The organism is Sphingobacterium allocomposti (genome assembly GCF_008124885.1).
GTDB classification, from domain to species: domain Bacteria; phylum Bacteroidota; class Bacteroidia; order Sphingobacteriales; family Sphingobacteriaceae; genus Sphingobacterium; species Sphingobacterium allocomposti.
This window is the reverse complement of the sequence record NZ_VNHX01000017.1, coordinates 57,672-107,871: the sequence shown is the minus strand read 5'-3', so window position 1 is coordinate 107,871 and position 50,200 is coordinate 57,672. Positions and strand designations below refer to the sequence as shown.

At 47.0% G+C, this 50,200-nt stretch carries 33 protein-coding genes (1 of these 33 running past the window's edge); 13 read left to right on the top strand and 20 right to left on the bottom strand.

The window, feature by feature from the left end; translation table 11 throughout:
* Positions 1 to 222 precede the first annotated feature (222 nt).
* From BC792_RS12790 to BC792_RS12735, 13 genes are all read right to left on the bottom strand, one after another.
* Positions 223 to 1,845: a calcineurin-like phosphoesterase C-terminal domain-containing protein gene (locus BC792_RS12790; protein ID WP_148909409.1), complete on the bottom strand. Its 1,623-nt coding sequence runs from the start codon at positions 1,843 to 1,845 to the stop codon at positions 223 to 225.
* Between the two features lie 13 nt (positions 1,846 to 1,858).
* Entirely contained in the window at positions 1,859 to 3,295 is a 1,437-nt protein-coding gene (locus BC792_RS12785) for a tetratricopeptide repeat protein (protein WP_148909408.1), read from the bottom strand.
* Between the two features lie 11 nt (positions 3,296 to 3,306).
* Complete coding sequence (locus BC792_RS12780; protein WP_148909407.1) at positions 3,307 to 6,468, bottom strand: TonB-dependent receptor domain-containing protein; 3,162 nt, start codon at positions 6,466 to 6,468, stop codon at positions 3,307 to 3,309.
* A complete protein-coding gene (locus tag BC792_RS12775) occupies positions 6,465 to 7,511 on the bottom strand; it encodes a FecR family protein (protein ID WP_148909406.1) in 1,047 nt (348 codons plus the stop codon). Before BC792_RS12775 ends, BC792_RS12780 begins: the two co-directional genes overlap by 4 nt.
* Before the next feature lie 99 nt (positions 7,512 to 7,610).
* A complete protein-coding gene (locus tag BC792_RS12770; RefSeq protein WP_148909405.1) occupies positions 7,611 to 8,225 on the bottom strand; it encodes an RNA polymerase sigma factor in 615 nt (204 codons plus the stop codon).
* Positions 8,226 to 8,385: 160 nt separating this feature from the next.
* Positions 8,386 to 10,902 carry a phosphocholine-specific phospholipase C gene (locus BC792_RS12765; RefSeq protein WP_148909404.1) on the bottom strand — a complete coding sequence of 839 codons (2,517 nt, stop codon included), beginning with the start codon at positions 10,900 to 10,902 and terminating at the stop codon, positions 8,386 to 8,388.
* An 8-nt stretch (positions 10,903 to 10,910) separates the two neighbouring features.
* The gene (locus tag BC792_RS18625; protein WP_246155048.1) at positions 10,911 to 12,353 is read right to left on the bottom strand and encodes a hypothetical protein; all 1,443 of its coding nucleotides are present in this window, start codon (positions 12,351 to 12,353) and stop codon (positions 10,911 to 10,913) included.
* Positions 12,354 to 12,368: 15 nt separating this feature from the next.
* Positions 12,369 to 14,072, bottom strand: a complete 1,704-nt coding sequence (locus tag BC792_RS18620) for a TonB-dependent receptor (RefSeq protein ID WP_246155045.1) — start codon at positions 14,070 to 14,072, stop codon at positions 12,369 to 12,371.
* A 20-nt stretch (positions 14,073 to 14,092) separates the two neighbouring features.
* A complete protein-coding gene (locus tag BC792_RS12755; protein ID WP_148909403.1) occupies positions 14,093 to 15,175 on the bottom strand; it encodes a FecR family protein in 1,083 nt (360 codons plus the stop codon).
* A 91-nt stretch (positions 15,176 to 15,266) separates the two neighbouring features.
* Complete coding sequence (locus BC792_RS12750) at positions 15,267 to 15,869, bottom strand: RNA polymerase sigma factor (RefSeq protein ID WP_148909402.1); 603 nt, start codon at positions 15,867 to 15,869, stop codon at positions 15,267 to 15,269.
* Positions 15,870 to 15,999: 130 nt separating this feature from the next.
* Positions 16,000 to 16,764 carry a TerC family protein gene (locus BC792_RS12745; protein WP_148909401.1) on the bottom strand — a complete coding sequence of 255 codons (765 nt, stop codon included), beginning with the start codon at positions 16,762 to 16,764 and terminating at the stop codon, positions 16,000 to 16,002.
* A gap of 373 nt (positions 16,765 to 17,137) precedes the next feature.
* Positions 17,138 to 18,325, bottom strand: a complete 1,188-nt coding sequence (gene nhaA / locus BC792_RS12740) for a Na+/H+ antiporter NhaA (RefSeq protein ID WP_148909400.1) — start codon at positions 18,323 to 18,325, stop codon at positions 17,138 to 17,140.
* Between the two features lies 1 nt (position 18,326).
* Positions 18,327 to 19,766, bottom strand: a complete 1,440-nt coding sequence (locus tag BC792_RS12735; protein ID WP_148909399.1) for an alanine/glycine:cation symporter family protein — start codon at positions 19,764 to 19,766, stop codon at positions 18,327 to 18,329.
* 341 nt (positions 19,767 to 20,107) lie between these two features.
* Between BC792_RS12735 and BC792_RS12730 the strand changes: the two genes are divergently transcribed.
* Entirely contained in the window at positions 20,108 to 20,893 is a 786-nt protein-coding gene (locus BC792_RS12730) for a glycerophosphodiester phosphodiesterase (RefSeq protein WP_148909398.1), read from the top strand.
* A 291-nt stretch (positions 20,894 to 21,184) separates the two neighbouring features.
* On the opposite strand, the gene BC792_RS12725 is transcribed toward BC792_RS12730, so the two are convergent.
* The gene (locus BC792_RS12725; RefSeq protein WP_148909397.1) at positions 21,185 to 22,486 is read right to left on the bottom strand and encodes a TIGR00341 family protein; all 1,302 of its coding nucleotides are present in this window, start codon (positions 22,484 to 22,486) and stop codon (positions 21,185 to 21,187) included.
* 186 nt (positions 22,487 to 22,672) lie between these two features.
* Here BC792_RS12725 and BC792_RS12720 point away from each other — a divergent pair, with 186 nt between their 5' ends.
* The 4 genes from BC792_RS12720 (at position 22,673) to BC792_RS12700 (ending at position 28,280) form a co-directional block, all read left to right on the top strand.
* Positions 22,673 to 23,752, top strand: a complete 1,080-nt coding sequence (locus tag BC792_RS12720; protein ID WP_148909396.1) for a baeRF3 domain-containing protein — start codon at positions 22,673 to 22,675, stop codon at positions 23,750 to 23,752.
* A gap of 472 nt (positions 23,753 to 24,224) precedes the next feature.
* Positions 24,225 to 25,073, top strand: coding sequence for a mechanosensitive ion channel family protein (locus BC792_RS12710; protein WP_148909394.1), 849 nt, complete (start codon positions 24,225 to 24,227; stop codon positions 25,071 to 25,073).
* A gap of 30 nt (positions 25,074 to 25,103) precedes the next feature.
* On the top strand, positions 25,104 to 27,113 hold the full coding sequence (locus BC792_RS12705) for a BCCT family transporter (RefSeq protein ID WP_148909393.1): 2,010 nt from the start codon (positions 25,104 to 25,106) through the stop codon (positions 27,111 to 27,113).
* Positions 27,114 to 27,854: 741 nt separating this feature from the next.
* Positions 27,855 to 28,280 carry a DUF4136 domain-containing protein gene (locus BC792_RS12700; protein WP_148909392.1) on the top strand — a complete coding sequence of 142 codons (426 nt, stop codon included), beginning with the start codon at positions 27,855 to 27,857 and terminating at the stop codon, positions 28,278 to 28,280.
* Between the two features lie 930 nt (positions 28,281 to 29,210).
* Here BC792_RS12700 and BC792_RS18725 read toward each other — a convergent pair.
* Positions 29,211 to 29,339 carry a hypothetical protein gene (locus BC792_RS18725; protein WP_262713453.1) on the bottom strand — a complete coding sequence of 43 codons (129 nt, stop codon included), beginning with the start codon at positions 29,337 to 29,339 and terminating at the stop codon, positions 29,211 to 29,213.
* Positions 29,340 to 29,680: 341 nt separating this feature from the next.
* On the opposite strand from BC792_RS18725, the gene BC792_RS12695 reads away from it, so the two are divergent.
* Complete coding sequence (locus tag BC792_RS12695) at positions 29,681 to 30,277, top strand: hypothetical protein (RefSeq protein WP_148909391.1); 597 nt, start codon at positions 29,681 to 29,683, stop codon at positions 30,275 to 30,277.
* 283 nt (positions 30,278 to 30,560) lie between these two features.
* Here BC792_RS12695 and BC792_RS12690 read toward each other — a convergent pair whose 3' ends face one another.
* From BC792_RS12690 to BC792_RS12670, 5 genes are all read right to left on the bottom strand, one after another.
* Positions 30,561 to 31,565, bottom strand: coding sequence for a metallophosphoesterase (locus tag BC792_RS12690; protein WP_148909390.1), 1,005 nt, complete (start codon positions 31,563 to 31,565; stop codon positions 30,561 to 30,563).
* 2 nt (positions 31,566 to 31,567) lie between these two features.
* Positions 31,568 to 33,217: a RagB/SusD family nutrient uptake outer membrane protein gene (locus tag BC792_RS12685; RefSeq protein WP_148909389.1), complete on the bottom strand. Its 1,650-nt coding sequence runs from the start codon at positions 33,215 to 33,217 to the stop codon at positions 31,568 to 31,570.
* Between the two features lie 15 nt (positions 33,218 to 33,232).
* A complete protein-coding gene (locus BC792_RS12680) occupies positions 33,233 to 36,262 on the bottom strand; it encodes a SusC/RagA family TonB-linked outer membrane protein (RefSeq protein ID WP_148909388.1) in 3,030 nt (1,009 codons plus the stop codon).
* A 15-nt stretch (positions 36,263 to 36,277) separates the two neighbouring features.
* Positions 36,278 to 37,375, bottom strand: a complete 1,098-nt coding sequence (locus BC792_RS12675; RefSeq protein ID WP_148909387.1) for a FecR family protein — start codon at positions 37,373 to 37,375, stop codon at positions 36,278 to 36,280.
* Between the two features lie 74 nt (positions 37,376 to 37,449).
* The gene (locus BC792_RS12670) at positions 37,450 to 37,974 is read right to left on the bottom strand and encodes a sigma-70 family RNA polymerase sigma factor (RefSeq protein WP_148909386.1); all 525 of its coding nucleotides are present in this window, start codon (positions 37,972 to 37,974) and stop codon (positions 37,450 to 37,452) included.
* Positions 37,975 to 38,499: 525 nt separating this feature from the next.
* Here BC792_RS12670 and BC792_RS12665 point away from each other — a divergent pair.
* The 7 genes from BC792_RS12665 to BC792_RS12635 all read left to right on the top strand — a co-directional run.
* Positions 38,500 to 38,931 carry a hypothetical protein gene (locus BC792_RS12665; protein WP_148909385.1) on the top strand — a complete coding sequence of 144 codons (432 nt, stop codon included), beginning with the start codon at positions 38,500 to 38,502 and terminating at the stop codon, positions 38,929 to 38,931.
* An 827-nt stretch (positions 38,932 to 39,758) separates the two neighbouring features.
* Positions 39,759 to 40,340, top strand: a complete 582-nt coding sequence (locus BC792_RS12660) for an RNA polymerase sigma factor (protein WP_148909384.1) — start codon at positions 39,759 to 39,761, stop codon at positions 40,338 to 40,340.
* Between the two features lie 155 nt (positions 40,341 to 40,495).
* Positions 40,496 to 41,617 (top strand): FecR family protein, encoded by a 1,122-nt coding sequence (locus BC792_RS12655; RefSeq protein WP_148909383.1) that lies wholly within the window; start codon positions 40,496 to 40,498, stop codon positions 41,615 to 41,617.
* A 100-nt stretch (positions 41,618 to 41,717) separates the two neighbouring features.
* The gene (locus BC792_RS12650) at positions 41,718 to 45,053 is read left to right on the top strand and encodes a TonB-dependent receptor (protein WP_148909382.1); all 3,336 of its coding nucleotides are present in this window, start codon (positions 41,718 to 41,720) and stop codon (positions 45,051 to 45,053) included.
* Between the two features lie 19 nt (positions 45,054 to 45,072).
* Positions 45,073 to 46,944 (top strand): RagB/SusD family nutrient uptake outer membrane protein, encoded by a 1,872-nt coding sequence (locus BC792_RS12645; protein WP_211357538.1) that lies wholly within the window; start codon positions 45,073 to 45,075, stop codon positions 46,942 to 46,944.
* A 36-nt stretch (positions 46,945 to 46,980) separates the two neighbouring features.
* A complete protein-coding gene (locus BC792_RS12640; protein WP_148909381.1) occupies positions 46,981 to 49,962 on the top strand; it encodes a SusC/RagA family TonB-linked outer membrane protein in 2,982 nt (993 codons plus the stop codon).
* Between the two features lie 3 nt (positions 49,963 to 49,965).
* Positions 49,966 to 50,200: the start of a RagB/SusD family nutrient uptake outer membrane protein gene (locus BC792_RS12635; RefSeq protein WP_148909380.1), read on the top strand. 1,454 nt of this gene lie beyond the right edge of the window; only the first 235 of its 1,689 coding nucleotides appear in the window; its start codon is at positions 49,966 to 49,968; its stop codon lies beyond the right edge, outside the window.

The window sequence follows — 50,200 nt, the reverse complement described above, 5'->3', positions numbered from 1 at the left end:
ATGGTCGAAAAAACTCCTGAAACAACTTTCTCCGGACCAAACGACGAACCTAAATACAATAATCCGCTTATTTTATGACCAGTCATGGATAAATTGCCCATATCAACCGCTGGCGGCCTAGGCTAATCTCCTAAAACCATTACAGACCACAAGCCCATAATAAAACAAAGAAGGCGCCCTTTTTAGACGCCTTCTATGTGTAAATATCGGTAGTAGATTGTACTAGTTTGTGCGTCCTGAGGTAGGCGTCAGCGGCGGGTAGTTTTTTGCCGGCTCTATACGGTAGCTACTCGACGCCTCATGGCTAAATCCGTAGTCGTCTGTTGCCCTCACACGGATTTGATGTTCGCCCACAGGAAGGTCAATGGGAAGTGCTATCCGCCAGAGGTGCATACTTACCGTCGCGTCTGTAGGACGCCTCCCTGGGATGAGCGTGTCCAGATTATCCCAAGGGTACAAAATCGCATGGTAGGCCGGATCCGTAGTCCGTACGGGTATCATCTTTTTCCACTCGCCGCCATCGATAGCATATTCAACGGTGTTGCCGTGATGCCCCATAAAAAAGTTAGCAAAAATAGCCGCCCGACTACGTTTTCCCTGTCCCACAACCTTGGGATGGAATAAGTTGATTTGGTAGCTGGTATCCCTGCCCGAGGCTTGGTACCGAATACGGTATTGCGCTTGATTAAATTCGATAAAAGCATACCCATTTGGCGTGCCATCGCGCATCGTGGCCTTAGGAACACCACGCGAGTCCAGCTCGCCTGAATACCAGTCGCCCGACGTGGTCCCGGCGTTGTACTCGTGATGAGGTTTATCCCGATGCCATCCTTCTTCCCGTCTGTAAAAATGTTGTGTCTGGGTATGCATATGTGCAGAGAGAGAAAGCGTGTTGGGATAATCCTTCAGCAAATCAAATAAACGCTGCCGATCTTCCGCCCGGAAAGTGTCTCCATTTCGATGATCTAACGGTATGTGAAAGGCTAGGACAACGAGGCGGTCTTCAGGGACGTGTTTGAGGTCGTTTTCTATAAAGTCTAGCTGTTCTTTTCTAAAGCCACCCAGATAACCGCGACCCGTGCGTGGATTGGGATACCGTACGTTGTCTAGTACGATAAAATGTACCTTGCCGTAATTGAAGGCATAGTTGGCAGGACCAAAGTTGGCTTCAAACGTCTCGTCAGACAGGCTGTCGGCTGATACGTCGTAGTTCATATCGTGATTGCCCTTAAGATTATACCACGGTAGTCCAATACGCGCAATACTTTCCTTGTAACTTGGGTGCAGGCTAAGATCATCGCCGACGAGATCGCCTAGGCTGATGCCGAAGGCAACGTCTTTAACGCCAATCACTTCGTCAACAATTGCCCGGTTAAAATAAGTCATCTCTTGCGCGGTATAGGCTTGGGGATCTCCGAAGACTAGGATACGGAAGCGATCGGCTTCAGTGTTTTTTAGGAGTGGAAAGTCGATGCTTTTGGGCAGAGGACCCGTTGGGGCGACACCTGCGTATTCGAGATTTGTCGGCGATCCGCCCGGCTTATGAATGTAATAGGACTGAGGTAGGTTGTGTTTATCCACCGGGGCCTTGTAGCCACTCGGCTTAATTACGAAGATGATATCGTCGTCTCCGACATTTAATTCGTACTTCCCATAGTTGTCGGTAAGCACGACGTCGACACCGTTACTGACGGGTACGCCTGCGATGCCAGCCTCGGTTCGATCCTTTTTTCCATTCTGATTCTGATCGTGGTATACGATTCCAGAAGCTTTCTGTTGTGCGTAGCTTCCTACCGCCAGGAACAGCAGGCTGATCCCAAATAATACATTTAATTGGAGTTTCATTGTTTTATACAGATTAATTGATGAAGGGCATAACATATGGAGAAGTCTTGTTCTGTACGAGCACCTTGTTCATATCGTGCCTCATCGTGACGGTCGCCGAGGATTTGTCGTACACAAAGTCGTCCATTCCGCGGTTTCCGGGGATAAAATCAGGAATGATAGCATTGATATGTTCGTTGGTAACGTGGTTATTCGATAACTGTTCCCGTTGTGAAATAGGAAAGCGGATTCCCAAATCTGTCATACGACGGCCCTCGGCAATGAAGATCTCCTGACGCATCAAATAAATCAGGTAAAGTGCGTCATCCTGTGTTCGTACGGCGTCGATATCCCGAGAAGTGACGTGGGTGCCTGAGACTTTATATGCTGGGATGTCTCCTTTAGAGCGATCTCGCACGAGGCCTTCCTTTGCTGTTGTCTGCTCGTCGAACTTTACGGAAACCTCGGTTATAGGATAATCGTTTCTATTACCTCCGTTTCGTGTGTCCCTACTGTCGTCAAGCATAATGACGGGTCTTTTACTGATAACGTCGTTAAGCAGATCCTTGAGTATTTGTTTCGTCTGACCAATGTCTTGCTGCGCGGCGGCGGCTTCTGCTAATATTAGAAATGCTTCTTCTGCTTTAGCGATGGCTATGGGCTTTTCGTCTTCGAAAACAGTAGCCGTTTGATGGAAATATTTTGGATCGAGGAAGTCTAATCGGGGAAGCGGGGCAAACGAGTTAGTTGTTGATGAAAAGATGGCGCTTTGGAAGTTGTTGGACGGACCATTCTGCGTACCATATTGTACTTGTCTTAATGTTAACGGACTGGTCGCGGCTTGACGCGCGAAGCGGCTTGCTTCTTGGATATTCCCCATGCGATGGTGACACCTTGCGAGGAGGATCGTACAAGCATCTTTGTCTTCTGCCTTTGCGTATAGGCTGGAGGCTTCCTCAAGCAGTGAGATCGCCTCTTGTAATAGCTGCAAAGGACTCTTAATCTCGCCTAGCGCTTCTGTGGGTAATCCTACATAAAGATCGGCACCCAATATATGAGCGTATGCTTGGTAGAAAAGAAGTTCAGCTTTTTCTTGGTTTACGTCTCCCGTTTGAAGAGGAACAAGCTTCGTCAGGCCGAATTTGCTCATCTCCATTAACTTATGGATGGAAGCTTGGATATTTGCCACATCTTGATCGAAGTAATTGATCTCGGGGTTGTCAAATACTTTACTGCTCTGTGTATAGTTATTGAAGTAATTGTCAGACACCAGTTCGGAGAATTCCACGACGGTACCGACCGTGACGCTGGCTTGGCGCCTCACGCCATTTAGCCATGTCTGTAACGATTGAAAACTAGGAATAAAGCGCTCTTCCGTAACATAGGGATTTGTAACCTCTGTCAATTCGCAACTTGTCAAAAGTAGTGCTGTGCTGGCGAGGATGAATATAGAATTTAAAGGTAGTTTCATGATGATAACGATTAGAAAGAAAGTTTAATAGACATCAAAAATTGGCGAGGTACCGAATAGGTTGCATAAGAAATACCGCCGGTGGTTGCGCCGTCCTGACCTGCTGCGCTTCCGCTTATCGTTGCCTCGGGATCGAAAGAAGAGGATGTGAAATTGAACGGGTTCATGATGCTAGCGCCGATCACCGCTTGGTGGGCAAATGAGCGTATGGCCGATCTTGGGAGTGTATATGCAGCGCCAATCGTCCGAATCTTTATGAAATCGGTTTTCTCGATAAACATATTGGTAAATTGCAACCAACGTGTGCGTTTATATTCCGAATTTATTTCTCCAGCAGGTATGCCCTCATCGCCGGCACCGTAGTTGTAGCGGAACTGGCTATCCCAATTATTTGCATAAGCTCCCTTTTGATAATCTGCATTTGCGTAAAGATTTAATCCTTTCCATTGTAAATCAACTCCCATGCTGCCGAAGAGGTTAGGTATGGTTGTGCCCAGGTATTGTAGTGGTATAGTCTGCTCGAGAACACCATCGTCACCAAATATACCGTACCCGCCGCGGATGAAGCCCACGGGATATCCTTCTTGAACAACGGTTTGTATCGTGCGTTCGCTAAAACCGGCTATGTTGAAAGGGGCGGCGCCGTTAGAGGAAAGCACCTTATTGTCAAGTGTGTTTATCGCTAGGTTGAACCGTAAAGATGTGTGCTCTGTCCGTAAGGCTGTGACCTGTGTGTTGAACTCCAGCCCGCGGTTCATAATCTTTCCGACATTGCGTAAAGCTTCGTTCTCCGCAGTTGACGGCGCTGCTGGTACGCTGAATAGAGCGTCATTGGTGATGGCATGGTAAAAGCCTGCTGACAGGGTGACACGATCGTCCCACAATCCGAGGTCGAGACCAGCTTCGAGCGTGTTTGTCTTTTCGGGGCGTAAGTTGACGCCCGGCGTCCCGAATATAGCGGCTTGGTCGCCTAAATAGCTGGGAAAGTTCATCGTTCGAAGATTCCTGAACGGTGGGGGGAAGTTACCGGCCACGCCGTAGTTACCACGTAACTTCGCGGATGGAATAAAGGGCAAGAATTCGGTCCACCAGCTCTCGGATGAAGGGATGTAGGAAAAGCCTATTTTTGGGTAATATTGTATACCGATGTCGCGACCAAAGGCGCTATTGCCATCGCCACGTAGCCCTAGATCTAAGAACAGCTTATTTTTCCACCCGAGATTGCTTTGGAGATACATGCCGTAATTGACAACTTCCAGATATACCTCGTTGCTTGTTTTGGAGGCAGCATCAGCTATGTTTCTTGCTCCGTCCCGTATATTTATGCCGTTGTACGCCACTTGACGGTCTTCGTTACGAAAAAGCTGACCGCCTAACGTGGTGATTACGGAGAGCTCGCCAATGTTCGCCTTGTGTTGACCATTTAGCTCCATCGTTAGCCCCCAATACTTACGTTCTCCATTGTTGATACTTCCACGATCTGTCGTTAAGTTGCCCGTTGTATGTGTAAGGTATTCGTTAGTTTGAATAACTTGATTACGTAGTACACGATAGTCCACGCCGCCCACCGCTTTAATGTTTAGATTCGGTAAGGGTCTGTATTGAAAACTTTGGGACGTCTGGAATCTGTTGACGACGATTTCGTTGTCTTGTAGTCTTTCAGCCGTCTGTACATATTCTTTCATTTTTGCGAATTCATCTTCTGATAAATCGTCAATACGTGGGTTAAATCTAGGCTGCGGTCCAGAAACCGCAGATGCGCCGCTCTCTGTGTACCACAGTCCGGTATAACCGCCTTGGTTGCCGTTACGGTTTCGCTTATAGCTGTTGTTGACAAAAGTAAAACTACTTTCGTACGCAACCTTTTCGTGCAGATCTGCTCGGAATCCGGAGCGAAGGTCAACACGTTTGTTTTCATTCTGTTTAAATAGCTGTACACCGGAGCTGTTAAGGTATGCGCCCGTTACACTATAGCCTACTTTGCCACTATTACCGTTTACGGCGACGTTATAACGTTGAAAGGTGCCGGGTTCAAAGAGCAGTTCTTCTGTGCGTTTAAAGTGCAGGAAATCGGTAGTGGCACGTTCGGCGCCTATGGTTGCCTCGGCTGTTACGGTTGTTCGGTCGGCGCCTCCCTTCTTTGTGAATATCTGGATAACGCCATTTGCGGCATCTGAGCCGTATAAGGTGGTGGCCGCTCCTCCATTGACGTATTCGACCCGCTCGATATTGTCGATAGGAATATCGGCGATGGAGCTCACGCCGGATCCTTGTGCACTTCCCCCACCAATCGCGGAGGCCGTGTTTAGGTTGTCCATACGTACGCCGTCGACGTAAATGACGGGTGTAGAATTTTTGAATGCCGACACTACGCCGCGTGCTCTGATAATGGATGTGGCACCGGATTGCCCTCCCGTAAGACGGATTTGTGCGTTGGGTAGTTTTGATTGGAGTAGCTGGTCGAAACGCGAAGCGGGGACTTTCTCGAGCTCTTTCCCACTGACGGTAGCTACGTTTGTCGATAGGCGCCGTTTGTTGATATCAAGGCCCTGTCCGGTTACCACAACTTCGTCCAAGCCGAAAAGATCTTCTTGAAGGGAGATTGTTAATGGCTGCTGGATCATCTCTGCAGTCAGTTTGAAATCTTTGGTTTTATAGCCGATGTAGGAGATGTGCAGTACGAAGCCTTCAGCTGCTGGACGGATGGGTAGCCTGAAGCTACCGTCTATGCCGGTTTGCACGGAATGGCTGCCAGGTATAGCTTGTATTGTTGCACCATTGATGGGATCCCCGGTCCGCTGGTCGCGCACATGGCCTGTGATAAGATCCTGCTGAAGACGCATTTGCTCCGGACGGTGGTTATGGTCGGCCTGGTGTAGTACGATGATGTTTCCTTTTAGCTGAAATGCCACGCCGGATCCCGTTAACAGTTGGGCTAATGCTTGTTCCAGCGGTAGAGATTTGTCGTAACCAGCGGCCTGTTTTCCTTCAAGAATTCCTTTATCATAAGCGAGTTTTTTACCTGCCTGTTTGGCGATTTCTTGTAGAGATAGGAGAAGGCTTTTTTCATGCCCTTGGTGGGAGTAATTTACGGACACGAGGTTCGTTTCACCATATGCCAGCTGGGTGCTCGCGAGACACGCACTGACAAATAAAGATAGATAGGTTTTCATTTCAATTTATGTTGATTGTTATTTGAGTTATCAAGGTGTACCGGATTATTTTCGTTGATTTCATATACTTTCTGGTTTGGAGGTTGTCTGGAGGAGCGGGATAGGTCGTCATTGTTAGCGTGGATTACAATGGTATCTCCTTTTAGGTGATATTGGGTGTCAGTAGCAAGGCAGATGATCTCCAACAGATCCTCCAAGGAGTAGTCGTGGCTGAATTCTCCGGAAAACCGCTTCGCATAACCTATATGTGAGGCTACGTATATTGTGCGGTTAAAACGTCGCGCCAGCTTCTGCATAACAACGGACAGGTTCTCGTTGTAAAAAAGTATTGGCTCGTCTATGTCGGCAGTTCCGGATATATACGCGGTTACTCCTCCTTTTTCGCTATAGGTCAGGCTGTCTCCTGCTGATAGTATGTAAGATGCCCCCTGATCTTCGGTTTTTGAGACCCGAACTTTTCCGGTGCTAACCCGAATGTCCCATCGACCGGAATAACCAGAGCTACGCACGGTAAAGGAGGTTCCTAGTACTTCGGTGCGCATATAACGGTTTGTAATAACGAAGGGGCGCCGATGGTCTTTCTGCACTTGAAAGTGTGCTTCTCCCTCCACCAACTCAACGAGCCTTTCGTCGTTGTTGGTGAGGTTGTCGTGGACGGTTAAGTGGGTGTTCTCTTTTAATTTCACCCTTGTGCCGTCGATAAGCAAAATATCTTTGGTCTCGTGCATGTCGGTGCTATAGTATGAGCGCTCCCTATGTTTTATCGTACTAAAAAGGACGAAGCCCACGAGGACTATGGCCGCTATGCTTGCGATGTATCTCAATAAGGGTGTCACCCGTGAGAGAGGAGGAGCTGACGACGTTTGGGACGCCTCGATGGATTGCCATATGTCGTTTCGGACACGCGCAAGCTTTTCTGAACTATGAGGTAGTCCGCGCATTGTTACCCATTGAATCCAGCTGTCCACGGCTTTACGTTCTGTTTCGCTGGCGACTCCGGACAGGTAGCGGGCTATAAGTTTTCTAATTTGTTCTAGCTGCATATACAAATAGGCGATCTACTTGTATGTCTATTTCGAGGTGCTGAAGGGCTAGCCGAAACTGTTATGAAAAGATTAATAAATTATGAAATAGAGGTGCCTTTATGACGGCGGGTAGGTAGTGCTTATAGCCAGAATAACATAAGCTACATCCCGCAAGTGGGTACGTAGCCGTTTCCGTGCGCTGGCTAGATGGTTCTTCACCGTTTCTTCCGAGATATTTAGTCTAACGGCGATCTCCGAAATGCTGAGCCCCTCCTTGGTCTTTAAACGGATTACTTCCTGCATTCGATTTGGTAGTTGGCTTATTTGCGTATCTATCTCTTGTTCTAACTCTTTTAAAAGCAGAGGGTCGATAGCCTCGAGGAAAGTCTGTTCAATATAGTGTTCGAGCGATACTTCGCGCTTGTTGGCTGCAAGCCTTTTTGACAGCATAGTCAACGACCTATAGCGGACAGCGGAGAAAAGGTAGGACTCGACAGAGGTTTGTATGTCTATTTCAAATCTTCGGTCCCATAGTTTAATAAATACCTCTTGAACCGCGTCTTTGGCATCGTCGTCGTTTCGAAGTAGGTTGTACGAGAGTTGGAAAAGAGGTTGCCAATAGTGGTCGAACAGCTGACTGAGTGCCATTTTTGCTTTCGGCTTCCGAAGCTCGAGAACGAAGTTTGTATCAAAAGTGAAGGGTGCGCCGTTTTGTGATACTGTAGGTTCCATGATAGCAAATGTAGCGCCCGAAAATTAAGATGGTATTAAGTCTTCATCAACATTCATTTTTCAGCATGATATCTTTTTCTCCATTACTGTAGCATGACGACAGTAATGGAATCACCTTCTATGCTTCAGCATAGAAGGTGGTTCGTGTTTGGTGCGGTGTTTAGATAATGCCCCCCATCAGCGGGTCCGTCTTCGATATGCTGCCGGTTTCTATATGTCCGGCGAAACGTTCGAACCATACATCGTTTCCTTCAATAGTTAGCATGATATCATACCATTGGTGACTTTTCTGCAGATTGACAACCACTGAAGTGCGCTCCCCGGGTGCAAGGATGTGCGTCGAGCGTCCGCTATTGTAGCTCACGTCTCGCAGGAATATCTTTTTTGCTTGCCCTGTGGGGTTATAAAGGTCGACAAGCAGATTGCCGCTGAGCGCCGCACTGTCCTTTTGCTGCCATTCGTAGCGGCAGCGGACCATGACCGCTTCTTCGTTGTTATTTCCCCGGAACTCGCGGTAAAAGCCGTTTGGAGCGTATACCCGCAGATGATATTCCTTGTTGTCAAATCGCTGTGTAAGCCATTCGTCATCCAGCCTGTCTCCTGCGGCAACAGCATATTCCCACGTTCGGAGAACTTCGCCTTCATACGGGTTCATCGCATATACCAAAAAGGGAGATCCGGAAGAACGCTCACCGTGCGTTTGTTTTGCCGCCTCAAACGAAAGCCGGAATGTGCCCAGCTGCCGATCGAGGACGCCGTCAACATACAACTCGTAAGGGATGGCACAGGCGAGCTTGATGCCTTTCTCTTGTTTCGGGAAGAACGGCGATTTGGACGGATCGATGTTAATTTGTGCGATTTCGTCATCGTTCAGCGCCTTATAGTTGTGTGGGATATCCTTGAATTGCGACCTGTGTATATCGGTGATGAAGGCATTCTTATCTATAAATTGGGGTCCTTCGATTTTCTCTTCCTGATAGGGGCGAAATACGGAAGTTAAATCGCCGCAGATCGACCTACGCCAAGCGGTAATGTTTTCTTCGCGAACGTTTTTGTTGAATTTGTTCGATAGAAATTTTTCCAGAAACTGAAGCGACGAGGTGTGGTCGAATAGCTCTGAGTTGACATATCCTCCTCTTGTCCAAGGGGATGCAATGACGAGCGGGACGCGGTAACCGAGCCCTATGGCGCTCTCGCGTATGCGGTCGTCCATCGCAGAAGGGTTGGTTTGCTGATCCTTTAATGCCCAATCCATTTTCGGATCAATATGTGCGGACACCTTTCCGCTATGGGCTTTGTAGGGATTTGGTACTGCATAGGGAGGAATGTGGTCGAAAAATCCGTCGTTTTCATCATATGTCAAAATGAATATTGTTTTCTTCCATACTTCAGGATTTTCCAGAAGGATCTCCATTACTTCATTGACGTACCAAGATCCGAACCATGGACGGCCTGGATGGTCCGAAAAGTTTGCCGGCGTCATTAGCCAGGATACGGTGGGTAAACGGCCATTCTTTACATCGTTTCGGAACTGATGAAGGATATCTCCCTTGGGTACCAATAGTTCCCGTTCTTCGGTCCCGTCCTGGTAGCGTAATGGGGTTAATGAATGAAAGTCGGGGTCTGCGCTGTTCACTGTAAATGCTTTATTGTTAATCGCTTTTTCTTTGGCAGACAGCTTCTCAAAGTTTTCGTGGGTATAGATTGATCGGTTGCTTTCGATCATGGCGAGCACCTTCTCGGCTGCTGCTAAGCGCTTTTTGTCTGTGTCGCTCGTCGGATTTGTTCCGATCCGGGCGATTTCGGCTAACGCCACTTGCTTACGCTGTTCCATGTTGGCGATGCTGCTTGGGTGGAGCCGGACATTGTAAGCCTGGAAATATTCCATTACGTTTGTTCCGAAGTTGCTTAGCCAGCTGCTTTCCTCGCCATTAAGGCCGAAGCCCATGGTCAGCTCGTTTTGATAAATGCGCCACGAGACACCTTGTTCTTCTAAACGTTCGGGGTAAGTCTTCCAGTTTAGCGTCGGCTTGTTGTAATCACTTATGTTCCATACATGGGCTTTAGCATCAACTTGATTTTTTTCGCGTACGGTGCCGGTCATCCAATACCAGCGATTGGGATGCGTGCCGGTTATGCTCGAACAGAAATGTTGATCGCATACCGTAAAAGCGTCCGCTAAGGAATAGTAGAACGGAAAGTCGTTGCGATCGCAGTAGCCTAATGTCAGCGGTATATCGGCATATGCCTTATTGTACGGCTTTTTGACGTTGAGCCAGCGGTCGTATTTTCCGTTGTTTCGCGCGTCCGTCTGATCGGCCCATCCATGCGGTGTCGAGCCCATCCACGGCACTTTGGTTTCATTTGTGTTTAGCCGGAAGGGGACATATGTCTGACCGGCTGCGTTGGACTGCAACCACACCTTATTTTTGTTCGGCAGGTCGATCGCGCGCGGGTCGTTAAATCCGCGAACGCCCCGCATGGTGCCATAAAGGTGGTCGAAAGACCGGTTTTCCGGCATTAGGAACACGATGTGTTCAGCATCATAAAACGTACTTCCCTTTGCAGGGTCGATAGCGAGTGCCTTCTGAATGGTTGGCGGAAGCATACCGGCGAGAGCCGCACTTCCGGATAGAAGCGCAGCTTTTTTGATGAAATCTCTTCTGGAGCTGTTCATGGGTTGTATTATTTAAAAGCTATAACGTAAGCCCAGCTGTAGGGATTTCCCGATAGCCCAGATACACCGGCGTTTTGATTAACTTGATAGATATATTGCTGTGTTTGGGCGTCAAAGCCGCGTATTGTGGTTAGGTTTTGTTTGTTGAGGGACTTGTTGACGCCCCATTCTTTATTCAGCAGGTTTGCAAAATTGAATATATCAATGGAAGCCTCAATCGCGTGTGTGCGGAAAAGGTTGAACTTTTTGCTTGCGCGGATATCCCAGACTCCGTAGAAGCCGTTGGCTACGCCGTTGCGTTCTGCTAGCTGTCCGAGACGTCCCTGTAGATATTTTTTGAAGCGACGGTCGGCATCGGGATTGTCTAATATAGCCTGTATTCCCTCGCGTATGGCTTGACTATTACGCATGTCGTTCGGATCAAAAATAAATGCCAGGTCGTTGCTGTTTACAAAGTCTCCGTTGACATTCCCGTTCACGGCTACGGAGTAGCGGCTACCGCCCATGCCTGAGTACCGAACGCCGAAACTGATGCCATAAAAAGTAGGTGCGGTACCGTATACAACGACCTTATTCCGAAAATGGTTGTTTGAGTAGGCCATTGTACCTAGATCACGTGGATCTTCGGCCACCATCAGGTCGAGGGTAGCCGTGTTGGCTACGTTACCATTATACGATGTGTTATCTTTTGTGTCGTTCCAGGTATAACTTACAGTGAGCTGGCCATCGCGGTAGTAGCGGGCTGTAGCGTCAAGGACAACAGCATATTGATTGATCTTGCCCTCGCTGACCAACCCGAGCATGCGGCTCACTTCGGTGCTCTTCCGTCCTGTTGTCCAGTCGGCGGCGCCATTATTGGGGTTGATACCGGATAGGGGGACATAGACTCCACGATTACCTTCATTAGCAAGACGGAAATACGGCGTCTCTGCCATGTTGCGGTCTACATACATGTAGTTGTTGCGTGCAAACGACATGAGGAATGTGGCTCCCACACGGAAGCGGTCGTTAATAAACCTGTTGTATGAAAGATTGGCCTTGTAGAGTGTGGGCACCTTGATGTCTTCGCTATTCATGTTGATGGTGCTGACCTTTTCGACGCCCGGCAAATTGAAAAGCTCTTGCCCAGGAGCTGTGGATGGGTCCTGGCGGTAGCTGAGGAAATTGGGCGTTGGCACGTGGCTGCCCGATATGTCCACGGACGCGACCTTCGTTCCGTCGTTCAACATGTTATTTACCATGGAGTAGTTGTTGAGGTTCGACCCAAAAATACCGCCGCCTATGCGAAGGATATCTGTTTGTCGCTCGCCGATATCCCATGTAAGCTGAAACCGGGGTTGAAGCTGGAACGTTGTTACGCCATTGTCTGTCCGTAAATTCAGGGCATGAAAAACTGCTTCGTTGAATGTGGGGCGATCGAAATAATGGGTGTAGTCTGCCCGTAGGCCCACGGTAAGGTCTAGACCTTACCCGAGATTGGATTGTGCCTGCGCGTATAGCCCGCTGTTCAGGACGCTTTGGTTGACTGTTGGGTCGTCGACGAGTGCTACTTCCCTTGCGTAGCGGTAAGGTGACAAACTTTCAAAGTTGTCCATGCCGCTGAAAAAGAAGCGTCCATTCATTTCGCTCGTTGCTAAGGAACTGAGCTTGGTATACATAAGATCCACACCGAAGGTGTAATTGACGTTATTCTTTGTCCAGTAGAGGTTATCTACCAATTGGAGCACGTGGTTTTTGAATATTTCAGGCAGGTAGCGTTGGCCGCCAAGCTGTATGGTCGTATTTGCCGGTCGTCCGTCGATGGTAGACTCGAGCTGCTGGACAATGGCACGCGGTATGTTCGCGGCTGGTAACTGGCTGTTGGGGCGTCCATCGTCTAGCGTATAGAGATACTGCGCTTTCAGCTCGTTGGTGATTTTGGGGGCAATCGATGTACGTAGGGATGCCATGAAACTGTTGTCGGTTGATAGGTGCGATCCGTACACCTCGTAGAGGTTGATAGCACTGTTATCGGAGACTCCTTGATTGTTCATGTCCCGGACGTAATTGTTGCGGACGGTCAGGAGGTTCTTGTCGTTCAGCTGCCAGTCGATACGGGCAAACAACGTGGTCGTGGGGCGTTTCCTATCAAATGCGCCGAACTGTTGTGATTCCGCTACACCATATTTAGTACGCGCTATATCCAGAAATTGGTCTAATGTAGATTGTGTTACATTCAGGGGGGCTTCGTCTTCCGGCGACCGGATATCCGCTATATAAAATGGACGGGAGTCAGCCTGCTGGTCTAATGCGACAAAAAAATGTGCTTTGTCCTTTACGATAGGGCCGCCCAACGAGAATCCAAACTGGTAGGTTGCATATTCTTGGTCGATGCGGTTTCCGCGGATGTCGTAGGGACTGGCGAGGCCGGCGGTACGTGCATAAGTAAAGGCGCTTCCGGTAAAGGTGTTGGTACCCGACTTGGTCACGGTGCTGATTGTACCACCGCCCGCCCTTCCGTAGGTGACATCATACTGGTTTGTCGCGATCTCGAATTCACGGATGGCTTCCATGGAGACGGAGTAGGGGCCGCGGTTGGTCGTTCCGCCCGACAGGGGCCCTCGGGAGGTCATTCCGCCGATGGAATAGTTTGTGGATGTAGCGATCTGCCCAGAGAGCTGATTGCCATTGCTTAGGGGCGATAAGTTGATTAGAGAAGTAAAGTTGCGGCCGTTCACGGGGAGCCTTTCCAGGTCAGAAGAGGTCACGGCGGTCGAGGCGCCTAAATTTCGGATTGTGTTCTTTAGGTTGGATGTTGCTGTTACCTCTACGGAAGCCAAGGTTGTAGCGTTTTGCTTTAACGTAAAATTTAAACGAAGCAGATCGCCTTGATTAAGGGAATAGCCTTTTTCCGACACCTCGGCGTATATCAGGTGTCGAACCGTGATCGTGTAAGGGCCACCCAAAGGTAGTTGCTGAAAGAGGTACTCTCCGCTTCTGTTGGTTGATGTACTTGTCGTGAAGCCCGTTGATTCATTACGTACGGAGATAGATGCTCCGGCCACGGGTTGATTATCAGGGTCGGTGATAACCCCGGCTACGCTTGCGTTTGTCGCCTGAGCGAAATCGCGGCCGGTAAAAAGCAGGGATAAGACGCCTGCAATAAACATGATGGATAAAAAATTGCGCATATTCTAGTATAGTTTTGTGTTTAATTTGTCGTTGTGATAATAATTTGATCATCCTGTATCTGACAGTGAACATCGTCTTGCTTAAATACATCAGATAGTATGTCCGACAGGCCGTCGTAGGCTTCTATATCGTGTATAGAGAGCCGGCCCGTATAAGTAGGCTGTTTTAACATGCTCTGACTGTAGACGATCTTCTTTCTGTAGATCTGCTCCAGCTGAGTGATAACGGTGACTATTGGTGTGTCATGAAAATGGAGGACGGTAAGCTGCTGACCGGTAGATGCTTGCACATTTTTTTCCGGAAGCTGCCCGTGCTCCGGGGGGTCGTGGGCAGCTCCCGACGTGTGGGACGCTTGCCGCGTCGTTAGATCAATAAACAGCTCGTCGCCGGGGGATAATAGATGTTCTTCTTCGGGGCGGGCTGGTGTAGATGCCGGACGTACAGCAATCTTCCCGGTCAGCAGTCTGATCTGTAGGGCGTCATGGTGGATGGCATCTACTATGAACACGGTCCCCAAAGCGGTGACGTGATATCCATGTGCTTCGACCCGGAAAGCGAGATGCGGATTTTTGGTCACGTCAAATTGCGCCTTCCCGGTAAGTAGAATGTCCCGGTGGCCCTGATTGAAGTCCGTCCGGTAGCTGACAAGGCTGCGGGGCGCAAGGGAAACCGTTGAGCTATCGGGAAGACGGTACGTGATATCTTTGTCTGAGGTGTTCCGTAGTGTCACCACGGTGTGGGCAGCAGGGATAGCCGACGGTGTGTGAGTTGTATATTGCTGCCGTAAAAGTATGGCTACACTGAGCGAGAGGATTATAGCTGCTGCGGCTACCCATCGTACGATAGACAACCTGTTTTTTTCAGGTTTTGTTGATAGTTGATCGGCTAATATATGTTCATGTATATGCTGAAGCAGCTGGCGTTTGCGCGCCGGATCCAAATGTTCGCCGTCCTTGTTGCTATCGTGCTTTTGAAAGCTATGCCAATGCTGGCGCTTGATTTCGCTTTTTTTTTGTTCTAACTGCGCCAGTAGTGCCCGCCGTTCTGCTTTCGTAGTCTGACCTCTCCAAAATCGGTCTATGAGCCGTTTCCAATGTTCCATGTTACCGTAAAAACTGGAAACCTTGGAAAAGGGGATGCTTTTTTAGATTAAGAAATCATGAACGATTTGTTTGTAAATTGTTGCGGGGGTTCTAGGGATAGACCGTCATAACAACCAGGAGGCCCGTTGCGATAGCCCGGGGATAATGTTCCAGTATATATTCTTTTATGGCTTTATTGGACTGCTTCAGATAATCGGCAACTGAATTAACTGAAATTCCCATCAGTTCTGCGACTTCGTCTTTCGACCGTCCATCGAGCCGGCACAGCTGAAATACCTGCCGTTTTCGCTCGGGCAGCGCCTCTACAGCCTCTTTGATCATCTTCATCTGCTCGAGATAGACTGTTTCTTTCTCTTCGCTGTCGTTTGTTTGGTCCGGCAGTTCTTCATCGGAATAGATTTGCTCGAAAGACTGTTTTACCTGCCGTTTCAGGTGGTCCATTGCTTTGTGATGACTAACAACGAACAACCAGCCACCGATAGATCGGTTGATCAGTTTATACCGGCTTTCCCAAAGCGCGACAAAAACATCCTGCAATATATCCTCGGCATCGTCAGGACGTTTAACGAGCTTAAAAATGTTGGCATATACAGCGTCGCTGAATTTCAGATACAAGTCGTCAAATTCCTGCAGTGTGAGTGCCGTATTTTGAGAAAGGGTATCTGCGGTATTTTTTTCGTCTAGGATCTGCATATCAGTGATAGGCTTGTTAGACGCCAAAAATATCGATAGGATAAAAAGCTACCTTTACTTAATTATTATTAAATTATTAATGAGCGGCGCATGCCGTCGTCCCTTTTTTGGGAACGTTAATGCACGGCGCTCAAACCTTTCCGCCCGCCTTCAGCGCTTTGTTTTCCGAGCGTATATTCAAAAATTCAACCAGAACGGAGAATGCCATGGCAAAATAGATGTAACCTTTTGGTATATGCTGGTCAAAAGCTTCGGCAGTCAGCGAAACACCGATCAACAATAGAAACGCCAGAGCAAGCATTTTGACCGACGGATAGTTGTTAACAAAGTTGCTGATCGGTTCGGCCGAAATCATCATGATACCGACGGCAACGATAACGGCGGCGATCATGACACCGATCTGGTCAACCATGCCTACGGCCGTAATGACAGAATCGAGGGAGAATACGAGATCTAATATCAGGATTTGGATAATGACGTTGGTATAGGTTACTTTTTTTAAGGTGGTGTTAGCCGCCTCGGCATGACCTTCGACACGATGATGGATCTCGGTTGTTGACTTATAAATCAGAAAAAGCCCTCCGAAGAAGAGGATGAGATCCCGTCCCGAAAGCGAAAAATACCGGATAATATTGGGATTGTCGATATTGAGCCACCCGGCAATATCGACGAGCGTCGAGGTTAATCCCATGACCCACTTGATGGAAAATAGCAGTGCAACACGCATGATGAGCGCCAAGGCTAATCCTACACGTCGAGCTTTCTTTTGTTGCTCCAGCGGTAGCTTGTTACTCTGTATCGAGATGAATACGATGTTGTCAATGCCGAGTACGATTTCAAGAAGTGTAAGTGTAAAAAAGGAAATCCAGATCTGCGGGTCGGTAATCCATTCCATAATGTTGTTATTTCGTTTTTGTCTTTTGTAGGTGCGGGACAGCAAGCTGGCTCTCGACTATGTAAGGTGCCTGTCTGACATCGCATATCAAGTACAACAGAAGTGGCAATTTTGTTTTCGGAGGCGGTGCTTTTTATGTTAACCTGAGCTCGGTCGTTATTGTATAAAAAGTCAGAAGTTAGAAGTGGGAAGTCAGAAGTTAGAAGTGGGAAGTCAGAAGTGGGGGCTTGCCATCTGCTTTACGAATCTACGGCATATGGCTTCAGAGAGCAACGACTTTACACCCTCGACCTTACCATTAAAGGCACGCCTTCCAGCTGTTAGAGATGAAAGGCGCCCCTTTTTATGGCAACACAAAGCTCTTTAGAGGTAATTACAGATCTGCCTGCCGAGACACACCATTTCCGACACGGCTCAATATTATATAGCCGACAATCCCTGCCAATACAGATGTTAACAGAATAGACAGCTTTGCCTCGTTGATATGAAGTGCATCGTTAAACGAGAGTATGGAAATGAAGATAGACATTGTAAATCCGATCCCGGCCAGGAAGCCTACGCCGAGGATGTGCTTGTAGGAGCTACCGTTGGGCAGCGTGCCGAGTCTGAGTTTCGTACATATGTAAGTCATTAACAAAATGCCGACGGGCTTTCCCAACAATAAGCCGAGCCCGATCCCCAACCCGAGTGGTTCTGCAAGGCCATGGGCCATTTCATCAACCCATGTGATGTTTGTGTTGGCAAAAGCGAACAACGGTATGATAATAAAATTGACGGGCTTGACAATGGCATGCTCAAGCCGCTCGAGCGGCGACTCGATGTCGGTCTCGTTGGTCGGAATGGTCATCGCTACCAGTACACCCGCGATGGTAGCATGTATCCCGGAGTGGTGGATAAAGTACCATATGAAGAGGCCGGGAATCAGATACAGATACGGATTCTGGACATTCATCCGGTTCATGGCGATCAGAACAGCGAGCCCGATGCCGGCGTACAGCAGGTAGGTTACTTCTAATCCCGAGGAGTAGAAGAAGGCGATGACGAGAATAGCAATGAGGTCGTCGACAATAGCAAGCGCCGCTAAGAATATCTTCAAGCTTGTTGGAACGCGGTTGCCTAATAGACCGATGACAGCTAAAGCAAAAGCGATATCGGTAGCCATTGGTATACCCCATCCGCTGGCTGTAGGTGTGCCGGCATTAAGCGACAGGAAGACGATGGCGGGGACAATTGCGCCGCCGATAGCGCAGAGAATCGGTAGTGATGCTTTTCTCGGGGAGGAAAGTTCTCCTTCGACGATCTCCCGTTTTATTTCTAGTCCGACCAGCAAAAAGAAAATTGCCATTAAGCCATCGTTAATCCATAGCAGGATACTGTAATTAAGATGGATGGCGTCGGATTCGTAGCCTACCTTATAGTCCAACAACGACTGGAGCGAGGGCGCCAAGGGCGTATTGGCGATAATAAGGGATATGACTACGCAGATAAACAAGAGAATGCCCCCGGCATTACTTGATTTAAAGAAGTTCTTGAACACTGTCAAGTTAATCAGCTGACTCATATTAAGATAGTTTGGATTTTTTAGACCATGTTTTCATATTCGGCAGATTCAGCTCTTCGTTGTCGAACGTCGGGTCGAGGCCTGCCTTTTTCTGTTTGTTGTAATCGTTGTAAAGTAGAACAACTTTCTGGTGTAAAAAGATGATAGCAATTAAATTTAACCAAGCCATCAGTCCCACGCCGATGTCGCCTAAGGTCCATGCGGATTTAGCCGTGCTGACACATCCCATATATACGGACCCGAGTATTAATACCCTGAGCATCCAAATCAACCATATTTTTCCACCGTTTCTTGTTATGAAACTGACGTTCGTTTCAGCGATGTAGTAGTAGGCCATGATGGTCGTAAAGGCGAAAAAAGCCAATGCCAGCGCAACGAAGCTGCCGCCAAGAGCTGGGAAGTGATGAGAGACGGCATGTTGGGTGAAGGCGGGCCCCATTTCTATTCCCGGGAGATGCGCCACAATAAAACCGCCATCGGGATGTTCAACATTGTACTGCCCTGTGAAAAGGATCATGAGGGCGGTAGCGGTGCAGACGAATAATGTATCAACGTATACCGAAAAGCCTTGTACCAGGCCCTGTTTTATGGGGTGGGATACTTCGGCTGCTGCGGCTGCGTGCGGAGCTGTTCCTTGTCCGGCTTCGTTGCTATATATTCCCCGTTTTACCCCCCAGGCGATAGCTGTTCCAGCAACGGCACCAAAGGTAGCCTCAGCATTGAAAGCGGACTTAATGATCAGTGCAATGATGGTGGGAACTTCCGTAATATTTAGACCAATAATAACCAACGCCATGATAATATACGCGCCGGCCATAAAAGGGACAACATATTCGGCCACCTTACTGATCCGCTTCACGCCTCCGATAATGATAATGGCTAGCAAGCCGGATAGCAATATGCCTGTTAACACCGGAGACAGGCCGAAAGCGGTTTCTGCAGCGGTACTGATACTGTTGCTTTGGACACTGGGCAACAGGAAGCCGGTGCTCGCGATGGTTACGATCGCAAAGGTCCATGCAAACGTCTTGTTTTGTAGTCCTTTAAGTATATAAAATGCCGGGCCGCCGCGATACTCTCCATCGCTCACTTCTTTGTACATTTGGCCTAATGAAGCCTCGATAATAGCCGACGCGCTTCCCAGAAAGGCGATGACCCACATCCAGAAAACCGCTCCGGGGCCGCCCATCCCGATGGCTGTCGCAACCCCCGCTATATTTCCGGTTCCAACCCTGCCGGATATCGCTAAGGAAAATGCCTGGAAAGACGATATGCCCTTTTCTGAACCAGAGCCCTTAAAAAGAAGACGGACCATCTCCCGAAGCTGCGTGAGTTGGGGGAGCCGGAGGCGGATCGTGAAGTAGACGCCCGCCAGCAGGCAGAGGTATACCAACGCATCACTCCAGATTATGTTGTAAATGTTATCGATCAAATCTTGCACTTATTACGGTTTTATCCCCGAGGGTGTGCTAAAATAGACAAAAGCTGGTGTGCAAATCAGAAATATTGCATAAATAGTATCTATTTTTTCTACAGAAATCTATTTGATATGTCTATATTAATCTGTTAGGAGAGCTGAGGGCTCTGTAAATGAAAGATAAATCGGACGAGGGTGATTTTACCGCGGACGATGTATTTCTTAAGTTTATTTAATACGCTTTGTTTGTCCAGAGTGGGATTTAATAATACATTAATATAGAAGTGCTACCTTTGACCGGTATCCACGGTTATTATGATAGAAACCAAGGTAGGCTGTGTCCGCATTCAAAGCGAGAATTATCAATGAAGAACTATATCTTATGGCTACTCCTTATCTCGGGAACAGTTCCCTATGCTAAAGCTCAATTTGGCGACATCAAGCTGATTGCTCATCGGGGCGGTGTTGTTGATGAACACACCGATGAACACAGTTTGGCCGCTATTGAAAAGGCGGCACAACAAGGTTATTACATGGTTGAACTGGATGTGCGTTCGACGAAGGATGGTATTCTTGTGGTCCATCATGATAAAGACTTAAAGCGTTTTTTTAACGTCGATAAATTACTGGCGGATCTGACGTGGGAAGAGATGCGCCGTTACACGTCTACGAACGGTCATCAAATCCAGGAGCTACAAACGATGCTCGCACTATGCAGATCCAGGGGGCTCCAGGTTATGATCGATCTGAAGATAAGCGGAAGTGATCAATCTTTATTTGAGTGCATCTATGATATGTTACACTTGCATGGTATGGCAGATCAAGCTTTAATTATACCGTCAGCGGAAGCAACGGACTATTTCCGTGGCAAAATTAAGCTGAGCTGTACAAGACAGCAGCTGGAAACGTATCAGACAAGAGACGATTATTCACCGGCGCATTACTATCTGTTTGCGAATCCCTCGCCAGAAGACTTTGAGTGGGCGGTAGCTCATCATATTCAAGTGGTCGGGGCAATCAATTATCGAGCATCAAGTGGGGTGGATTATGCTGCCCTTGCCAAAAAGCTGATTGAGCTGGGCGTGGGATACGTACAGCTGGACAGCCGGTTTGCGAAGTATTTTGTGGCGCCCGTCCGGGGCGAGGGGTGATAAAGAAGTTAGAAGTGAGATTTGAGTATTGAGAAGTTAGAAGTCAGAAATCTCATTCATCTAACTTCATCTCACGACTTTACAAATCCACGACTTTACGGCTTATAGCCATTTGCCATTAGCCATCTGCCATTCGCCATTAGCCTCTCCGCTTTACGACTTTACGAATCCGCGACTTTACGGCTTATATCCATCCGCCATCTGCCATTAGCCTCTCGCTTTACGACTTCACAAATCAACAACTTTACGGCTTCACCGCTACATTATTCCGCGGCAGCCTTGAGCTCCGATTTATGGCGTAGTATTTCTGATAATGGTAATGCTGTCCTGCGGAAAGTGATTTTCAAGCCACTGGCGTAGTTTCCGCTGCTGGGCAGGCGCGAGCTGTTCCTGCGCAGAATATACGAAAGCAATGTGATCTGCCAAGCTATCAGCCGCAGCGTACTGTTGTTGCCGTCCTATGCTGTAAAACGTGAGTTCGGGAAAGATAATCTTGATGTCGCGGTCGAGTTCAGGATTAGCGAGCTGAAAGCTTGATAACTTGTTGTTTAACGCGCGTATGGTCAGATCTTTCTCGTTCACCGACACGGTCCGTTTATCAATCTCGCTGAGAATGGTCGACTTGAGGTCCAAACTATCCTGGCGGATAATGAGTTCTGTATTATGTATCCCGAAAGACTGCATGGATTCCTTTAGGTTGCTGATCTCCTTGTTGCTGAATTTTTTATCCAGAAAGGCAAGCTCCAGCCGCCTAGGTTTTTCGTTTACCAGCAGTTTCTCGTATACGACTGTATATCCTTTGTCGCTCAGCTCGCGTTGAATGAACTGCCTGACCGTGTTGGTGTATTTTTTTTCCTGAAGTAGGTTATAGGCAAAGTATAGACTTGGCACGACGAGGATCAACGTGATGGCGGTGATGCTCTGCGTAATTCTTTTTTCCCGTTGTTTGTCGACATAGTGCACTTTTGGATAGCGCAGGTATTTTACGATGCCGAAGGTAGCGATACAGATGAACACGCAGTTGATAATATAAAGATAGAGCGCTCCGGCGAAGTAACCGATATTACCTATGGCCAGTCCGTATCCGGCTGTACATAGCGGTGGCATCAAGGCTGTGGCAATGGCGACGCCCGGAATGGGGTTTCCTTTATTTACGCGCGTGATGGCAATGACGCCGACAAGCCCTCCGAAGATAGCGATCAGTACGTCGTATATATTCGGCGAAGTACGTGCCAGTAACTCAGACTGAGCTTCCTTGAAAGGACTCAGAACAAAGTAAAGAAACGATACCACCAAGCTGATCACAGTCGCGATCAGTAGGTTCTTCATCGATTTTTTTAGCAGCGGAAAATCAAATGTCCCTAATGCGAAGCCCGCGCCGACAATAGGCCCCATAAGGGGGGATATCAACATAGCACCGATGATAACCGCCGTGGAATTAACATTTAGTCCGACAGAAGCGATCACAATGGCGCAAGCTAAAATCCACGCATTTGCTCCTCTGAAGGAGATGTTGGAGATCACATTTTCGAGAACGGTCTCTCTTTTATCCTCTCCCTCGTGTAAATCAAAAAAATGTAAAAACTTCTTCATAGCAGGATATATGCACGCTAATATAATAAGAATAGCTTAGGGTCGTCCATTTTTATCGTTTTTTATCTGCGCTTGTAGAATAGTCTGTACTTTTTTGCGGACGATTGGAATTATTGGAAACCGTTATGACTGTTTTGTTGTTTACTTTAAAGAGATTACCCTATTTTTTACTTAAAAAAATTATTTATGGATGTAAAACAGCTATTGCAGACGTTAAACAATACCACCGACGACGTATGTGTAACGTTGTCCTTGAATACGCACCGTACTCACCCTGAGAATCTAACAGACGCTATTAAACTCAAGAACATGGTAGCTGAGGCAAAAGCAAGGCTGCAAGATGACTACGAAAAGAGGGCTGTTTCGGGAATAGTAGACGCTCTCGACCAGCTGGAAGAGGAAGTTGACATCAACCAAAATCTGAAAAGCCTCCATGTCTTTATTTCCGGTTCGGTAAAGGAGTTGTTCCGCTCGTCCTGGCCTACGAACCAAGAGGGGGTGCACATCGGAGATGCATTTGCTGTGCGTCCGCTGATCAAAGAATTAGGACGTCAAACCGCCTACCGGATCATGTTGCTTTCCCAGAGCGGCGTACGGCTTTTTAGGGCGACCAATAGTAAAATAGAAGCGGAAATTACCGACGATAATTTCCCGATTTCGGAAAGTCCATTTTATACGACTTCTTCCGATAGGGGAAGTGATTCAAAGCATGTCGATGACCTCGTTCGCGAGTTTTTGAACCGGACCGACAAGGCGCTGTCGGACGCCGTTTTCGGAGAGGGGGTCAAGACGGTAGTGATTTGTACGGAAGACAATTACAGCCGCCTGCTGCAGGTTGCTGACAATCCGTCTCTATATTGGGGATACGTTCCGGTTGACTATAACAATGTTGACGAGCACCAGCTAGAGGCTCAGGCATGGGCTTTTGTACAGGAACAGCTGGAAATAGAAAATGAAGATTATTTCAGTGAACTCGATGACGCTGTAGGACAGGGCCTGGTGCTCACGGATATACAGGAAATATATCAGGCATGTCTGGACGGGCGAGGTGATTTGCTGGTTATGGAAGAGGGATTCCGGCAGTCGGCACGTATAGCAGACGACCGTCAGCTGGAGATAGTGGATGAAGGAGCGGGGGCTGATATCGTAGATGATATCAGCAGTTTGCTGGCATCTTTAGTGTATGAAAAGGGCGGACGTTGTATTTTCGTGTCTCGTAATCCCAATCCGGATCTTCGGCCGATAGCATTAAAAGCCAGGTACTAGGAGTCCGGCGGCACCTTTCGATTGTCTATCCTTCGACAACGTTAGGCTGAGAGCTTCGGCAGGCTCAGTACAGGCCCGTCGAAGCCCAGGATGACAACGCCCATACAATCCGCAGAGTCTGCAGGCTCGCTGCGGATTGTAATGAGTCCTGGGCTACCTTTTATTTTACTATCCGCAGTGACGTCCGCTTCAAACGAAGGATAGTCATTCTTCCCGCGGTGACCTTGGACCCGGTAGGAAGCGCGAGGCAACCGGCAACAAAGTGATGATCTAACATCTTCGCTCCCAGCGTATATGGGCATCCATTTTTTTAAAGCCTAAAAAAAACGTATCTTATCGGCTCATTTCTCAATTGTGCATAGGTGAGTTTTTGGTTTTGCACATAAACAATCAACGCACTTTTTTGTTGGGGCTAATGACAGATCGGTAGCTTTTTCTATTTTTTAATCTTTTAATACAAAAACTAATTTTTATGGACAACTTAGAATTCGATGAAGTTCAACAACACTGGGACAAGTTTATTTCTTCAGCGATTGCGTGGGCACCTAGAATCCTAACTGCGTTAATTTCGGCCCTACTGATTTATCTAATCGGTTCGTGGCTTATCCGGATGATTAAAAGAGTCGTCGATAAGGGCTTCCAAAAGAGACAGATGGACGCTTCTCTTCAGCATTTTTTATCCAATCTTATCGGTTGGGTGTTAAATATCCTGTTGTTTATTGTTGTGGTCACGCAGCTCGGCGTACAAACGTCGGCCTTCGTTGCTATTATCGGTGCTGCTGGTTTGGCCATCGGTTTAGCGCTTCAGGGCTCGCTTGCCAATTTTGCCGGGGGGATTTTGATATTGCTTTTGAAGCCGTTTCGTGTAGGAGACTTTATTAGCTCAAGCTCCGGTATATCGGGGACGGTCAACGAAATTGATATTTTCAACACGAAGCTGACGACACCTCAAAATCAGCTGGTCGTGGTCCCCAATGGCGAGTTGTCGAACAGCAGCATTACTAACTTTACGCAGATGGGCACGCGCCGTACATGGTTTGATATTCGCGTTGCTTATAATAGCGATCTAAGAAAGGCCAAGGAGATCTTAATGGATGTGATAGCTGAAAACGAGTTTGCTTTTAAAGATCCTGCTCCGCAGGTGGTGGTTACCGAGCTGGGTGACAGTGCGATTAATTTGTCCATCCGGGTCACAACATCCAACGAGTATTTCTGGACAATGCAGGAGCAGTTAATTATAAGCTGTAAGGAAGCGCTCGACGCAGCCGGCATAGAAATCCCATTTCCACAACGCGACATTCATATTCGAACAAATTCGTAAGAAGTTGTTTCTACTAAAAAAATAGAGCATATGAGTTTTTTTTCAAAGTCCACGTTCAATAAAGGGATTGTCGTTCCGAGTTTACTCTTTATCATTGGGGTATGCCTATTGTCTATTGTGTTTCCTACGTCGACAGCGGGCTGGTTGGATCGTGTCAAAGAGTTTATTTTTGTCAACCTGAATTGGGTATACGTGTGGGCGGTCACTATCTTTGTGCTGTTTCTGATCTATCTTGTGTTCAGTAAATTCGGGAATATACGGCTCGGGCCTAACGACAGCAGACCAGAATATTCTTTTTTTTCCTGGATATCCATGCTGTTTGCTGCGGGCATGGGGATTGGGCTCATGTATTTCAGCGTGGCAGAACCAATGCAACACTATTCCAATGAGATTTTTGCCGACAACCATTATATCAATAGGGCGAAGAACGCGCAACTGTATACCTTCTTTCATTGGGGAATACATGCATGGGCCATCTATGGCGTCGTCGGCCTGGCGCTCGCCTACTTCGCTTACCGGTACCGGCTGCCATTATCGCTCAGGAGCTGCTTTTACCCGTTGTTGAAAGATAAGATTAACGGCCGGTGGGGAAATGCAATTGATGTGTTTGCGCTTTGTAGTACGTTTTTTGGAATCACGACAACGTTAGGGTTCGGCGTTGTACAGGTAAATGCCGGACTCCAGATTCTCAATGTGGTGCCTGAAACAAGCTTTTTTTATCAGGTATTGATTGTCGGCGTACTGATTTCTCTTGCTATTCTTTCCGCAACGACGGGTGTGGATAAAGGGGTACGCATTCTGAGTAATGTCAATGTTGTCGGCGTGATAGCTTTTCTGCTTTTTGTGCTTTTTCTAGGGCCGACCGTGTATCTGATCGGGAGCTTTACGGAAGGTCTGGGAAATTATGTGAACAGCTTTTTTGACCTCACCTTTAGCACGCATGTTTATGAGGAGCGTACGTTGCCATGGTTTTACACATGGACCATCCTTTATTGGGCGTGGTGGATATCGTGGTCGCCCTATGTTGGTCTCTTTATTGCCAGGATCTCCAGAGGACGTACGATCCGCGAGTTCGTAGCCGCTGTGCTTATCCTTCCGACGCTGTTTAATTTTGTGTGGATGTCTGTTTTTGGTAATAGTGCCATGTGGTTTGATGTAAATGTTGCTGACGGTGCGTTGAGCACGTTGGTGAACAACCCCGACGCATTGATGTTCCGCTTCCTGGAATACCTTCCGTTGTCGAATGTGGCGAGTTTTTTGGTGATTGCGATCATCATCATCTTTTTTGTTACATCGGCCGATTCCGGAATTTTTGTGATGAATAGTATCGCCACAAAAAATGCGGTCAAATCGCCGAAGTGGCAGATCTCCTTTTGGGGAGCGCTATTGGCTATATTGGCGTTGATGCTGCTGAATGCCGGAGGACTGCAGGCTCTGCAGACCATGACACTAATTACCGCCTTGCCGTTTTCGTTGATCATGCTGCTGTTTTGCATTAGTTTGATAAAGGCAATGACCATAGATAGAAGTTATTATGAGCGCGATTTTTCCGTGTCAACTGTTCCGTGGTCGGGCGAGTATTGGAAGGATAGGCTAAGACAGATTGTATCGTTTAAAACACGCACTTCGGTCGACGAGTTTATAAAGACGACGGTTAGCAGTGCCTTATCTGAACTGCGGGACGAGTTTGCGAAAAACGGCATAGAAGCGAAGATTAACAGCTTTGCAAATCCAACGAGGATGGAAATAGAGATACATCACGATGTGGTTAACAATTTTATTTACGGGGTCCGGAACCAGGTAAAAGTGATTTCTGCGTACGTGATCGAAGAGGAAAATCTACCCGAGGTGGACGACAAACGCACGTATTATCCGCGGTCGTATTTTGGCGACGCCCGAGAAGGGTATGACGTTCAGTACTTCACGCGAAATGAATTAATCAGCGACGTATTAAAGCACTACGAACGGTTTTTGGAGATTATCTCGGAGGAGAAGAACGAACTGTTTATCAGCAGCAATGCAAACAAGCATCTCCGGTAGCCGGTTAGATAACGCCGGTTTCATAGGCCACGACGTGTCAACCGATGTAGCGCGCTTATGGACGCCCATGAAAAATGAACTTGAATAACTGACAACGGCAAGAGAGGAAGTCGCGCATACAAGCCTAATTCCCGCTTCGCGGTCGTACGCAATGACGCTTTTTTTCGCTAATGTATTTTATCGTGTACCCGTTTTCATATGCTGACGATTTTTCGTTGTATTAAAACTATTTTTAAACTTATCCGTTCTTTATACGGAAGGTATTTTATTCATAAATTGGTTTGATTAGTTTAAAAAGAGCAGGTTCTCACCTGCTCTTTTTTTAGATGCTACGCTGAGGAGAGGGGATGCGACAGTACCCGCTGCATCTCCCGTTCTGCGACATTTTTCTTATGAACCTTTATCAGTCAACGGGGTTATAATACCACATGGCGAAGGTGTCTGTGACGTTCAACAACATGGACATTGGAAAACCTGAATGGGAGCAGGAAAAGGAAATGACGAAATAAAACATAAGATTATGAAAAGACGAGTATTTTATAGGCCATTCATCTTTGTGCTAATGGTTTTTGCAGGCTGTGCAAGTACGAGTACAATCACAGGTTCATGGAAGGCGCCTGATGCAAACTTACGCAGCTACGAGAAATTCTTTATTGCGGCTTTAAACCCGCTAATTCGCCGGTAAGGCAGACCGTGGAAGACGAGCTGGCCAGTTCACTTTCCGATCTGGGCTTCAATACCATGAAGAGTATAGATGTTTTTCCGCCGGACTTCCAAAACCAGGAACTGCGGCAGTCGGAAGCTGTTCTCCGTCGTATAGCGGAAACCGGAAGTGATGCTGTTGTAACCATAGCGCTTATTGACCAAACCTCCGAAGAGCGGTATGTACCGGGATCGGGCATCTACCCGGTTACACGATTTGGTTATTATGGACACTTCCTGACGTATTATGGTAATTGGATCGGCAGTCTGTACAACCCCGGGTATTACACGACAGACAAGGTATATTATATAGAGACAAATGTTTATGATGTACAGTCCGGCAGACTTGTTTGGTCTGCTCAATCGGAATCATATAACCCTTCCGGACTGCAGGATTTCTTAAAAGGATACAAAAAAGCGATGAGTGGATTGTTAAAAAAGGAGGGATTAATAACGGCCCAATAAAAATTAAAAATTAAGAAGAAGCTGGAAGCTAATAGCGAATGGCTATAAGCTGTAAAGGTGTTAATTTGTGAAGACGTAAAGTAAGAGGCTAATAGCAGATGGCTAATGGCAGACGGCTCTAAGCTGTAAAGTCGTTGAGTTGCTGATTCGTAAAGTTAACCCCTAACCCCTAATTTCTCACTTCTCACTTCTCACTTCTCACTGAGGCTAATAGCAGATGGCTATAAGCTGTAAAGGTGTTAATTTGTAAAGTCGTAAAGCGGAGAGGCTAATGGCAGCTGTAAGCCTACGATACTCAATACTCACTACTCAAATCTCACTTCTAACTTCTGACTTCTAACCTCGTTACACAGATAGCAGATGGCTATAAGCTGTAAAGGTGTTAATTTGTGAAGTCGTAAAGCGGAGAGGCTAATGGCAGCTATAAGCCTACGATACTCAATACTCACTACTCAAATCTCACTTCTAACTTCTGACTTCTAACTTCGTTACACAGATAGCAGATGGCTATAAGCTGTAAAGGTGTTAATTTGTGAAGACGTAAAGTAAGAGGTTAATAGCGCATGGCATATTTCCAGCCTATACTGTTAAGTAGAGGAGTGGGGTAAAGTTAGAAAGTTAGACGGGAGAGAAAGTCGTAAAGATGTTTATCCGTAAGGTCGTGTTTCGTGAAAGCACTACGCGGCGTTTATTGAAACAAACTCCCCCGACAGAGGCCGGGGGAGTTCAAAAAAAAAACCTAACATGAAACATTCCGCTTCACCAACATTAGACTACATTTTTCGGTAATCGTTTATTGGTCCGAAAATCTGTGGACTATATCGTGGTTGTACCGCCCGTGTGCAGCGACGGACAGAGCACAAAAAAGCGCAATAGCCGGGGAGACTACTGCGCATCGAACAAATGTATAGTTGTTGTTGTAATTTCGTTTTAACTGGCGGTAGCTAACTCCGTAGCAGGTTCTGTTTGCTCATCGTTCTCTTCCAAGATGGCCATTAATAAAAGATAGTACCCTTTTTCCAAGCCTAATGCTGCCGCTTTTGCTTCAATAGTCTCCATAGTTTGTATAGTTTTAGTGTAACCTTCATTTTACTTCTGAACCATTTTCAAATCTGGTGCCGTTTTGATACTGCCTTCGCTGAACGCGCGTTTATCGAAGTGCAATCGGGTGTTTGACAAGCCTAAACAGATACTTTTTCGTTTCACTGGGAGAAATACCGGAAAAGACGTTGTTTATCCACCGCATTTTTTCGGGGAAGAGCATATGATATGACATGCAGCTAGCATTTAAAAGGCTGGACCGGCCACCGCGGCGAGGAATGTTAAAAAAAGATTTACGGGAAACCATGTCCCCGCCGTGGGGTTATTATTATAAGATGTATTTGTTTTAATAATGAATTATGGATATCGAAAATCAGTTAACGGACGAGATTAAGAAATCGGTGGCAGAGCGGGTTTCACACTTCCGCGCAACGCTTCCTTCCTTGGAGGCCGACCGGTACGAGCAATTTAAGGAACAGGTTTTGTCGGATTTTACATCATTTTATGCGTTAGATTATGAGCAGTTGGACATCTATGGTACGCAGGAAATTTTCACTCCCGATAAGAATCAGCATATACTGTCGGTACCCGAAGCCATCAGGAACGCCATGGGCAAAGGGCAGATAAAGGTGATCAGGATCGCGTATCCGATAAAATTGACATGTGAGTCGCCCGCAGTTTTAAATTTGGTACAGGAAAGCTCATCGGGCGAGTTGGAAGTGACGCGCGATACATTGGCAGTCTACCTGCTCTTAGGTTCGAAAGACGTGGACGAAGTAGATTTTAAGCCCGCTGTGACGGCTACTAAACGATTTAAAGAAAACCTTATGGTATTAAAGGAGGATCTGGAAACGCTGGTGGGCGACGCTAAGCGGCATTTGGAGGAATCGCTGGATCAGTATATTGCTGATCTCCGTGTGGGTATTGAAAGGCCGGGCGACACACCAAAGATCTGAAAAGAGAAAGCCCCTCAATCGGGCGACGAGGGACTTTCCAAACCAATTATTAACCTAATCCGTTATTAACAAAATCCGTGCCGATTCTTGCATGAGGCGATCAAATTGTTGCAAATCGTCATTTTTCCATATGTCTCAGCACTCCGGAATCTCCTTGGCTTTCCTGTGCATTATTGCGAAAGCCCCGATATGTTATTTAGGATCTTGACAGAACCTGTACGGAACTGCCGAAATGCTCAGCCTAACATTTGTCGAAGGACAGACCTATCGCTGGGTTCGGTAATCATGGACGTTTAATTTGTGTGGTATATTGGACAGTCCCCTCGTGATCTATGCATTGCACTCGCACGCTGGAACTATTCATGCTTATATACATAAACCCGTACGTAGAACGGGCATACCTGCTGTAAGCGATATTGTCTTTGACGGGGGTGACCTCTGATCCCGATCCGGAGATGAGCTGATGAAAGGGTTTGTCATCCTTTTTAAGGTGCTGCATAGAATGTTCGTGTCCCGATAAGTATAGCGGAATCTGGTGTTTCTCCAGCAGGGGTTCCAATACGCGCCGGACTGCCAAGGTATCATAGTTTTCCGTGCGGGGACCTGCTGTGTAGATAGGGTGGTGGCCGACAACAATCTTCCAATGTGCGGGGCTGGATGTCAGGAGGTTGTCTAGCCAGAGGAGTTGCTTTTCCGGCTGTTGCCCGGCTACATGCGGTCCGTACTCGGCGTTCTGGTAGAACGCTGGAATTAACGGGTTGGTATCTATGAATGCAATGAGGACCTCGTTTCCGTCCCGCAGTTTGAAGTTTTTACTGTAGTAACGGGACGGCATCTTCCAGCGCCGGCTGATCTTGCTGTAACGGACCTGCGCGTCGGGATCCGACTTGTAATCGTGGTTGCCCAGGATGGGGTACCAGTCCCATTGGAGCGAAAAATCAGTATAAATATTTTCGAAGGAATAATGCCACAATGGATCATGCTCGCTGATAACCCCCGAGGGGTAAAAGTTGTCTCCGGTGGAAATGACAAAATGGTTGGGATGTTCTGTGGTCCATGCACCCATCTGCCGAGCTACCTGTAGTTGGTGGTCGGCGCCATTACGGCCCCAGTCGCCCACAGCGACGAAGTGCAGATCGAAATCGTCCTTCAGCATGGCGCGGCCGTCTATGTCTTCGCTTTCGATCCGGGTAATGCCCTGCGTGGCCAGCCCCTTTAGCGGGGCGGAAGCAAGACCGGCACCGAGGGCAGTGCCCAAGGTACCTTTCATAAAGTCTCTTCTTTTCATTGTTAGTAGCCTTTATTTTGTGTCCAATTCGTGTTGACGTTTAACACTGTGGTTGGAATAGGGAATATTCTTCTGAAGCGCTCTGTGTATCCGGCAGAGTACAACGATTTAAAGCCCCAATCATCTTCGAACTTTCCGAAACGGATCAAGTCGTTTCGGCGCCAAGATTCGTCGGCAAACTCCCGTGCACGTTCGTCGAGGAGCTCTTCCAGGGTGGGCGCTGTTGTGAGGGCGGGCGCGTTAACATACGCCCGTACCTGGTTAATGAGCGATTGTGGGGAGTCCCCGTTCGTTGGCGTAGCGCCGCGGAGTATAGCTTCAGCCTTCATTAGAAGAACGTCTGCATAGCGGAAGATAGGCACGTCGTTGCTTTGGTTACGTTGATTGGCAGCCGTGACGTTTACATCCATATAAAATTTAATGGAGCGATAGCCCATGGATCGCCCTTTCTGATCATTCCCGGCATTAAGGGTAGCTGCTCCGTCAGGACGAAGTTTGATCTCTTTGCTTGTTTCCATATGCCAATCAAAGGTCACGTCAGCATCCGGGCCTGCGTAATCTTGGTCGATTCCTTTTTTAGAAGTTCTAATTAGGAATGGGCGGCTTAAGTCGGGAGCGTAATCTGACCAGTAGTACTGTAAGCCACCAATATAGGAGGCGTTCCGGTCGTCGCCTTCCAGATTAAATTTGTCAAGAAAAGCGGGTAATACGCGGAACGTTCCACCCACACTCTGCGGCAAGGGAGCGAACTGGTTTTGTGCGCTACGGTGTATCCAGAACCGGGCATACGTCATACCTTGTTGTTTCTCTCTGTCAAAAGGCATCGCGAAAACAAAGTCCTTGATCTGCGGGCCATTGTCCGGCCGGAACTTCTCTAAAAATTTGTGACTGGTTAAATTGAATTGTCCGGACTGAATGATGTCGTCGCACATCGCCACGACGTCATTCAGTTTCTCATTAGGCATTGAAGGTGTATATGTCGCTATATCTGGAGCCGTATATACGGCCCAATTAAGATAGAGCTTTGCCAATAAAGCATCTGCCATATAACGTGTCGCCTTTCCATAATTGGCTACCGAAGCTTCGTCCGGCAGCTTGTCCCGTACGGCTAATAGTTCGGACTCGATGAAATGCGCAATCTCTGCGCGGGGAGAGCGGTCGGGCAGACGATCAACTTTACCCGTGATTAAAGGCACGTCACCGAAGTTATCCATCAATAAGAAATAGAAATATGCTCGCATAGCCCGCATAGGTGCTGCCTTTTCGCCGTCGTCATCGTTGAAAATAGCGAGTACGTTGTTAGAGAGGTTTATGCCGGTCATAGCGGAGTTCCATAGCGTCGGCAGAATGCCGTTGTCCGGCGTCCAATTATGGACATGAAACTCTCTGTAACGCCCTCCGTCGTAGTAATCTGTTCCTAGAGCTACGCTGACAGCCTCGTCTGAGGAAAGGGTTTGTACCATCCAATGATCCCGACCCAATGCGCCGCGATATGCAGCATAAACATCTGCCGAGATTGCTTCGGCAGCTCTTTCTGTGTCTGGAAAGTTAGTGTATTGGGACTTGATGTCTACATCTAAGTCTGTACATGAGACAAGCAGGATAATAGCTGCTGTTGTCCAAGAAAAGCCTGTTATAAGTTTTGATTTCATTGAAGTTCCTCCTGATTATAAGTTGAAGTTTAGTCCGAACATAAATGTGCGTGTACGCGGGTAGGTCTGGCGGTTGTCAATACCGGGTGTTAGTCCGCCGAGGTCTACTTCGGGGTCCACACCCTTATAGCCGGTAATGACAAAGGCGTTGTTTATGTTGGCGTATAAACGGACGTTTTTTAACTGAGTTCCGAGATTTCGCAAATTATACGATAATGTAAGATTGGCTAAACGAAGGTAATCGCCTTTTTCTAAATAGCGATCGGACAGGTAGTGGGCGTTGATGTCCGCTGGAATTTCGGTTTCGAGCACGGTAGCTAACAAGTTTTTCTGGCCGGCGTTTCCGACCACATTCGAATGGCGGGCGCGGGTGGCGTTCATTATTTTATGTCCAAAAACTCCCTGAAACATGCCGGTCAACGCGAAATTTTTGTATGTTATCGTATTGTTCCATCCAAGTGTCATGTTTGGCTGAGCACTTCCGGTAGCACCTCTATCCTTATTTGTCGGCGTAATTGTGGTTTCTCCGGTGCGCTCTCCTGTCTGTGCGTCGCGGACATAAAATGTGGATATGCCGTCGTCGTTATATCCTGCCCATTCCCACGTATAAAACTGTCCGATAGGAGCACCCTCGATGAGACGCTGCTGAAACGCATTGCTTTGCCCTGCACCGCCTAAATCAGATAAATCGATGTAATCAGTCGAGAATTCCTCGTTGGAGATCCGCGTTACGACGTTCTTGTTATGAGAAACAACAATGCCTGTATTCCAGGTAACGTCGGACGATTTGACCGGTGTTGCATTTAAAGTAAGCTCCACCCCTTTATTGTTTATCTCTCCGACGTTCGCCGTCAACGAGCCAAACAAGTACTTGGTTGTTGATACTTGATAGTCATAAATTAAATCAGTCGTATTTTTGTCATAGAACTCAACCGTTCCACTTAACCTATTGCCAAGAAACGCGAAATCCAACCCCACATTAAGCATGCCGGTTCGTTCCCACCGGAGGTCAGGGTTGGCATTTCTTAGAGCAGCCAAGGTACGTAATTGATTCCCGAATGCATTCGTATAGAAGCTGGATGTGGCACCGTATACCTGTCTGGATGTGAACACGTCGAATCCAAGCGAGTTGCCGCTCACGCCGTATCCGGCACGCAGTTTCAAATCTTCGAATAATCCTGTTTGTTTTATAAACGGCTCGTCGGATAGGCGCCATGCTGCGGAAATAGAAGGGAACGTAGCCCATCGGTTGTTGGCCCCGAAAGCCGAGGATCCGTCGCGCCTAACGGTGGCCTGAAGAAGGTATTTGCTGTTAAAGGCGTAGTTCAATCGACCATAAACGGAAATCATCCGGAGTGTGGAAAGATAATAGTTGCCGAACCCCAACAAATCAACCACATTTGCCATGCCCGGATTGTAGTAGCTTAGGCCATCATCGTAATAATCGGATGTTGTGAGCTGAAATCCGTCATCGTTGTTATTCTCTTCCCATGAGTACCCGGCAAGAGCCGAAACTTTGTGTGCACCTGCAATTAATTTCTCATAGCTGAGGTTCATTTCCATAACCTTTCGTTCATCCTCGACGGCTGCGCGTATGGATTTTCCGTTTTGGTTCCTGGCAGCCATAGATAAGCTGGAATAATACTGACTATGGTTGTATTGTCTATTTTGTAGGGACAGGTCGATGTTGTAGATTAAACTCGGTAAAATTTCGTATCCTACTTTGGCGTGTGCCTGTATCACCTTGGTCTTTGAGAAGTTAGTATTTTCCGCTATTAATGCTACGGGATTAACATACTGCGAGCGGTCGGGTTTTTCAAACCATCGGTCATCTTCTGTGCGGACTGGTGATACTGGTAGATAGTAATACATAGCGTCATACACGCTTAAACCATCGCCAAGCGCTAAAACATCGTTTTGTTTAGTAATGCTAGTGGTGACATTAAAAGACGCTGTCAAACGATCTTCTAGTGCCTTGGTTTGCAGGAAGCCACGTCCTATTTGACGGCCCATATCGGTACCGTTAATCACCCCATTATTTTTTAACGTATTTAAACTGGCGGCGTATTGCGTTTTACCGGCTCCGCCGAGCAGAGAAATGTTGTGGTTATTTGATATACCGGTGCGCTCCACTTCTCGCTGCCAATCCGTATCTGCACCTAGGTCATCGGTAGGTTCCATAGAGAATCCGTTGTCAGCAACAAATTTTCTATATTGTTCGCCGTTCATCATCTCATACCGCTTGGCAACATTGTCAATAGCGACGTACCCGTTGTACGAGATGTTTGTTTGCTCTGATTTTCCCTTTTTGGTAGTAACGATGATTACACCATTGGCGGCTTTCGAGCCGTATATGGCTGTTGCGGAGGCATCCCGTAAGACGTCAATGGACTCAATATCGTCTGGAGCCACGAGCGAAAGAGACGCGCCCGGAACGCCGTCTATGACGTAATAGGGCTCCATGGCTTCGCCGCTACGCAGTGTGGAAGCGCCCCGTAAACTAACTGATGGGGTAGCATTGGGATTGCTGTTGTTGGTGGAAATTGTAAGTCCGGGAACTTTACCCTGTAGCATTTGTGCGGGAGAGGTAAATACGCCGACGTTCATATCTTCCGCCTTGACGGTCGTGATCGAGCTCGTTACATCCTTTCGCGCCATCCTACCGTATCCGATGACCACTTCTTCGAGTGCCGTTGTTATCGGCTGTAGTTTAACACTAAGGGCGAGCTGCTTGCCCGCCTGTATCGTGTATCCTGACAGCGTATCCGGTTGAAAGCCGACAGAGGTGAAGATAAATTGGTATGGTCCTCCTTCGGGAAGTCCATTAAAGCTGAACAGCCCTCTTTCTCCGGAGCTCGTGGTGAAGGTCCTACCAGATGTTTGATGGACGGCTTTAATGCTGACACCGGAAAGAAAGGCGCCGGACTCTTGTTGCGTTGCCCCTTTCACCTGTTCTTTTTCTTGCGCCTGGACACTCTGGAAGCCAGCCGCAAGCAGGGCGAAGAACAGTGCGCTCTTTGTGAGGTTTTTTTTCTTGTTAAACATGGTTTTGTTTTATTGTTAGAGTTCTTGTTGTGTATTTTCTTGTTTGTCGATCGTGAAGGATCCGTCCTGTTCGGCGATGAACTGCAGGTCGTTGATTAAACAGACCACGGTCAGTACGTCGCGTAATGTTTGGGTATCGGTGTCAATACTTCCTGTGTAAAGTATGTGCGTAATGGCCGGATCTGCTATGGTAATCCGGGTCTGGTAGGCTTTTTCCAAAGCCTGAAAAACAGCAGACAGCGGAACGTTATCGAATTTTAACAGCGCATCATCCGATGCTGGCGCAGGTGTAACAGGCGTTTTCGCTTCCCGGACGGGTTGCGGCCGTTGGTGCTCGATGATAAGCTTGTTCGGATCGAAGATGAGGGTTTCGCCGCGATGGCTGAGATAGACGCTCTTGAAGTCTGGAATAGCCGCGGTAGAGGCGATCACAATTTTACCGGTATGCAATTGCACGGAAATCTTGTCGGCCTGTCGCCGGGTATCGATGGTAAATGAAGTGCCTAAAGCAGTAGTTTTGGTTCCCTTGGCGTACACGCTAAACGGACGTTGTTTATCGGCTGCTACTGTGAAGTAGGCCTTCCCCTCGAGCTGAATCTCTCGCTTGTCCTGGCTGAACTGTTCGGGATAACGGATTGAACTGCTGGCAAAAAGCTTAACCTTAGAGTTGTCGGGCAGTTGAATCTCCATTTCGGTATCCTTCGTGTTACGGATTTTTACCCAAGTGGTGTCTGAAATTGGTGTATTGTTCACTTGCAGCTTATGAAAAGAGGCACTCTCTACTGGTGCATTGCGCCAGTGCCAGAGGCTAAAGGACAGGAGTAGCAACAGCGACGCCGCTACTGCGTAGGCGGTCAGGCGACGTATACGTATGTCGCGCCGATCCGTTCTCTCTCTTTCTTGCTCGATCCTTTTAATTCTTTCCTCGATATTTTTGGCCATCTCACGGGATGGGACGGCTACAGGCTCATGCTTCGCTTCATAAGCTTGCCAGTCTTTATCGCCGAATAGCTGCTCTACAACAGAGGGATCCTCCCAGATCTGCTGGCGAATCTGTTGTTTTTTGTCTCGGCGGATATTCCCGCCGCCGCGCTTTCTTCTTCCGAACCTCATACCTATACTACGTGGCTCGGAAGGTTATCCCTAGTTGCTTAACAATTATTTAATTTTAGGAGGGATAGGGGGCGTTAGAGCATGATGGAATAGAGGTGCTGCTTAAGCTGTACAAGGGCTTTGCCGATATGTTGTTCGACGGTTTTGGGAGAAATGGAGAACAACTGGGCTATTTCTTTGTGGCTTAGTCCTTTTTTTCGGCTGAGTTCAAAGATCATCCGACGCATCTTCGGCATATTTTGTATATCTTCTTCCATGAGACGCAGCAGATCCTTGCTTTCTATGGCGTCGATGAGGCTGTCGGTGAAAGGGGTTGGTGCCGACTGTCCTTCGTGTTTGAAGCGGGTAGCCTCCTTGCGGAGCAGATCAATCATTACCTGACGGGCCATGCCAAAGAGCTGGACGTTAATTTGAATGTGGTCGCTTAAGATATCGCGCTGTTGCCAGAACTTGATAAAAGTGAGCTGTGTCACCTCTTGGGCAATATAGTCGGATTTCGTGCGCTGGAGGATGAAACCATATATCTGCGGATGGTACTGCTCATAGACGCGCTTGAATACGTTCTGGTTATCGGCCTTCAGTGCTTTTATATGCTCCATACGAGAGGCAAAGTTACATGGTTTAAGGGTGTACTATTGTTAAATCATTGTTATGGTTGTGTAAACTATTTTCTTTATTTGATAGATAATTTCAATTGGACGTTGGCGTAGCGGCGAACTGCTCTGCGTTCAAAAAGGCTGATTAATCGGCTATAAGCCGTCGTGCGTTCTACTTCACAGCATCTTAATGTTTTCTCATGGAATTGGATAAGCTAGAAGTGGAATAATAGTCATGCCGGTACGTATCGCAGTCGAAACTGAATAAATCCCTAATATTTCCTCTATAAAAAAGTTCTTGATGGCAGAGGAGAGGTCGATAAATTGCTTTTGTATAAACGCGGTTATTTTGCGCCTAACGGCAATTTATCTAAGCTTGTTGGAAATCTTGCCTTGTCTCGCTCAAAAAAAGGAAATTTCGGATTCTGCTATATACTGGAATTGAAAATTTAAAATAATTCATTGTTAAATGATAAATAGGGTTGCATTTCCTAATCGTTGAGGGCAAATTTGCTTTGCGAACGTTATTTGAACCAGCACGGACGTCATTACAGCTGCGCTGCACGACATTACGTTAACCGCGGAAGTAATTACATCGAATGTGGACGTCATTGCGTCAACCACGGAAGTAGTTACTTCGAAGGTGAAGACGTTTACTCGAACGTGGATGTCATTACGTCGGCGATGGAAGTAGTTACGTCGAAGGTGATAGCGTTTACATCGAACGTGGACGTCATTACGTCGGCCACGGAAGTCGTTACCTTGAAGTTGAAAGCGTTTACGTCGAATGTGGACGTCATTACGTCAGCCACGGAAGTGGTTACCTCGAAGGTGAAAGCATTTACGTCGAACGTGGACGTCATTACGTCGACCACAGAGGTAATTACATCGGAGGTGAAAGCGTTTACGTTGAACGTGAACGTCATTACGTCGACTACGGAAGTAATGTATCGCAGCTGAAAGCATTTACGTCGAACGTGGACGTCATTACGTCGACCTCGGAAGTAATCACGTTAGATGTCGACGTTATGCGTTCTGATCCCCACGTAAGTACGTCAGTGTCCGGTGTAAAGCCGTCGGCTGTGCACAACTTTACGTCGAGAGCCGACGCAAAGCCCGCCAGCACTGACAAGATTACGTCCGCGCGGCTTTTGCGCATTATTGTGGCTTAAAAGGGCTTTTAACATGCTTCAAAAAAAATAGCTTACAATTTTCTCATATGTCGACAAGCTAAACAAGGGACGATTTATTTCCTGAAGCGCTATTATTAATTCTACTACTTATTCTTTATCAAATCTGACAAGAAATATGGATCAAGCTCTTATCATATGCCTAGCTTAAACATATAAGCCTGAATTCGATGCTATACAAGCTATATGTGATGAAGTATGAAACATAAATCTGGAGGGGTTGCACATTTTATCGAAAATATATATACGTGCTTTAGTCGGCGGGGTCGTATTAATCACAAGACGTATAGGTCATAACCATCGGACCTCTACGATCTCATGTTAAAATCGAACTGAGGTTCTAAAAACGACCGTCTTTTTTTAGGACGACAATCCCTTTTTTTTATCGAGCGCGGGTTATGAAGAAGCTGCTTTCGAAAAACACTGACAACGGATTACTTCTAAACAGCAGATGATGCTGAAACATAATTTTCTATGGCGCCGCAGGATATGTCGTTGCGCGGCTTTTTTAGAGATACTATTTTCCAGAGAAATTTTTTATATTGCATAGGTCAATTTTAAACTAATTAAACTGAGCTAAAAATAAAACCTTTGTCTGTGGAGAAGCCCTTCTATGATCAATATAGTCTAGACGACCTTTATATCCGTGTGACCGAATCGGATCGAGAAGCGTTCGACCACCTCTACCACCAAATGTGGAGAAAGCTTTATACCGTGGCGTTCCGTAAGTTACAGGACGAGAATATTGCTAAAGACGTGATACAAGAGCTCTTCATCGAAATATGGGACAATCGCAAGAAGCGACAGATCTTAGCAGTAGAAAAATATCTGTATCAGGCCGTTCGATTTAAGGTCATAAACTGTTACAGAAAACGAAAAGTAAATTTTGAGGAACTTGAGACTGTTGCGGGTACGCTGGCGGATTACACTGCAGGAGCTGATATTCCGTATTTTGAAAAAGAACTGCGAGCGACGATCGATCGTTGGATTGATCGGTTGCCCAAAAAGCGGAGAGCGATTTTCCTGTTGCGGTATCAGGAAGATAAAAGCACGAAAGAGATCAGCACGCTTCTTAATGTGTCTCCTAAGACCGTTCAAAATCAGTTACTCAACACGACGAATATGTTGAAAATACTTCTCCAAAAGATGCTCTTGCTCTTTCTTTTAATATTTCTCTGAAGATATTTATCGCCGCGATACTCTGCTTGGCTAGAGGCTTATTATATGTGTGTCGACCAGCGGGTGTCATGATCGTAATGAAAATATGATTTTTTTTTGGGAGTTGACCTAAGTTTTTTCGACATATAAGAAAGAGCCATTGTAAACCATTTTGTATGTCAGAAAAGAAGCACCGTGTTCATGCGTTATTAAAAGTCGTTTTCAACCGTTACGTAAAAGGAAAAACTACCGCGGAAGAGCGTAGACTGGTGGAAGATTTTTACGAGAATGTTATTGGATCGGATCCGATGCCTGAAGATATGAATCGAATTGGGCGCGAGATGAAAACGGCAATTGATGAAAGCACGCGTGGGGCATGGCCTTCCTACGTGCGGAAACGTCCGATGCTTATTGGCGCAGCGGCCTGTTTTGTCTTTTTTATTATCTCCGTCATAAGATTTATGCATGACGATGTAGACAAGATGCCGGTGCAGCCTGCCGCTAATGTCGCTGCGGAAGATCCGATTCTTTTTCTTGATGAAAACCGGACATACAATCTAGCAGACGCACTTCCTTCGGGGGCATTTTATAGGGGTATTAATGATGAAAAAGTGCTTGACGTGTCGTTGTTGGGAAAGGAAGAGCCGAGCGGGAGGGTTCGGATTGAGAATCCAGCGCGGCGAGTCTTCTCTGTACTTTTAGCTGACGGATCGCAGCTATGGCTTAATCGCTACGCAGCCATCGAGTTTGATGCTGGCGAACGGATGGTGTACGTGAGCGGTGAAGTCTTCTTTGATATAAAGTCCGTCATGAGGGAGAACAGAAAAGTACCATTTGTTGTCAAAACAGCATTGCAGACTATCGAAGTTCTAGGCACGCAGTTCAATGTCGATGCGACACGTAGAGATGAGGAGAACGTGGAGCTACTCGAGGGAAGTATACGTTTAACTCATAATGTTCGAAAGACAGCGCTGCTGATGGCGCCGGGACAACAGGCGTTTCTGAAAACCGATGAGCCGAGAATTTTTGTCGTGAATGCTAAGGATGGCGAAAAAGCAAATGCATGGAGAAAAGGGTTGTTCTACTTTGACAACGAAACGCTTGCAACAGTGAGGGATGAATTGGTGGCTTGGTACGGTGTAGAATTGATCATCAGCCCGGAAATTGTCGATTTACCCATAACAGCAATGATCTCACGCTACGACGACATTAATGAGGTTTTACAAATGATCGAGTTAACCAATAATATAACTTATGTAAAAAAGAAAGGAAAGGTATATGTAAGAAAAAAAGATTAAAAAATTAGGAATGCTGCTACATTCCTAATCCAGCCTTGGAGCAGGCTGTAAATAACTGATCAAATCACTAATCAATTTTTTTCAAATGTATAAATTACTTATGAAAGTAGGTAGACATAATCTGTTTACCAGGTATTTTATTATCTATTTGGGAGGTTTGGCCTTGTCAGTACTTTTGCTGTCGGGACGGCCGACCTTTGATTATCAGAAAACGATAACGGCCGATTTTATCCGTGTCCCGATTAAACAGGTTTTCAAGGAACTGAACGAGCAGGTAGGCTTAAAATTCGTGTACTCTCCAAGGGACTTGGACGAGTCGAGAACTGTAACACTGCGTTTTAAAAATGCCACGGTTCCTTACGCACTGGATAAGATTTTTTCGGTTTTAAAAGTATCGTACACGATAAAGGATAATACGATCATTGTCCAGCGGGAAAATAAGCCGGTTGCGCAGGTTCAGCGTACCGTGAAAGGGACAGTCGTCAACGAGACAAACGAGGCACTGCCGAATGCCACTATACGTACGGATGCTGGGAACCTAGAGACCAGGACCGACGGAGTCGGTAATTTCGAGATAAAAACGATAGAGCAGGATACGTACCTGACAGTGAGTTTAGTTGGCTATGTGACCCAGAGGGTAAATCTGAGCGAGAGTACGGCATACAGGATTATACTTAAAGATAGCGTGAGTACGCTGGACGAGGTGGTGGTTGTGGGATTTGGCACACAGCGCCGCGCGTCCGTAGTGGGAGCTATAACCTCCATAGAGCCCAAGAGGCTTCAAATCGGAACATCGCGTTCAATGAGCAACAACTTAGCTGGACAATTGGCAGGAATTATAGCTGTGCAGCGATCAGGTGAGCCGGGGTATGATAATTCTAACTTCTGGATCAGGGGAATCAGCACCTTCGGGGGAAATCGTAGTCCACTGGTTTTGGTCGACGGCGTGGAGCGATCTCTCGACAATATGGATCCCGAAGAAATAGAGTCTTTTTCTATCCTGAAAGACGCAGCCGCGAGTGCTGTCTATGGTGTGCGTGGCGCGAATGGCGTCATTTTAATTAATACAAAACGGGGCAAGGTCGGCAAGCCGAACGTCTCTGTACGTTTTGAACAAGGCGTCACGTCGCCTGTACAGCTACCCGATTTCATTGATGCTGCCTCTTATCTAGAAGTGATGAATAGTATAAGAGAGGAACGCGGCGTGCCGGGGTTATACTCGCAGGAACGTATAGACAATATTCGAAACGGGGTGGATCCGGATCTGTATCCAAATGTTAATTGGCTTGATGCTATCCTTCGCGACCGCGCGGGCAACTCCCGGGCTAATCTAAGTGTAAATGGCGGTTCTGATATTTTGAGATATTCGTTGGTAACCTCATTTTATCGGGAAGGGGGATTAATTGAGCGAGACGAAAGACAGGCTTGGGATTCTTCTTCTAAGCTAAATCGATATAATGTACGTTCGAATGTAGATATTAATGTGAGTCCCACGACGCTTTTCCGCCTAAACATTGGCGGGTATCTACAAGACAGAAGCAGAGCACCCCAAAGTGTCGACGATCTTTTCCAGCAGGCGTTTACCATTCCGCCATACGTCCATCCTACAATTTATTCGACAGGCGAAATTCCACGGACTCCCGAACGAACGAATCCTTGGGCATTGGCAACACAGCGGGGCTACGAGCGGTTTAGTGCCAGCAAAATAGAATCATTGTTCTCTCTGGAACAAGATCTAGCCTTCTTTCTTCCAGGACTGAAGGTACGCGGACTTTTTTCATTTGACCGTTATTCGAACACATCAGTGGTTAGAAGCAAAGATCCTGATTATTACAATCCGGCTATCGGCCGTGATGAAAATGGAAACCTACAATTGGTCATCGATCGCTACGGACAGGAATTTTTAGGGTACAGTACCGGGGCGGAATGGGGTGACAAGAGCGTATATATGGAGGGAGCATTGACATATGGCCGCTTCTTCGGCAAACACAATGTAGAAGGGTTGTTCTTGTATAACCAGCGGAATTACGACAACGGTGATCTACTTCCTTTTCGCAACCAAGGTATCGCAGGACGTCTTTCGTACAACTATAGCAACCGTTACATCGCCGAGTTCAATTTTGGTTATAATGGATCCGAAAATTTCGCGCCCGGCAAGCGCTTTGGCTTTTTTCCCTCTGTTGCACTAGGCTGGTATATTTCAGAAGAACCGTTTATGGAATCTGTTCGTGGCAGGCTTTCAAAAATCAAATTGCGGGGTTCATACGGACTCGTAGGGAATGACAGATTAGACGGACGGCGGTTTGCTTACATCACCACCATTAACGAGACAGGTGGGTACTCGTGGGGCTTAAATAATGATTTTACGCGCACTGGACGTTTTGAGGGAGATCAAGGAAATATGGATCTGACTTGGGAAACCGTGGCCAAAGGGAACATAGGCCTTGAACTTGGACTGTGGAATGCTCTAGATTTTCAGGTAGATATTTTCACGGAAACGCGCAGCAATATTTTCATGCAGCGGCGTTCCATTCCGGGATCTAGTGGCTTTACCACAGCGCCGTGGGCCAACTATGGCAAGGTTAGCAACAAGGGCGTCGATATGTCTCTCGAAGTAAACAAGGCGCTCAGTGACGAGCTCTTTTTGTCCGCTCGCGGAACGTTCACGTACGCCAAAAATAAGATTCTGGAACAGGACGAACCAGGTGCGATCATCGGAACTTCCCGCTCCTCAACAGGTAAACCTGTAGGCCAGCTTTTTGGTTTTATCGACGATGGGCTATTTACAGCGGACGATTTCTCCGATTTGGAAGAAGGTGTTCTTCGTCCCGATGTTCCGAGACATACTTTTGGCCCCGTTCGTCCAGGAGATATCAAATATCGCGACTTGAATAACGATGGTGTGATCGACGCGCTAGACCGCACTGCTATCGGCGGCACCGAAGATCCACAGATCGTGTTCGGATTCGGAACGAACCTGCGGTATAAGCTGCTGGATTTTGGTTTCTTTTTTCAGGGACTGTCTAACACGTACCGTATTATCGGGGGAGCTAATTTCATCCCAGGAAGTGCTAATGGCTCAATGGGCAACATCTTCAGTAATGTAGATGATCGCTGGACAGTCGATAACCCTCGACAAGACGTTTTCTATCCTCGTCTTTCGGACTATCAAAGTGCGAATAACAACATGGCTTCTACGTGGTGGTTGCGTGATATGAGCTTTATCCGGTTACGTAATGTTGAGCTCGGATTCAGTTTGCCGTCCCGTTGGATCGATCGAGTTCAGGTTCGTAATTTCAGGGTTTTCGTACGCGGAAATAACTTGTTGACGATCTCCGACTTTAAACTGTGGGATCCAGAGTTGGGGGTGAATAACGGTATGCGTTATCCGATTATGAAATCACTCTCTCTGGGATTGGAATTAAGTTTTAAATAATGTACTACATGAAATGGTTATGACGACTACAAGAAGAATAATGAAGGTCATGATGGCCTTGGGGGGAATTCTCTTTGCTTCGTGCACGAAGTTTTTAGATAGAATGCCCGATGACCAGTTAACGCTAGAGATGGTTTTTAACGACAAGACAAGAACCGAAGATTGGTTGGCTGGTGTCTATAGCAATATACCTGACCCATATTGGGGGTATGCGAGACATCTCGGATGGGATCCGCTTTCCGACGATATGGCTCCTTCCACAGGCTGGGAGCAGTTTGGTTGGACTGTAATCGGAAAGCAGACGGGAAACTGGAACCCAAGTAGTGAGTGGGAACCAAACTATTGGGTAGAATTGCCAAAACGTATACGGTCGGCGTATATTTTTCTTGACAATGTTAAGCCGAATCCAGCACAACTGGTTACGGAAGAGGAGGTGAACCTGATGAAGGCCGAAGCTCGCTTCATGATCGCTTACTATTACTCTTTATTGGTAGAAACATACGGTGCTATTCCATTTCAATTGGGATTGGCAGATCCATCTGCTAGTGAGGAAGAGCTTATGTTGGGGCAGAGCCCTTTTGATCAGGTCGTCGACTGGATAGATCAAGAGCTGTTGGAAGTGTCTAGACTCCTTCCGGCAAGTTACAGCGCTGCTCAAAAGTACGGACGGGCGACGTCCATCATGTCTTTAGCCGTGCGTGCGCGTTTGTTGCTCTTTGCAGCAAGCCCTTTGGTCAACGGAAATCCCGACTATGCCGGGTTTGTAAACAATAAAGGAGAAGAAATATATAACCCCACGTTCAATGAAAACAAATGGACAAGGGCAGCTGATGCTTCGAAGCTGTTAATAGAGGAGGCGGAAAAAGCCGGACACCGACTATATTATGAGTATAATTCGGACGGTACTATAGATGCCTTTATGTCCTATCAGAATATGATGTTCCGGAGGCCGCAGGACGGGAACAATGAAATTCTCTTTGCCAGACCTCAGTCGGATATATGGGAATACGACAAGCACGCCCAGCCTAGAGGTACGGGTGGTAATGGAGGACTCGGCATTACACAGTCGCTTGTTGACGCCTTTTTCATGGAAAATGGACGTGCAATAGACGATCCTGCCTCGGGCTATGTCGAAAAAGGATTCTCTACGGCGGATGAAGTCCGAAATACGAAATGGATAGAATCGCAAGGAAATGGAAAGGTGACATTGGCAGGAACGTACAATATGTATACACATCGGGAGCCTAGGTTTTATATTTCTGTTTTATACAACGGATCGTGGTTCCGAAGAGAGAATAGGACAACACAGTTTTACAGTGGGCACTGGGATGGTGGTCCTACGCATGATGCGCCTCAGAACGGTTATTTGCTCAGGAAAAAGGTGCATCCCGACCACGACCCGCGAAATGGTACGAATCCATACAGACCGGGAATCGTCTATCGTCTGGGTGAAGCCTATCTAAATTATGCTGAAGCTCTGAATGAAAGCGATCCGACGCATACAGATATACTTAAATACCTTAATCTGATTCGCGAACGGGCAGGTATTCCGCAATACGGTAAGGGACCTAATGCCTTACCGGTTCCAACCTCTCAGGAAGCCATGCGCAATGCTATCCGGCGCGAACGTCGGGTAGAGCTAAACAACGAAGGGATCCGTTACCGGGATATCCGTCGGTGGAAAATAGGAGAACAAACCCTAAACGGAAATTTTTATGGGATGAACTTTTCGGGCACCGAGCGGGATGACAATGAATCAAACCCTAATGCTTTCTTTAGACGGATGGTGTATCAACGACGGGCGTTCACGGCCAAGAACTATTGGTTTCCGGTTCCACAATCAGAGATCGATAAAAATCCAAATTTGGTTCAGAATCCTTTTTGGGACTAATATAAACATGTTAAACTTAAAACTATCTGTGTATTTATGAAGGGAAAATTGAGATGTTTTCGGATAGCGACAAAACTGTTGCTGTTCGGAAGCTGTACGTACGTACAAATGGGAGACGTGTTGGGAACTCCGATGGCATTAGAACGACATTTTCAGCATGTTGTTCGGGGGAAAGTCTTGGATCAAAATGGAAGTCCTGTGCCCGGAGCGACGATAGTTGCCAAGGGGACCGCAAACAGTACGTCGACCGATGAATCAGGAAATTTTTCGCTCAACAATGTACCGAGCGGCACTACACTTGTGGTAAGTATGATCGGGTATTCGACAACAGAGATCGTGTATACAGGACAAGCAAGTCTTACGGTCCGCTTGCCCCTCGATACTGAAAACCTGGGGGAGGTCGTTGTTGTCGGTTACGGGTCGATAGAGAAGAGGGAGCTGACTAGCGCGGTAACTACGCTTCGGGAAAAGGATCTTGTGGCAGGTACGGTGTCGCCGTTGATGGCTATACAGGGAAAAGTTCCCGGGCTTAACGTGTCGTCGTCCAACGGTACCGACCCGAATGCAGGCGTATCATTGCAGCTTCGCGGTGTAAACTCGGTAAACGCATCGCAAGGACCACTGGTTGTTATTGACGGTGTGCCAGGGGGCGATATCAATTCGGTAGCTAAAGAAGATGTAGAGTCGATTAGTGTACTACGCGACGCCTCAGCAGCGGCCATTTATGGAACTCGTGCTTCCGGCGGTGTGATTTTGATTACGACGAAGCGGCCCCAGGTGGGAAAACCAGCCGTGACCTTTACATCGGAATATTTTATGGAGTCTATACGTCGTCGACCAAAGTTATTGTCCGCCGAACAGTTCGTAACATATGGTTTGGGTGAGGACCTCGGACACCGGACAGACTGGTATGATGAAGTGACCAACAACAATCCGTTCAGCCATCGCCAGGTCCTGAATGTCAGTGGCGGATCCGAAAATGCTAATGTGTATGCCACATTTACAAAACGTGATGCGACAGGGATGGCTATAACTTCAAAGCGGAAGGAGATAGGAGGCCGTGTTAATTCTTCATTCCGGTTTTTCGACGGCTTCGCTGAGCTATTAAGCAACGTAAGTTATAACGAGGTTCGGGCGTTCTCTTCCAATGGAGATATCTTCAACAACAATGATATCTTTAACATGGCAATGGTGCTTAATCCCACGGAGACGCCGTACGACCCGGACGACGTGACCGGATACAACGTTTTAGTTGGTGGATACGACTATTGGAACCCCGTTGCAGAAGCAATGCTACGAAGCGATGAAAGACAATATAAATACCTCCTTGCGAACAGTACGTTAAAGCTTAATCTGACGGAGCATCTGTCAACCAGTGCAACAGTAGGCGTAAAAAATAACTCGGTACATGGGAGCTATTACCGTTCTGCTCAACATCGGTTGTCAAGGCAGGACGGAATTGATGGCTATGCGAATCAGTACTACAATCGCTATAATGACAGGATTTTCGAATGGACCGTTAACTATAATAATCGGTGGGACGACCATTCACTCAACGCGGTGGGAGGATACAGCTACCAAGATTTTAACGGACAGGGGTTCTCCGCGAACAACTCCGATTTTCCTGTAGATGGTATCAGAGAGCACGATATGGGAACCGGAGGCTTCTTGGTTGAGGGTAGAGCCGGCATCGGTTCTTGGAAAAATCCGTGGGTCAAATTGGCAGCATTCTTCGGACGTGCAAACTATTCTTATCTCGACCGGTATCTATTGGCCGTTACAGCCCGCTACGAGGGGTCTTCTAAGTTTGCGCCGGAGAACCGCTGGGGTCTCTTCCCTGGTGTATCACTCGGCTGGCGGATCTCAAATGAACCTTTCCTTCGAAATCAGTCTTTTATCAACGATCTGAAGCTTCGTGCAGCGTATGGCGAAACAGGAAATGAAGGGTTTGACGCACGGGTTTCGACGAGAATGTACAGTGCCGACACCTGGTTTCTTCAAAATGGTCAATGGTTCCGTACCTACGGAGTTCAACACAACCAAAATGCGGGGATTAAATGGGAAGTAAAAAAGGAGTATAATCTGGGGTTGGACTTCTCGATTTTAAATAACAAAATCGGAGGCCGGTTTGATGTATATAAACGTGTTATTGACGACCTTATCTATGATATCAGCGTGTCGCAGCCTCCGGCAATTCACGATAAGACGACGATGAACGTAGGGAGTATGCAGAATACAGGTTTTGAAATCGAGCTAAACTACCACGCTGTTGAAAACGAGAAATTCTCCTACAGTACCAGTTTAATAGCTTCGCATAATAGAAGCCGCTTAAATTCGTTGTGGGGAAGCCAAACCTTCAGCGACCGAAAAGGGTTTCCTGCTCCCGGATCCCCGGGATCGGCCGTGCGACTCTACCCAGGGCAAGATATAGGTAGGTTTTTTATTTGGCGTTTTGCAGGCTTTACGGATGACGGGTATTGGATGTTGTACGATCAGGAAGGGAATGCATTTGACGTACGGGAACGAAGTAAGACCGTCGCTGACAAAGCGTTTATCGGCAATGCAATTCCTGTCTTGCAGCTGTCCTGGAATAACCAATTTTCATATCGGAATTGGGACGCGAGTATATATATGCGAAGCTGGATCGGACATGACGTATTTAATATGATAAATATGTATTATAGCTTACCAAACGTAAGTGGGCAGAACGTTTTAGCTGACGCATTTGATAAACATCAAAATATTCGTGGAGAGAAGGAACTTAGTGATTATTGGCTCGAGAAAGGTACCTTTTTAAAAGTCGATGCGGTTAATATTGGATATACTTTCAATCAACGTGCAATTAAGCCGTTTAAGAGCCTACGCTTATATGCTACTGGGCGTGATCTTTTCGTATTTACAAAATATACCGGACTTGATCCCGAGGTCAATATTAACGGCTTAGAACCCGGTTTCGAAGAACGGAACGTATATCCGAAAACAAGGACATTTATGTTTGGTTTACAACTTAATTTTTAAGAAATGAAGACGAGAAAATATATAGCAGTACTTTCAATTTCTTTTGGATTGCTTTTGCAGGGATGTACAAAGTTAGATCAAGAGTTTTATAGCTCGGTGACGCCAGAGACCTTTTTTAAAAGTGAAAAAGATATTATGGCGGCGTTATATCGTCCGTTTACTCATGCGAAATGGTACATGGGCGAGGATCGATGGCGTCTGCAGGAATATACCGCAGACAACTTTGCTATAACGACCA

Coding starts and splice junctions, on each gene's coding strand:
- BC792_RS12690 (WP_148909390.1), bottom strand. CDS start 31,565: ATGAAAAGAAGAGACTTTATGAAAGGTACCTTGGGCACTGCCCTCGGT.
- BC792_RS12755 (WP_148909403.1), bottom strand. CDS start 15,175: ATGGAACATTGGAAACGGCTCATAGACCGATTTTGGAGAGGTCAGACT.
- BC792_RS12695 (WP_148909391.1), top strand. CDS start 29,681: ATGGATATCGAAAATCAGTTAACGGACGAGATTAAGAAATCGGTGGCA.
- BC792_RS12675 (WP_148909387.1), bottom strand. CDS start 37,375: ATGAGGTTCGGAAGAAGAAAGCGCGGCGGCGGGAATATCCGCCGAGAC.
- BC792_RS12670 (WP_148909386.1), bottom strand. CDS start 37,974: ATGGAGCATATAAAAGCACTGAAGGCCGATAACCAGAACGTATTCAAG.
- BC792_RS12790 (WP_148909409.1), bottom strand. CDS start 1,845: ATGAAACTCCAATTAAATGTATTATTTGGGATCAGCCTGCTGTTCCTG.
- BC792_RS12720 (WP_148909396.1), top strand. CDS start 22,673: ATGGATGTAAAACAGCTATTGCAGACGTTAAACAATACCACCGACGAC.
- BC792_RS12765 (WP_148909404.1), bottom strand. CDS start 10,902: ATGAACAGCTCCAGAAGAGATTTCATCAAAAAAGCTGCGCTTCTATCC.
- BC792_RS12785 (WP_148909408.1), bottom strand. CDS start 3,295: ATGAAACTACCTTTAAATTCTATATTCATCCTCGCCAGCACAGCACTA.
- BC792_RS12730 (WP_148909398.1), top strand. CDS start 20,108: ATGAAGAACTATATCTTATGGCTACTCCTTATCTCGGGAACAGTTCCC.
- BC792_RS12750 (WP_148909402.1), bottom strand. CDS start 15,869: ATGCAGATCCTAGACGAAAAAAATACCGCAGATACCCTTTCTCAAAAT.
- BC792_RS12705 (WP_148909393.1), top strand. CDS start 25,104: ATGAGTTTTTTTTCAAAGTCCACGTTCAATAAAGGGATTGTCGTTCCG.
- BC792_RS12700 (WP_148909392.1), top strand. CDS start 27,855: ATGAAGAGTATAGATGTTTTTCCGCCGGACTTCCAAAACCAGGAACTG.
- BC792_RS12710 (WP_148909394.1), top strand. CDS start 24,225: ATGGACAACTTAGAATTCGATGAAGTTCAACAACACTGGGACAAGTTT.
- BC792_RS18620 (WP_246155045.1), bottom strand. CDS start 14,072: ATGCGCAATTTTTTATCCATCATGTTTATTGCAGGCGTCTTATCCCTG.
- BC792_RS12640 (WP_148909381.1), top strand. CDS start 46,981: ATGAAGGGAAAATTGAGATGTTTTCGGATAGCGACAAAACTGTTGCTG.
- BC792_RS12745 (WP_148909401.1), bottom strand. CDS start 16,764: ATGGAATGGATTACCGACCCGCAGATCTGGATTTCCTTTTTTACACTT.
- BC792_RS12645 (WP_211357538.1), top strand. CDS start 45,073: ATGACGACTACAAGAAGAATAATGAAGGTCATGATGGCCTTGGGGGGA.
- BC792_RS12685 (WP_148909389.1), bottom strand. CDS start 33,217: ATGAAATCAAAACTTATAACAGGCTTTTCTTGGACAACAGCAGCTATT.
- BC792_RS12770 (WP_148909405.1), bottom strand. CDS start 8,225: ATGGAACCTACAGTATCACAAAACGGCGCACCCTTCACTTTTGATACA.
- BC792_RS12655 (WP_148909383.1), top strand. CDS start 40,496: ATGTCAGAAAAGAAGCACCGTGTTCATGCGTTATTAAAAGTCGTTTTC.
- nhaA (WP_148909400.1), bottom strand. CDS start 18,325: ATGAGTCAGCTGATTAACTTGACAGTGTTCAAGAACTTCTTTAAATCA.
- BC792_RS18725 (WP_262713453.1), bottom strand. CDS start 29,339: ATGGAGACTATTGAAGCAAAAGCGGCAGCATTAGGCTTGGAAAAAGGG.
- BC792_RS12725 (WP_148909397.1), bottom strand. CDS start 22,486: ATGAAGAAGTTTTTACATTTTTTTGATTTACACGAGGGAGAGGATAAA.
- BC792_RS12775 (WP_148909406.1), bottom strand. CDS start 7,511: ATGCAGCTAGAACAAATTAGAAAACTTATAGCCCGCTACCTGTCCGGA.
- BC792_RS12780 (WP_148909407.1), bottom strand. CDS start 6,468: ATGAAAACCTATCTATCTTTATTTGTCAGTGCGTGTCTCGCGAGCACC.
- BC792_RS12650 (WP_148909382.1), top strand. CDS start 41,718: ATGAAAGTAGGTAGACATAATCTGTTTACCAGGTATTTTATTATCTAT.
- BC792_RS12680 (WP_148909388.1), bottom strand. CDS start 36,262: ATGTTTAACAAGAAAAAAAACCTCACAAAGAGCGCACTGTTCTTCGCC.